Below are 57,671 nucleotides of genomic sequence, written 5' to 3' on the forward strand. Positions count from 1 at the left end.
AGAAATAATTCGATCTAATTCGGGTACACCAAGAAAATTAATGGGTGGCTTATCCCACTCAATATTGTATTTATTGGCAATGACGAGTATCGGTTTATCATACACGAACAGGTCATTTTTATAGTGACGTTTAAAGGGCACCTGTGCAAATTTAGTGTAGCTAAAGGTGGGGCTATGGGTCATATTCGGTACCTCGTAATACCCATATCCTGCCTGCCACACTCGTTTTTCGTATTGCTCACTATGGTTTTCGCTGAAGAAATAGAACTCTTTTGTATTCGTGCAGGAAATAGTTTTTTTTAGCGTGCCGTTCAGGTGATGCCAGTAGGCAAACGGCAAGACATAGCGTAATTCCTGATCGAATTCGCCGTGATAATCAACTACTTTATACGGTTTTTTGGTAAAAAAATCAGGGAATACAAATTGTAGTTGGTTAAGCCTGGAATAGTAGTTATCCCGGACAAAGTATCGCAGATCTCGTCTGATGCCAGGGTATCTCAGCGTTGCCACCACATAAAGAAACTTCAGCATGAATTGCTGCATAGCGACTTAAGTAAATTGGTTAGTTGTTATTGAGTTACTGGTTATCCAGAGACTCTACCTATAACTCAATACCCTATAACTAGTTACGACGTATACTAATTAAATAAGCTACTGTCGAGGGTATAAAATATTGGGTAGTCAGCCATGGGTCTATAGGCAACAGCTGCTGGGTAGGCTTCGGAAACGGCAAAGCTAGCCACCGTCCAGTCTCCAGCGGCTCCAATCAACTTACTGTCGATTGGATGAATACCATTCAGGGAGGGCATTCGCGGGAAATCATCATCCAGGCCTTTGGCCGTCGCTTTAACCAGAGCCTCTTTCCGTGTCCACAGCTCATAAAATGCGAAACGAGGATCTACACTTGCGTTTACATATTGCTGCTCTTCCTGGCTAAAACTTGCCGACAGCATATCCTGAAACGTCATACCAAGATTGATTTTTTCAATGTCGACCCCAACACTTGCCTTCCCAATAGCCACCAGAATCCAGTTACCCGAGTGCGATACGTTTATGTGCCAACTGGTATTACCTTTAATTTCAGGCTTTTTATTGATACCCGTTGTGAAGTGAATTGAACCAGGTTCCTGCTTGAGATAACGCCCAACCAGCATTCGCAGAATGAGTCGGGTGTAGCTATATCGAATTCGATCCTCCTGCCGATGATAGCGCTGCGCACGGCTCATTTCATGCGGTTGAAGTTCAGGCAATTGATCATCAAACAGTAAATCATCCGATAACTGAAAGCGAAAAACAGCCACTTTATCGTCAAAAGAGCAGGCTGACCAGGGGTGCCACAAAAAGCCCGTTAAAACTGTATTCGTTATAAATGCATTCGACATAACCTATCCTTTCTGCGGCAAGATAAATAAAGCAATCACTATGTTACCACTACAATCCACATCGCGACAACTAGACAATCCTATTAAACATATGGTGACCCAAAAAAGATATTTCAGTCCTAAGCAGTAAGTATGGCTTCTGCAATCCGTAAATTTATCAGAAATAGTTTTCTGATAGCTAACAGGTTACGTGTAGCAATCTGTCTGGTTGCCTGTTTTTTCTGTACCTGTTTTCAACCCACTATTGCCCAAGTCTGTGCTGACCCATCTGGTGAACTTGTGTTCAATCAAACGTTCGGTACTGCCCGCAGTACAAGTTCGATTGCAGGGTTAACGCCTTACGAATATGAGCCCATCAATTGCCCTGGCGATGGCCAGTATACAATCACGAATGCGCTCGATGGCAGTTGCTTTAATTCGACCTGGTATGCTGTTGCTACAGATCATACGCCAAACGATACGCAGGGCAATATGCTGGTTATTAACGGTGGAAGCAAAGCAGGCATGTTTTATCAGCAACCTGTTTCCGGCTTATGTAAAGGAACTAGTTATGAAGTTTCGGTATGGGTACTGAATCTGCTTAAAACCGGAACATGCCTGAACGCACTGATTCCTAATTTATCGATCAGTATAGAAACGAACGATGGATTGGTAATTCAATCAACACTGATTGGCCCAATTCTGCAAACAGATTCTCCCACCTGGCGTCGTTGCTCACTTGTATTTACAGCACCTACAACGGTTGACGAAGTTGTCATAAAATTAATCAATAATCAGGGCGACTTAGGGTGTGGGAACGATATGATTATTGATGATTTGCAGGTGAAGCAATGCAGCGAGTGCGTAGGGCAGCCTGAACCAGTTTTTGTGCCCACTGTATTCACGCCTAACAACGACGGGGTCAATGACACACTAGCCGTTTTTCTGCACGCAGCTACCTCAAATTCGTTCTCCCTGAAGATTTACAACCGCTGGGGAAGCTTGATTTTTACCAGTTCAGACCCTGCTCAAAAGTGGGACGGAACTTATTCTGGCGCACCTTGTGCAACCGGAACGTATACGTGGGTTATTGCCTTTCGGTCAGGCACAACCAGGAGCGATATAATTCAGACCGGCAGTATTTTACTGATGCGTTAAGTTGTCCAACGTCCGATCTACGGCTCCGTACCCAATTGACACATCATCCGAATGCCAGGTAGTAACTTACCAGGTAATCTAACCCATGAAAAAGAACTTACTTACGTTAGTCAGAACCTTCCTGGTTATCCTACTATTTGTCCGAACCCAGGAAAGTAGTAGAGCACATTCGGCCGTATTAGGTCCGCAGCCTAATGCCTCCACCAAGATACCCATTGACCCCAAACGCTGGTATCAGGTCAACAACACCTCTGCCGGTCTGGATGCCCTATTCGATGGCATTACAACCGAAAGTGTCAATACTGGCTATGGCAAAATCCTAACCAACTTCGACGCCTATTATCCTCTTTTGGCCGGAGAGACACTAAGTATAGAAAGTATTCGACTCTACGACGGCGCGGGCATTAACGCTGACAAACCGATGACGCTGTCGATTATTACCGATCAATGGGAGCGCATCCCGATTGCGCGGTTTATTGGCGAAAAATACCAGGCCTGGGTTGGGCCGAATCCTGACCAACCGGATGTGTTTGATCTGAAAACACCCATCACCAACGCCCGATATCTGGTACTAAATACGTCTGGTGACTACCCCACCGAACTTGAATTGTATGGAAGCTACCAAACTGGACAGGAACCCGCCCTTTCTCCCCTGCAGGCCACTCCCTTCCGGCGTAAATTAGGCATCAATGGTTTTGAATGGTATGTTGAAAATCCCGACGCCCCATCCGCCTTACGACCTGTTGATGATGTGCGCGTTAAAGCACTGACAAGCTTTTCGTCCATGCGCCACTATATGGACTGGGATAAGCTGGAGGCCGATCAGGGCAGTTACACCTACAACCCCACGTTTAGTGGTAGTTGGGATTACGATGCCATGTATGAACGGTTGCAGGCCGAAGGAATAGAGGTGCTGGCCTGCCTGCAAACACTTCCCAAGTGGATGGAAAACACCTATCCCGAGGGTGGACGCGATTACAGCAACATACCCGCGAAATACGGTGCTGATCTGTCCTCTCCCAGCTCGTACCTCGACCATGCCCGCGTTGCGTTCCAGTACATAGCCCGCTATGGCTACAATAAGCGGGTCGATCCAAGCCTTTTATCTGTCAGTCAGGTAAACACCTGGGCGGGGGTCAATTCGGTTAAAATTGGTCTGGGGCTGATTCGTTACATCGAATGCAACAATGAACCCGATAAGACCTGGAAAGGGCGAAATGGGTACCAGTCGGCACGGGAATATGCCGCCAATCTTTCTGCTTTTTACGATGGGCACAAAAATACGCTTGGCCCCGGTGTGGGCGTCAAAAACGCTGACCCATCTGTAACCGTCGCCATTGGGGGTATGTCGGCAGCCACCACCGATTACGTACGGGCCATGATTGACTGGTGTAAAGAGTTCAGAGGATACCGACCCGACGGTTCGGTAGACCTCTGCTGGGATGTTATAAATCAGCATTTATACGCTAATGATGCCCAATCGTCGCAGAACGGCGGGGGCAGCCGGGGAGCAGCTCCTGAACTGGGCGGCATTGGTGAACAGGCCGCTACGTTTGTAAAACTGGCTCGTCAATATGCCAATGGGATGCCCGTCTGGATTACGGAAACGGGCTATGATATAAACCAGGGCAGCCCGTTTCATGCCATTCCCATTGGCAACAAATCAGCGTTACAAACCCAGGCCGACTGGATTCTTCGGACAGCCTTATTGTTTAGCCGGGTCGGTATTGATCGGGTATTTTTCTTTCAGGCCTACGATGATAATATTCTGAATGACCTTCAATTCAGTTCGATGGGTTTACTCAATGAGAATAAGACGCGAAAACCCGCGGCCGATTATTTATATCAGGCCATGAACCTGCTGGGTGATTACCGATTCAAAGAATCGTCTAAACCTACTGGTGGTCCTGATGATCTGATCGTTGATCGTTACGAAATGGACGGGCGTTCGTCTTATGTAGTAGTAATACCCGATGAGCGAGGCCGAACAGGTACCTACAATTTACCCGTAAATAAGGGCGATACTATGCAAATTTGCATCCCAACGGCGGGCAGTGATCAAATGACACGAACCATTCAGGTAAGCCAAACAGGTACAATTACGATTAATGTAAGTGAAACCCCCGTCTTTGTTATACCCCTATCGACTACGAACAAAGAGGCTACCCCTGATTTGAGTACGTTGCAGGTTTACCCGAACCCATCAACAGATTACGTAGAGCTAGTTGTAGAAAATAGTAGCCTGATCTCGCTGGATGTCAGCATTTACAACAGCGCAGGTCAACGACAGAAGCAACTGAGTATGCCAAAGTCGAGCCGTATCCTGCGTACTCAGGTCGATGTAAGCACATTACCACAAGGCATGTACCTACTGGAAGTGCATCAGGGACAGACACGGGTCGTAAAAAAAATCATCAGAGCTCGGTAATCATAGTGCTTATGAATCCATAAGCCAGCAACCTAGCTAATTCAGTAGCGTATCTACATGAGTAATACACAAAAGGCAATGAACGGGGGAAAGTGGATAACGATCTCCACTGTTATTTCAACCCTGTTTCAATTTACACAGGTTGCTATACTCGCCCGAGTTCTGGCACCTGCCGATTTTGGTATTGTTAGTATCAGCAATTTGATAATCGCCTTTTTCCAGGTCTTTGCGAATCTTGGTTTTTCCAACTCGATCATTTACAAGCAGGAAAGCGACCGAAACGTTTTATCGACCCTGTACTATTTAAATCTGCTGATCGGATTGGTGATCTTTATCGCCATTCATGCCACGGCTCCCTTAATTATCTCCTTCTATCACGAACCCAAACTGGCGCAGGTACTTAATTTGTCCTCCTATTATTTCGTGATCGCTTATTTCGGTCAGATTTACATGTTTCTACTGGAAAAGGAGCTCCGGTTCAAGTCGGTGGCAATCATCGATATAACCGGAACGGTCCTCGGATCGGCAGTTACAATCACGCTTGCGTATAACGGTTTCCATGAGCTGTCGCTGATTATTGGGTCTTTGGTGATGCAGACGGTGAAGTCCATTTTACAGATTACGTTTGGTCTCCGGTTCTTCATTCCAAGGTTATTTTTCAATCTGAGCAATATCAAAGAACACCTCCGTTTCGGCATTTTCAACATGGGCGACGGCTTTTTAGGCTTCGTTCAGGCCAACTCCGATAATATTTTTCTTGGCGGCATGATGGGCGTAAAAATGCTGGGTTATTACACTATTGCCTATCAGTTGTGTGTATTTCCGATCATGAAGCTCAACCCGATCATTTTACAGGTTGCTTACCCAATTCTGGCTAAAATGAAAGAAAATACAGCCGATCTAAAAAAATCATATCTGAAGATTCTGGACTTCATCAGCTATTGCAACATGCCCCTATTAGCTGGCCTATTTATTACGGCAGATGCCGTTGTTCCTCTGATCTATGGCCCTGGTTGGGGTCAAACTATTGAATTGATCCGAATTTTTGTTTTTGTTGGACTTTTCATCTGCCTGAGCCATCCGCTATATACGGTTGCCTTCACAAAGGGGAAACCCAACTTGCTGTTCTACCTAAATTTAGGTACCCTTATCGTAAAGATACCGTTGGTCTATGTGTTCGGGACGTATTGGGGGGTTATGGGTATAGCATCCGCTTTTTTACTGACTACCTTTCTAAATATGGTCGTCAATTTTGCCATGGTTCATTATCTGATCGGCGATTTTGTGGGCGACTTCTTTAAAAACATTGCCAAGCCGATTACCTTTTGCCTGATCATGGTTGGGATTATCAGCGTGTACAAATCGCTTGTGGGCAATACAGGCCTTGCCAACTCTATAGCGGAAATCGCGCTGGGTGGTGCTACTTACGCCGTTTTAACACTAGCTTATAAGCTCTCATTCGCGCAGCTAAAAGCTTACCGACAAGGGCTTTTGTAAATATCTCTCTTTTCTTTGGCCCCGAAGTGATTTTTTACCTCTTCCAGTGCCTTTAAGGATGCCATTTTTAACGTTTATTGAAGCAGAAACGGCAACTGAATCACTACTTTGGTACCAGTTGGCTGATTCTCATCGTCTACTTTATCAAGGATAACTACCTGACTTGATTGGCCAATCTGCTGGCTGATCAGCTCTAACCGCTCCTGGGTTACTTTCAATCCCACACTTTTGTGCAGTGATATGGTTTGGTTCTTAAGTTCGCCAGCCTTACGCCGTCCAACTCCATCATCTTCTATACTACATTCCAATCCTTCTCCCTTAGGCAAAATGGAAACGGTTATGCTACCAGTGCCTTTCTTGTGGGCAATGCCATGCAGAATCGAGTTTTCGACATAAGGCTGGATTATCATGGGCGGAATCGATACAGCTTCTTTTGACAGTGATAGGTCAGCTTCAATAGAAAAGTCGAACTTATTATCGAAGCGAAGCTGCTCCAGTTCTAAATAAAGTTGCAGTTGTTCGAGTTCACTGGTTAATGTCACCCACTCCTGACGAGAGTTCTCCAAAATGAGCCGCATCAACCGGGCGAACTTCACCAAAAATTTATCCGCATTGTCGCTATCGCTTTGGAGCACAAACAACCGGATGGCGTTCAGGGAGTTGTAAAGAAAATGCGGATTCATCTGCGACCGCAACGCTTTCAGTTGAACAACCGACATTTGCTGTCGTAACTTCTCCGCAACCAACTCAGCTTCAACTTGTTCACGTTGGTGCTGCTCACGCTCACGTGCGAGTTCCTGCTCGACAATTGCACTTTGAATAGCGCCCCGTCGCTGACGATACCCCAGTAATAAGGTAAAGCAGATTAACTCGCCAATGATCCCAAACTCCAGATAGGTAAGTGGAGAGAATAAAAATGAGTTGGGGTTTATTTTATAGACCTCACCCGTTGTCATGAGCATAGAGGCAATGGCACCTACCAGCAGTAGTCCGGAGCCTAAGGCCAGATAGCGTGGTACAACGCCCGTCAACCGGTTAATTTGTGGAATGGCATAAGTCGCCAGCCCAATAATTAGCAGGCGAATAAGGGTATGAGCCAGGTTATAAGTCGGTTCGTACCAATGGCCAAAACACACAATCCCAATTAGCACAACATACCCTAGAATAATGAATCTGGCCCAGCGAAACAGCTTCAGCAAGCGAGGGATTGTATGGCGAAGTTCTAACAGCGCATCAATAAAATCGAAGTAGACAACATAGGCCAGCATGGGTGCGGTGCCACGAACAAAATTTTGTGTGTTGATCGATACATACCCATCTATACCATTCACCCTCAGACTAAAGTAGACCAGCCAGGCAAGCATATATAGGGCATAAAGGCCATAAATACGCTCACGGTAAATACTCCACTGCACCAGGTTTAGCAGTAATATAGAACCGACCATACCCGTAAACAGCAGGTTCCAAGTGGCGAAATGCATGTAGTGAGAACAAACTGGTGAAGGAACCTATCCAAATAATGCCCAATATAAGTTTCCTTTCCAAGGTTTTAGTAGAATAATCATTCATATAAGTACCTTTTAAAAGATTTACGAGTCATTTATTTTGACCACTTCAGCTTTTCGAAGTCAAAAAAAATGACTCGTACACTTAAGTATGCTGATGAGGCTACTGTACAGCACATACTCACCCATAATGAACTGGCAACTTTTTACGCAACCTTCGCCCAACGAAGCCTATAACTTCTCGTTTAAAAAGAGCGATAAACGACCGATACGCATACTCATTTCGGTTGGCTTATTATTTATAGTAGCTTTTTTATGGGTCTACCTGAAACCGGAGAATCGGGGCTATTCCTGGCTGTTTGCCATGCTAACCGTATCGGTTACCTTCAAACTGCTACGCTTACTTCACGAATGGTATCACTACTGGAATGTGGTTCCCGCGACTCCTCCGGCAGTCACACGCATCTGGAGCGTTGATATATTCACAACCTTCTGCCCAGGTGAACCTTACGAAATGGTATTGAATTCGTTACGGGCAATTCAGGCTATTCCTTATCCGCATACGACTTATCTATGCGACGAGGCTGATGACCCGTATCTGCGTCAGGTTTGTGAGCAAATGGGTATCCGACACGTAACGCGCACGGATAAAAAAGACGCTAAAGCAGGCAACATCAATAATGCGCTGCAACTGGCTACCGGCGACATCTGTGTGATCCTGGACCCCGACCATGTGGCGGTACCTGATTTTCTGGATCATGTTCTCCCCTATTTTGAAGATCCTACTGTTGGGTTTGTGCAATGTGTACAGGCCTATTATAATTATCGGGAAAGCTTAGTTGCGTTTGGCGCTGCCGAGCAAACCTATACGTTTTACGGGCCGATGATGACCTGCATGGGAACGTACGGAACGGCTCAGGCTATTGGGGCCAACTGTACGTTTCGACGGGCCGCCCTCGATTCGATTGGGGGGCATGCTGCCGGGCTCTCCGAAGACATGCATACGGCCATGCAACTCCACGCAAAAGGCTGGAGGTCGGCCTATGTGCCGCTCCCGCTTTCTTACGGTTTGGTGCCGGCAACGTTGTCGGCGTATTACAAACAACAACTCAAATGGGCACGGGGAACGTTTGAACTCCTGGTGACTACCTACCCCAGCGTTTTTGGTCAATTGTCGTGGCGCCAACGCCTGCATTACCTCACCATGCCGCTATATTATTTACTGGGTATTGTTCAACTAATTGACATCCTCATCCCAATAATCTCGCTGGTAACCATGAGGCTTCCGCTTAAGTTAGACCTGCTCGTCTTCGGTACTGCCTATGCTCCTCTGTTGATAACTGCTTTTTTGATTCGGCAATATGCGCAACGCTGGCTTATCGAAAAACATGAAGCAGGTTTTCATACGCTCGGAGGGGTGCTTAGCAGTGGTACCTGGTGGGTTTATTTCTTAGGGTTTATTTATACCATTTTCCGGGTAGAGGTTCCCTATCTGCCTACGCCCAAGCGCGATAAGCCCCAAAATAACTTCATTCTTTGTCTGCCCAATCTGTTACTACTGCTGATAACGGTAGTTGCCATAGGCTATAGTACCTATCATTATGGGCGGTTTGCTGTCAGCAATATTTACTCAGAGTTAATGATCACGTTTGCCATATTGAATGCGTATATACTGAGCCTGAATGTGCTTATCGGGCAGGAAAAAGTATTAGGCAGTATAAAAAACTGGATTGCAAAGATGTCTTTCCAAAAGCCAATTGTCTGGCCACTTCGAATTGCGGTTTGGCAGATTCGCTACGGTCTGTACAGTTGGATACGGCTTTCTGCTATTCCATTGTTTGGTGGCTTATTGATCATAACAACTGGCCTGGTAGCCTATACCAGCCGCAAAAAGACGACTACACTCCCACGAGAAGTTCGTTACGCAACTACGCAACCTTTCTACTATGGGCTTGAAAAAGCCAGCCAGCCAGCCATGTTGGCAGCAAAACAGGAGAAGCCTATTACTTTACCCAATCAGATTATTTCGCCACAGCATTTAACCTGGACATTTTCGTCTAAAGGAGGTAGTGCTATAATGGCCCCAAACTGGCCGGTATCTCACAATCAGTTGCCACTTCTTTACCTGGAACCTTCGTTTGCCGAAACCCGAATCTCTCCTCATCGATCAGAGGCTGAGTTGCAATTGTTTTTACGAAACATTACGAAAGGCGAGTACAACGGTGGTTTACGGAAGCTGGCCAGCGAGCTAAAACGGTATCAGGAACCCGTTCTAGTTTCATTCGCCCCTGAATTCGATGATACAACCAACAGCTGGGGTACACGACAGGAAAGTACGCTGGTTCGCTACAAACAAGCCTGGCAATACATCGTGCAATTCATAAAACAGGAAAAAGTTGATAATGTGATCTGGGTCTGGTGCCCTATCCAGCCGTCAACGGTTGTCTCACATTATCCGGGTACTGATTCTGTAGACTGGCTGGGTCTTGAAATCATGAATAACCCTGCTACCGATGTCGATCATCAAAGCCACTCGTTTGCATCCTTGTATCAACTGATTCACAATACAATTCGATTGCATCTCGACTACAGTATCCGCCAAAAACCAATTCTAGTCACACACTTTGGCGCAATAACACCAGACAGCAATGAACAGGTGTGGGTGCGGGATGCGGTGGATATCATTAGCGAACGCTATCCCGAAATTAGAGGAGTGGTACTCACTCCTGAACAGGCAAAAGCGATTCAGGAGTGAATGGATAATGTACAATGCATAATGGGTAATGAATAATGTTATCATCACTGAGTAACATTATTCATTACCCATTATGCATTGTACATTATCCATTTAAACACTTAGGAGTTATCCAGTGCTCGTTGCAGGGAATGAGCAAATTCTTTATCGTTAGGAGGCAACAGCATGAGCTCGTGATCGCCCGGAACGTTGTGTACACGTACTCCTTTTAAGGCATATTTTTTCCAGCCCAGATACTTGTTATCATCAACAAAATAAAGCCGCACCTGTGCTTTGAACAGATCCACGATACCATCGTAGGGCTTCATCGTATATTTTGCAAAAGCTGATTCATGCTTTTCAATGATCTGCTCAAAGAGGTCGAGTCCTTCTTTGGGTTTCGGCTTTTCCCGTAAACCCACCGCCTTGAGTAGTCGATCCACCTGCCGTTCAACATACACCTGCTGATAACGGAGCGTTGCGCCGGGCTTGCTTACCAACGAACTCGTAAACCACACAAATTTCGGAAACTGTCTAAGAATTTTTCGCTGCAACCAACTGGCCAGTGACCGGTTCAAATCCGATTCCTGTGCATTGGTATCGAACATGGCCAGCATTTTTACTTCTTTGCCCATCGCTTTTAACTGCCGGGCCATTTCGAGGGCTACGTACCCACCAAACGAATAACCAGCGATAGCATAAGGGCCCGTTGGGTTTTGCTCAAGTACTTCAGTAAGGTAGAAAGCTGCAATCTCGCCAATATCGTCCAGGGGTTCATCAATACCATCCAACCCGCGAGCCTGGAGCCCATAAATCGGTTGCTCAGGGTCCATATAACTCAATAAGCTACTGAAATTAAGCAGATTGAGCCCTATTCCATGAATGATGTAGATGGGAACTTTACGCCCTTCCGGCTGTATAGGAACCAGTGACTTCCAGTTAGTTGGCTTGGCATCAGCCTGAACCAGCTGGGCCAGTTTACGAACGGAAGGGTACGTTAATAGGGTTGATAAAGGCAGGCGTTTACCCGTTTCTTTTTCGAGTTGGGTCATTACCTGAACCGCAATCATCGAATGCCCGCCCAACTCAAAAAAGTCTGCATCAATATCAATTTTGTCAATTCCTAAAGCCTCCTTCCAGATTGCAGCAATGAGCTTTTCTGTTTCCGTACCCGGCTCAGTCTCGTTTCCGCTAGTTTGCAATAGACTAGCGGGTTTAGGCAGCGCATTACGGTCAATTTTCCCATTTGGGGTGATGGGCAACTGCGGTAGACTGACAAAGTCTGTTGGCACCATATATACCGGCAAAACCTCCTGCAACTTCGTCCGCCATACAAGTACCTGACCCCTAAAGGCATCCGTAGGCAGTAATGGATTCGTTACGACATACGCAATCAGCCGCTGGTCACCAGGCCGTTCTTCACGCGCCACAACAACCGCTTCGCGTATGCCAGGCTGCGTGATTAGCGCGTGTTCAATCTCCCCCAATTCAATCCGGTATCCTCTGACTTTCACCTGCTGGTCAATCCGACCCAGGCAATGAATTTCGCCATCGGCCATAAACTTGCCCAAATCACCCGTCCGGTACATCATCCTTTTTCTGGATTTGTCAAACGGATTCGGGACAAACTTGTCGCGGGTAAGTTCGGGACGGTTGAGATACCCTCGCGCTACCCCTTCACCAGCCAGGTAGATTTCGCCGATGCTACCCTCTGGCAATGGGTTCAGATGTTCATCGAGGATGTAAACCTGCGTATTTTGAATAGGTCTGCCAATGGTTATAATCTCATCGCTGGCAAGAATCTGCTTTCCGGTCGAATAGATGGTGGTTTCCGTCGGGCCATACATATTCCAGAGTGAGCCGCAACGGGCTGTCAGCTTTTGCGCCAGGTCTTTCGACATTGGCTCGCCACAACACAGGATTTTCAGGGGCAAACGTTCCTCCCAACCGGCAGCCAGCATCATTTTGTAGGTGACCGGCGTAGCCTGAATCATACTGATCTGCCAGTTCGGTATTGCCTCCAGTAACGCACGACCGTCCTTGGTCATTTCGGCATCTGCCAATACCAGCGTAGCGCCCACTAATAATGGCAAATACAATTCAAGGCCAGCAATATCGAATGAAACGGTTGTGACGGCCAGTAACGCATCATCTTTTGTGATGCCTGGCCAGGCAATCATACTATAAAGCAGATTAACCAGATTATGATGCTCAATAAGTACCCCTTTCGGCTGGCCCGTTGATCCAGACGTGTACAGGATATAGGCCAGATCATGGCCCGTAACGGGAACATTGGGGGCAGATTTCGGGTATGTTTCCAATTCGGCAAGCACCTGTTCAATCAGCACGACTGTTGGCTGATTGGATAGTCGTCCGGCAGCCTGGTACGTGGCTCGTTCACCTGTATGGTATTTTTTGGAGGTGATGAGCATGGATGCCGATGAGTCGGCTAACATAAATGCAACCCGATCATGCGGATATTCCGGATCAATAGGCACATAGGCTGCGCCTGCTTTTAAAACAGCCAGCAGGGTAATAACTAACTCCGGCGACCGATCCATGACGACACCCACCACCGCTTTCTGCTTGTCTGAACCTAGTCCATACGTCAGGATTGCGTGGGCTATCTGGTTGGCTCGTTCATTGAGTTCGCGGTAAGTTAGTGTTTGGCCCTTCGTAAAAACGAGGGCTGTTTTATCTGGTTGGCTCGCTGCCGTTTGATCAAGTAGTGCCTGTAACGAACTGGCTCCTGGGTAATCGGCCGCGGTGTTATTCCAAAGGGTTAATTTTCGCAGCTGTTCAAACTGATCAGCTAACAAGATATCCTCAATCAGTATGGATGGATTGGCAACGACTGCTTCCAGTACGTTTTCAAATTCGCCCATCATCCGGTCGATTGTGCTTTCTTTGAATAAGTCCGTATTATAAGACCACTCCAACACCAGTTCAGCGGTTGATGACGATCCGCTAATATTCAGGAATAAATCAACGGCTCCATATTCCCGGGGGTTGCTAATGAGCTGATAATCGAGTCCATAGAAATTAACTCCATCGTCCAGCCCCATATCTACGTTGAAAATAACCGGCACGAGCGGGACTCGTGATGGATCTCTGACAATGGATATTTTCTTCAGTAGGCTACCAAAGGTGAGTTGCTGATGCTCGTAGGCATCGAGCACATCTTCCTTACGTTGTTTTAAAAACTGGAGAAAGCTAAGTTCCGAACGGGGAAAACTCCGCAGTGGCAGTAAATTCACGCAGTGGCCAACCAAACCCAGATAGCCGGTAGCCGATTGACCTGAGGTTGGTAATCCCAAAACAATATCGTCCTGTCCAGTCAATCGGTACAGAAATACCTCAAAACTGGCCATCAACGTGGTAACGAAACTACAGCCCGCCTTCGCCCCCATCTTTTTGACTGCCAATCCTAACGTATCGCTAAGTGGATAATCCCGGCGGGCAATTTTGTAGGTACGAAGGGTTGGCCGGGCGAAATCGGTTGGCAAGTCGAGTACAGGAACGGATTCTTTGTACTGATCGACCCAAAACTTTTCGATCTCCTGGTATTCCTTAGTTGTCAGAAACTGAAGCTGATCAGCAGCATACTGGCTATAAGTAGGTGCCTCGGGCAAACCGGGCAAACGATGTTGAGCGTAAGCCGAATAGAGCGCACTCAAGTCTTGTAGCATGATGCCTAATGACCAGCCATCGCACACAATGTGGTGCGCTGTTAACGTGAAGTGATGGCTCGTGTCGGAAAGCTTGATCAAACCAACTTTCGCCAGCGGCCCATTCAGAAGATCGAACAGATACAGGGCATCCTGTTTTACATACTCCTTGATGATCTGCTCCTGTTCGGCCGGGGTTTTGTCAGCGCAATCCTGATAGATCAGATCAATAGAAAGCTGACCAAATACACACATCTGCCTTCCATCGGCACTAAATGCCGAATGCAGCGCTTCGTGACGTTGAACCAGCGATTGCCAGGCCTGCTCCAGCGCATTTTTATCTAAGTAGCCATTAAACCGTAGTGAGACTGACTCATTAAATGCCCGGCTGGCATCATCGCCACCTAATTGACAGGCTGCCCATACTTCCGTTTGCGGCTCGGTGGCTGGCGCAAGCCGCACAATATCGGGGCCATCAAACGGATTAAAGTCAACAGCAATCAGATTTACGTTTGTAATGCTTTCCGCCATTCTAGTCAATTTAATTCAACCTGAAGGTATTTTCCAGGCTGGTCTGGATTAGGGATAAACCAGGCTGGGTTACCTTCCCGATCCCGACCCAGTCTGGCACCCGGAGCAGGGGGTACGTCTATAGAAAACGTTGCACCGACCTTCTCAGAGCTAACTACCGTATTTGAAGCATTTTTAAAAAAACCGGCGTCGATCAGTTCGTGAATACTTTCGGTAAACCGGCGAATTATCGTATCAATTTCCTGATCAGTATGGGCTTCTGTCAGGAAACAGGGGAACCCATCCCAGATGTGTATTCCCTTATTACGCATTAAGGTAAACAACAACTCGCCGTAAGTTATATCTTCTTTAAATTTTATTTTCCAAAGTGAACCAAAATTTACTACAAGGAGGGGAAGATGCTTTTCTGAAAGCACAGCGTTCAAGCCATCGGCAAGAAATTGGGTCTTTTGGGTTAATTGTTGTTGTAGACCTGGCCCTACTTCCTTCATATGCGTTAAGGATGCTTTGGCCGCAGCTAAGGCTAATGGATGTCGAACAAATGTTCCGGCAAAATACGTAACGCCCACTTCTGGCACAGAGGTATCGCCATATTGCCAGAAGCCACCATCGAGCGCATCCATAAACTCGCGTTTACCCGCAATGACACCAATGGGTAAACCAGCTCCAACGACCTTACCATACGAACCCAGATCCGCTTTGATCCCAAACAGAGCCTGTGCTCCACCAGGGTGCGTTCGAAAACCCGTGATGACTTCATCGAAAATCAGGACCGTGCCCGATTGTGCGGTGATGGCGCGTACTTTTTTCAGAAACTCGATGGGCACAAACTCAGGTCTACGGCTTTGAACAGGTTCTACCAAAACAGCTGCCAGTTCGTGTGCCCGTTCACGGATGATCTGAAGGCTTTCGTCGGTACCATAGTCCAAAATCAGCATGTTCTGCACGGCCTCTGGCATAATGCCGGGTGCAGCTGGAAATGACTTGAGTTTTTTGGTACCCCTAACCAGAACTTCATCAACAATACCATGGTAGGAACCAGAAAAGGCAACGATCAACGACCGGCCCGTTACGGTTCGGGCAATCCGCATCGTTCCAAGCACTGCCTCGGAACCCGTGTTGCACAATGCCGCCCGGTCGGCGCCCGTCAGTTCACAAATTAATTGACTGACTTCGCCCGCCAGTTCATGCTGCGGACCAACCTCAAATCCTCGTTCAATTTGTTCATGTAAGGCTTCTTTAACCCAATCAGGCTGATAGCCAAACATATTTGAACCGAAGCCATTCAGCGCATCTATGTATTCATTCCCATCAATATCCCACACCCGGCTCCCTTTTGAACGATTGACCACCAGTGGATATACAATTTCTTTCGTCAGCGGCCGGAAACCGGATACGACTCGTGGATCGGCCATTTGTGCCCGATGCTCCTGAGCATACGCTTTACTCTTGCCTGTTTTCTGATTATACCGCTCCGTAAACTCTCGCAAGAAATCCTGCTGCTTCGTTGTTAGTTCCGAAGCCTGTCGTTCAATACGGGCTGTTGCACCAAATGGCTTTTTCAGTTCCACCTTTTCTTCAGGTGTCAAATCAGCGGTATCGGCAATTTTGTGCCCATTCGAGCTACCATTCGACGTTCCATTACTGGAAGCCAGAATAGACTTTATCGTAGCAGGAATGGTGGGTGTAATGGGAGCAGTTGGCAAAGGGGCTACCGGATTTCCACCCTGTAGCAATTCAATCTGTTTGGCAAGTAGTTGTAGCTGCTGAGCAATTAAATCCAACGCGGGATTTCCTAGTGCCCACCCTGTTGATACTGGGTTGTAAGCAACAACAGGGTGGTTGATAGGCATCGGTGCCGATAACGGCGCTGGCTGTTGCACCTCAACAGGTAACGTCTGATCGAGGTAATTGACTAATTGTTCAGGTGACGTATATTCGCTTGTTAACTGTCGGAAGGTGACTGGTATGCCAAATTCTTTTTTGAGCGTTAAGGCTACCTGAGTAAGCAATAACGAATCGAAGCCGATTTCCAGGAAACTCGTATCTGACGCTATGCCATCTAGTTCAATCCCGGATGCGTCTTCCAGGAGTTGGTTAATTTTTTTGAGTAGGGTGTCTTTTCTCATAGTAACCGATTGCATTTCTGGTGTGAGGGGAATAGATACTGATTCATTCTCCAGCGAGGAACTAGCTGCATAGGATTGGCCGTTCGACAAACTCTGTTGATTAACATTAGTCGAATACTGCCCTGGCGGTTCGGCTTGTACAGCTACCGGATCAACCCAACAACGTTTCCGAGTAAAGGCGTACGTGGGTAGCGATACATTGATCCGTTGCTGGCCTGTATAAAAAGCCTTCCAGTCTGGCTCCAAACCCGCCAGATACAGTTGCCCAAGTGTTGTTAAAACGGACTGACAGTTCGCTAGTACATCGGGCTGATTCGCTAATCCGGCCAAGACCGTCACTGGCTTTTTACCCGCTTGTTGCCGAGCCAGAGTTGCCGTAACATGACCCGGGCCAACCTCAAGTAAAAGTGGATTATCGAAGGTAAAAATCGTATCGAGGGCATCTGAGAAACGTACCGTTGCCCGGAGGTGGGTTGCCCAATAATTCGGATCGGTGGCTTGTGTATCCGTTAACCAGTTGCCAGTCACCGTTGAAACGATGGGCTTTTTCGGGCGGTTCAGCGAAACTCCGGCAACAATCTTCTCAAACTCGCCAACAATTGGGTCCATCATGGCGGAGTGAAAGGCATGGCTGGTTACCAGTGGCTGGTTGGGAATTTCCTTCTCATCGAGCAAACGGGCAAAATCGGCAATGTCTTCATCAGGACCCGCTACAACGCAGAGGGTATGGCTATTAATGGCCGCCATAGAGATTGTTGAAGGCAGTATCGCCAACACAGCAGTTGCCGCTTTTCGTACGGATAGCATACTGCCACGTGGCAATTCACTGACCATTCGGCCACGAGCCGCAATCAGCGTTAGTGCATCCGCTAAAGAGAATATACCTGCCAGATGGGCGGCCACAAACTCACCTACGCTATGCCCACAAAAAACCGATGGTTCAATGCCCCAACTCATCCATAATTGAGCTAAGGCATATTCGGTCACAAACAGAGCCGGTTGTGTATATCGGGTATTTTTCAGTCGTAATTCAACCTCAGAATTGATAAGGTCGGCGTACATAACCTGGCGGATATCGGTATCCAAACAGGGACTCAGCAATTCAGCACAGGCGTCTACTGCCTGACGGAATACAGATTCATTTTCGTATAACGCCCGGCCCATGTTCAGGTATTGCGACCCTTGCCCTGGAAAGAGAAAAGCGACTTCATCAGGCCGGTCGGCAACCTTAGGTTTACTTGTTGGCGATTTACCTGGTTCAGCCAGTAAGTTGCCAACAAGTTCGGCCTGCGTGGCGGCTACCACAAAACGCCGGTGCTTAAAATTGGCCCGCGTGGTTTGCAGTGTAAACGCTACATCCGCCAGATTCAGTGAAGTAGGCTGGTTCAGTTGTGTTGCCAGGTTCCGGGCATACGCATCCAGGCTAGCTTGTGTTTTTGCTGACCAGGTAATCAATTGAACTGGTCGACCTGTCTCTGAAACCTGGGGTTGTTGATCAAACTCTTCCAGAACGACATGAACGTTTGTACCACCCACCCCGAATGAACTCACCCCAGCTCGGCGTGGTAGGCGCTCCGATGAAGTTGAATCCGCTACGTTCCAATCTGTGAGTTTCGTATTGACAAAAAATGGACTGTTAGCAAAATCAATAGCAGGGTTTGAACGCTCGTAATTAAGCGATGGGGGAATCTGCTTATGATACAAAGCCAGTGTGGTTTTGATCAATCCGGCCACACCCGCAGCCTGGGTCAAATGCCCCATGTTGCTTTTAATAGAACCAATGGCACAGTATTGTTTTTCAGTCTGTTCGCCAAACGCCTGTGTTAAGCCATCAATTTCAATGGGATCACCAAGTGGCGTTGCCGTTCCATGCGCTTCCACATAGCTGATGGTTGCGGGATCGATACCGGCATCGGCAATGGCCATAGCGATGGCCCCTGCCTGCCCCTCGGCGCTGGGTGCGGTAAAACTACCTTTGCCCCCACCATCATTGTTAACGCCAACCCCTTTAATGACCGCATAAATTGTATCCCCATCACGCAAGGCCGCTTCCCGATTTTTCAACAAAACGACCCCTGCTCCATCGCTGAACACGGTTCCCTGCGCATCGGCATCAAATGAACGGCAATGTCCGTCCCGACTGAGCATAGCCCCTTCCTGATATAAATGGCCGCTGTTGAGGGGTGTGGTTATGCTCGCACCACCCGCCAGCGCCAGGTCACACTGGCCGTTTCGAATGCTCTGAACCGCCTGCGAAATAGCCAATAGCGATGTTGAACAGGCCGAGTAGACACTAACGGCAGGGCCTTTCAGATTCAACTGATAGGCCGTTCGGGAAGCTATGTAGTCTTTTTCATTCAAGGTCATTACCTGAAACGCCCCAACCTGATCGATCAGATCCTTATGTCCGAGTACATTATTCAGGTAATACGTATTATTTCCGCAACCGGCAAACACACCCATGCGACCATCGTAGTGTTGCGGTAAGTAGCCCGTTTGCTCCAGCGTTTCCCAGGCAATCTCCAGAAAAACGCGTTGCTGGGGATCCATCAGTTGCGCTACGTTGGGCGTCAGTCCGAAAAACTGCGCATCAAACTGGTCGGCCTGCTCAATAACACCCCTTGCTTTTACATAGAGCGGATCATGTTTAAGGCTGGCTGGTATACTGGCGTCTAATTCACTGTCTGTGAAAAATCGGGTAGTTTCTTTTCCCTGCTTCAGCAGTTCCCACAGGGCATCAACCGTGCTTGCTCCCGGAAAACGGCCTGCCATCCCAATTACGGCGACATCATTATCCGAAGTAAGCTGGCTTTCTTTTTCCGTTTGGAATTTAGCTGACTCGTTCGTTGATCGGGTAGCCAGTTGTGATTTCAGCGGGTTCAAATAACCAGCAATGCCGGCAACTGTCGGAAATTGATACAGCTTCGTAACAGGTAATGTTTGCTCATACTGCTTTAACGAGGCTACCGTCTTCTGAGCCAGTAAGGAGTTTCCTCCCAGTTCAAAGAAATTATCATCCAACCCTACTTTATCGACTTGTAACAGGTCAATCCAGATACGGGCGATTGTTTGTTCAAGCTCACTCTTAGGCTTTCGATAGGCAATGTCTAATTCAGGCCGTTTGCGTTCAAGGGCTGGTAACTGCTTTTTATCAACCTTGCCACTGCTGGTTTTAGGGAGCTCATCCAGCCAGACAAAAGCGGACGGCATCATGTAGTCAGGCAGTTGTTGTTCGAGTTGAGTTCGAATACCAGACTTAGCTACCTGATCATTAGTCGCTACCAAATAGGCAACCAGTCGTTTCTGACTATCAGTACCTTCACGGGCTACAACCACAGCCTGCTTAACACCGGGAAGCTGATTTATACTAACTTCGACTTCGCCCAGTTCAACCCGGTGTCCCCGGATTTTCACCTGATCATCGCGACGGCCTAAAAATTCAATAGCTCCATCGGGTAGCAATCGGCCGAGGTCTCCAGTGCGATAGATACGCATCTGCCCTTGTTGTGGCACTTCGAGTTCGATGAATTTTTCGCTGGTCAGCACGGGCTGATTCAGGTACCCTTCGGCTAAGCAGGCTCCTCCAAAGCAAAGTTCCCCCACCTCTCCATCAGGCAGGATTGTCAGGTTATCATCAACAACAACTAAACTGACATTGTCGATGACCTGCCCGATCGTTGGTAATAAAGGCCAGTTGGCAGGATCGCCCGTTAAAGCTAGTTGGGTGATTACATGGCACTCTGTAGGGCCATACTGGTTGAATAATACACAAGCGGGAAGAGCCGAAAAAAACTGAATGAGTTGGGGGGTAATCTTTAACTGTTCACCGGCGGTCATAATTTCACGCAAGTGCACTGGAAACCGGCCCGTGCTCACGGCTGTTTCCGCCAGATACTGGAGAGCAACAAAGGGCAGAAACAGTCGATTTATGGCTTGTTCATCAATAAATCGCAACAGTGCATTTAAGTCAAGACGAAGCGTTTCATCAATCAGCATCAAGGTTCCGCCCGTGCTCAGGGTAGCAAAAATCTCCTGAAACGAAACATCGAAGCTTAAAGGGGCCAGTTGAAGCGTTCGTGTACCCAAACCTGCATTCGACTGTTTTTCCTGCCATTGCAACAGATTCATAAGGGGGCTATGCCCCATGCAAACTCCCTTAGGCTTACCGGTCGATCCTGACGTGTATAAAACGTAAGCGGTGGTAGTCTGACGGCTAACCGTCTGTAGTGGCTGGGTGTATTCCTGATCAGACGCAATCACCTGAAGCCCCAACCGGTCGAAGAGTAGTTCGTCAGGTGCGGTAGCCAAACAGGTTCGGAGCGCGGAATCGGCTTTAATCTGTTGTAACCGGTGTTCAGGATAAGCTGGATCAAGCGGCAGGTAAGCCTTGCCCGACTTCAGGATAGCCAGCACACTCACAATCATTTCCAGATTACGGGTTGTACTTACCCCTATCTGTTCAGCATCTGGATCCGCGTATAAAATAGCCTGAGCGAGTGCTTCTGCCCGGTTGTTTAATTGACCATAGGTAAGCTCGTGCTCCCCAAAGATCAACGCAATACGATCCTGATTTTCGAGCGACACCTGCTCAACAAGCTGATGAACGAACTGCGGGGAGTATCTACCCCGGCTTATGTCATCATAAACACTCATACAGATAATTGATTGAGGACCAGCAACTCACCTAACTACACAATCCTATGAACCCGCAGGTAATGGATTTACCTGCCAGTGTGTTCACAAACCGTTCTGTCTTGATGCTAATAGGTATTCCGTTGGGACTGATACGATTGCTCCTGTGGAACAGGCTTCTGCATGGCGTCGGCCTTACGGGGCACATCCACATAATCTCCTTCCACACGGTTTAAGACCGTCAATATTGGTTGGTTGGTTACGCGCACATACATGCTCAACAGTTGTTTCTCTGCCCTTGCCCAAGGGCTATTAGCATCAATTATTAATAGAGATAAAGCGCTGCTTTTGAGCAGATAAACCGGAATCTGATGATTAATCAGAGCGGGGAGTTCAAGAATAATTCGGTCAAACTGGGTGCCATCGAATCCCTGGTTATAATCAACCAGGTAATCCACACCCGTAACATTCATAAAATCGGGACGGATGGTATACGGGAAGTATGTTACACCCTGGCGATACTCGCGTTGCTCTTTACCCGTTACTCGCGGATAACAGTAAGCCACCTTCTGGTCAGCGGTTTCGTACAACTGAATCAATCCATTAGACACCCAGCTTTTGCCCTGTTTCGAGCGGATACTAAAGACCGTAATAACGGGTGGGTAAGGCTTACTAAGATTCTGCGTCACTTCAATATTAATGGCATTGAAGAGCTGCTCGAACATGCTGCGGGCCGCAAGAGTTGCTTTCGTAAAAACCAGCGGTTTTCTAACCGTTGGAAAAAGTGCTGCAACAGGCATTCCAATCATGGCTTCAGCTTGTTCCGGCGACTGGATTCGCTTGTCTAGCCAGAACCTCAATGCGGTAAGTAACAAGGCAATGAAAATACCAACCCCCATACCAATCGCGATAAGTTGCCAACGTTTGGAAGGTTGGGGTACTAATGGGAAATCAGGTGCATCCAGAATTTCCAGCGTTCCCCCGATCGCAACATCCTGACGACGTGTTCGCGATTGATCCACATTCTGAATGAGATCCAGGTATTCTTTTTCGGCAACGGATAGCGCACGATTTAACTGGCGCAGTTGCGAACCCAGTGGTCCGTACTCGTTTGTTTTAGCGGCATAGTCATCCATCCGCTTCTGATAAAGCTCCAATCGGGCCGACGATTCTTCGTATTCGAGCGATTTGGTCAACCGATCGTTAGCCATTGTTTGGGCTGGAACGGCCTCATTCGAATTGGCGGCCGCATCATACTTTTGCGCGCTCACTTTCAAATCATCCGATGCCTGTTTAACACTTGCCTGCAATTGGGCAATTACCGTTTGCGGCTGTCCATAGGCGCGGGCATTGGCTAACTTATTCTCAGCTTCCGTAAGTTTCTTCTGTTTTTCGGTCAGGTCATTATTAGCGGAACGAATACTTCCCTGCTGGCCCATACGCCCATTAAGCGCATCTAAAGCCGCTTTAGCCGCATTTTTCCGCATTAATTCCTGATTGTACTCACTATTCAGGGCTTCGCGGGAAGCCGCCACGGTTCTGGCCTCTTCATCATAATCCAGCACCTGATGTTTCTCACTAAAGGCGCGCAGATCCGCTTCTGCCTGAGCCAGTTTAGCTTTTGCCTTCTCTAGTTTTGCTTCGTAATAGCCAATAACGGAGTTGGTTTCCGATGTTTTGAGGGTTGCATATCGTTTGTTCAGAAATTCGATGGCATAATGCAGTGTACGCTGCGCTACGGCCGGATCATCTGACTCATACTCCATAAGTAATACGTCATTCGTATTCTTACGGGCCGATCCTTTGATTGTTTCACCCAGATGCTGAATCGAATAATACGAATCTGATTTTAGCAGCAAGGATTTTATGGGATTGTCGGTCGGCGTTTTTGCTAAGCTATCAATCGTTCTATGCAACAGGGCAGAGTCGGCAGCAATATAAAACAGGTTCTCCCAGCCGGGTGTAATGGCGTTATGTAATTTCTGAAAACCAGCACTAGCTAATACTAACGAATCAGGTTGGCGCAGTCGAAGGTGATCCGTCAGCAAACCAATGCCTATCTGAAGCAGTGTTTCCCGCGAATTAAGGGTCGTTAGAATATTATCAAAGGCACTGGCTGATCGGTCCTGAAACGCACTATTACGATCTGATAGCAGCGAATAGCGAGACACCAGCCCGGTATAAAGTGTGGCCTGCGATTTATAGACCTTAGCCTCATGCCGGGTAACATAGAAAGCTGTTCCGGCTGTTACAACCGGAATAATGATGAACCAGAGTATATGCTGTTTCAGTAAGCGCAAAAAAACCTCGATTGTCATACAATTCGTTTAGTTACGTTTCAACCGTTGAATAGGCATACCCATTAGTGCTTCGAAATAATGAACATTCTTTAGGAAATTCCCTTTCGCCTGTTCTGATGCAGTCTTCGCCTGAACGTAGCGACTGGTAACCGAAGCCATTAAATCGGCTGTAATCTGGCCTTTCTGAATTTCGACCTCCGCCACCCGCAGGGCAGTTAACGAGGCTTGTTCATCAATTAACAATATCTTCAGAAGTTGCTGGGTCGTAATCATGTCCTGATAAATACCGATCAATTCACGCTTCAATTGCAACTCAACAGTTTCTTTCTGGTGAACAGCAGCTTTATAATTTGCACTAGCTTGCCGAACCTGATGTTTTCGCCCAAACAATTCATAGAGCGGTAACCGTACATCAATACCTACCCGGTAACCGTTTGCGATCTGCCCAAGGGTGCTCTCCGGCACTATCCCTCCGCCTGGTACAGCTGCTCCTCCCGACGAGATAAGTATTTGATTACCAGTAGAATAGTTCCCAAACCCAGCCACATTTTGTAGAATCTGTACTTTAGCTATCTCATGCGCTTCATTGAGTGAGTTAGCAACTTCATTCTGGTATTTTACGACGGGTGAATGGGCGATTGCCACCTTCATTAACTCCTCGAATGGAAGTAATTGAATAGCAATGTCCTGATTAATATCGAGGTATAAGGTATCATCAGCAAGGCCCGACGATGCACCGAATGAGACCAAACCCCGGACTCCCCGGCTTTGCCCGGAACAAACCGTTGTTGTAAGCGCCCCTAGTAGCAAGAAGAGACTAATGCGGGAAATCAGTATCGTATGTAAGCGGAATAAACGGAATCTCATTCTAAAAAAATTTACACAAGCCTCTTCGCACAGGTATCTCTCTGACAAGTTTTCTATTTCTAGAATAGGGAAACTTATTATTTTACAAGTCAACTAAAACTCTACATCAAGTTAAAATCAAGTCACACCCATTCGGTCAACTTGTGTTCGCTAACTTTTGACTATTTTATTTCTACTTTGTCACACAACAAGCCTATTTCACTCAGCCTGAGTACTACTTAAGGTACCTGTGTATCGGGCGATCCCGTATGGGGGGTATGCATAAATCGCTTAAAGGCTTTCCGCATATTTAGTAACGCTTTGACAAAACTTAGTAACAATACCGGGATAAGCAGCAACTCTTTTACACTTACCCGTTTCCATAAATAAGTAGGCACAGAAAGGACGAGGCTAACCATCTGCAGAAGCAACAGGATGAGTGGAAGCTGCCATAAAACCGGTTTGCCAGTCAGCAAACCAATAAATAGACCAGCTATCAGTAAACCCAGTAAAAGAATTTTTGGTAAAATTATTGCCTGGATAACCTTAAATCCACTGGCAAATCGACCAGCCAGGAGTTCCCGTACACCACTCCAGAAGTAAAATTTCAGAAACTGCCACTGCGCTGCAATCCAGCGGGTTCGCTGATTTTCGAAGACGGCACGTTGCGCTACTTTCTCATCGTAAATATAAGCCTGCTCCAGATACCCAATTTTGAAGCCGCTCAGTACAATATTGGTTTCCAACTCTTTATCATAACCACCCATTGTGTGTTGTGTGGTCATGGCAGCTTTCATAAGCGCGGGTTCGAATGCCATTCCCGACCCAATGGTTGCGGAAGACAGGCCGAGCACACGGCTTGCTTTTCTAAAAATATGATTGTTAATCTCTTCACTGATTGCATCCAGAACAGCCACGCTTGTATTTATATTTTTAGCAACGCGGTGCCCCTGAATGGCCCGCCACCCCTGCTCGAACGCGTTGTTTATCCGGCTCAGGAAATCCGGCGCCATATGGTTGTCTGCATCCGACACAACTAGTATATCGTATTGCTCGATTGGTAATCGGGCTAGTGCTGAATTGATCGCTTTAGCAACCGTAGATACGTCAAATGAAACCGTAAGTACCTTTATGGGTAAAGCAGCTAATTGGGCTAGTGTGTGAGCCTGAAATGAATCTGCAATGACAATCAGCTCAAATCGGTCTGCGGGGTAAGTTTGTTTTAGGTTTTCGGTAACGGATTCCACAATAACCGCATCTTCCTTATAAGCAGGAATTAGAACCCCTATTTTTCTGAAAACAAGTGGGGCCGCTGGTTGATCCGCATCATCGGCCTTACCGAGTCGACCTGCAATGGCAAAGAAGACCCAGTACAAGACATTTAACGCAATAATTCCTATAAAGAGGAGGTAAACGAAGACTATAAACTGCATAATAAACCAAAATGGATCGACCAGAGAACTATTGGCAGGTTATAAGAAAGTAATGCCTATGGTAGTCGATGGATAGAAAAACGAGATCGCTTCACCGTAAGTTTCGCTTCTTCAGACCAGAACCTTTCGATAAACTACCGCCTAATAAATTTTTGATGGCAGTAGTCGATCTAATCCGTTTAACAGGCCGTATCAGTATAGAAATCTTTCTATTTAAGACCAGCAATTTGTGACCAAGTCACAAAACACGACGCAACCCTAAGCCTAAACTTATCGTATATAAGTATATGCGCTACATCGTTGTTTTCGCTCAGCAGGAAATTGGCTACGCCGTGGGGTTCGATAACTCCGCCGACGCGGTAGATTTTTTATTCTGGGGCTACGAAGAATACGATTTGCTGCCCTACGGCATTTTCGATGCGCTCACCGGCGAAGTATTCCCCTACGAGCATCGGGGAGAGCTGGTGGTAGAAGTAGATGAGGAGACCATCAGTCGCACAGCAAAGGATTATTTGAAGGCAGCTATCCGGCAGACGACGTAGCCTTTCCCCAAAACCGGTTTCCCTCTTCTTCAAACTCAGTTTATCTGTTTCAATCCTTACTTTCGTGGGAAATTCCACTTCATGAAACCGATTGTTCCCCAACAGGAAACTATCCCATTGTTCTCACATCTGAGTCGCCGTTCGTTTTTATACCATGCTGGTGCATGCACAATTGGCGGACTTTTACTGGATTCCTGTGCACCAACAGATGAGGCTCCTGTTGCCAACGCAGGAAACCCCATTGCCTGTTACGGCGATAGTCTTACAGATGGCTTTGGCGGGGCAAAAATTTCTACGCTTCTGGCTTCCGCTTTTCCGGGTCGTATCGTTGAGAATTACGGCATTAGCGGCCAGACAGCTCAGCAGATTGCGGCCAGACAGGGCGGTCAGCCTTTGTTACTTACGCTTGATAGAAATGCCTTTGCAGGAACGGCTGCGGTAAAAATAACGGGTCTTTCGGCCCGGGTTTTATCAACGCCCGATTCCAATAATACGTCTACGCTTACGGGCACGCTAGGTGGAGTAACGTGTACACTAACCCGTATAGCAACAGGCACAGCTCCCAATCAGATAGAAACGTATACAGTCTCGCCGAGTACATCTACAACACAGGCTATCCCCGCTAACACCCAGCTTTATCTTGATAGCGCCGAAAAAACCAAGTCGTATATACAAACTTTATGGCTTGGGCGAAATAATCTACCCAATCTGACAGGTGTAGATTCGCTAATCGATAGTTGTGTATCGTATCTCACCAATCCACGACGGTTTATCGTCATTGGCATTCTAAACGCAGTTGGCGAGAGTGCGGCCATCAATACTACTATTCTGGCGATGAATGCGCTTTTAGCCAAAAACTACCCCGCCAATTTTGTGCCCGCGACACCTCCAACGCTGGCAGAAATGGCAGCCTTAGCTTATACCGCAACTGCCCAGGACCTGAACGATATAGCGGCTGGTGCCATTCAAAGAGGCCTGCGCTACGATGGCCTTCACCTGAATAAAACAGGGTATCAATTAATCACCAACCGGATCGTAGCCCTTATAAATTCCAATAACTGGTAGTGATCTTTATTTACACAAAAATAGGCCGTAGAGCAACTCCCTGATAGTACCTATTTAAATAAATTAGTATATTTAAAATCAAAAAAATACCAGCTGATTATACTACCTATGACGTTTGATTCCTTTGGAAACTTATCTCCTTATAGCCTAATCATTACTGATTGGAAGATAATTGAGTCTCAATTTGTAGAACCTTTCCTTCAATCTATTTCCCGACTGGCCATTTACAAAGCCTTACTAGAGTATCTCACCGAACTAAAAGTTGCATTAGGTGTTCCGCTAGTTATTTGGCTGGATGGTAGTTTTACAACAAATAAGCCAAATCCAAACGACGTTGATTTTGTTATCTTTGTTGATACGTATACGTTTCAGCAACATCAATTAACCATTCAACGATTCAGAGCTAAACGCCTTGAACCGAACTCATTAATTGACGGATACTTTGTTGAGGTTTTCCCAACCAGTCATACAAACTATTTTATAACAGAATCAGATACAATAGAATGGTATCACCGATTCAGTCGTGACCGAAACAAACGAAAGAAAGGAATCTTGTCTTTCACATTTTAAACTCAAACCAATATGGACGGACAAACCGTATCGGGTAAGATGGTGCAAATCGAGCGTTTGCTTGAACTTATTCAGGGCACCAATAAACTGCTTACACTACACAAACGTATTGACAAGCCAAATCAAATGGCGATAGCCGACTACGAAGAACTACGAAAGCAATACATAAACGAATTAACCGATCTGCTTAAAGAATACGATATAAAGGTTTCGTCCGCTTACTCAGAAGCTGCCTAACATAGTAAAGCCGGTCACCTCATTGGTTGACCGGCTTTACTATGTTAGGCAAAATCAGATGACTTACACCAGCAGAATATCTTTTTCTTTGGCGATAAATGTCTCGTCAATTCGGGCAATGAAGGCATCAGTAAGCTTTTGAACGCGCTCTTCACCCATTTTTACGGCATCTTCCGATACGCCATCTTTCACCAGCTTACGAATGTCGTCGTTGGTATCTTTACGGATGTTCCGAACGTTGATTTTGGCCGTTTCAACTTCCTGTTTTACTTTCTTCACCAGATCGCGACGACGCTCTTCGGTTAGCGGTGGAATATTCAACCGAATCTGTTCACCGTCGTTGTTCGGGTTCAGGCCCAGATTTGAATTACGGATAGCCTTTTCTACTTCGCCAATCATCTTTTTCTCAAATGGCTTGATCGAAATAGTACGGGCATCGGGGGTGTTAACCGACGCAACTGTATGCAAAGGCGATAGCATTCCATAGTATTCAACCTGAATGCCATCGAGCATGCCTGCGTTGGCCTTCCCGGCACGAATTTTAGTTAATTCGATGGCTAAGTGCTTAAGCGCTTTTTCCATCGTATCCTTTGCATCGTCGAGAAATAACTCGATTTCTTCCATGAATTGATTTACGATTTAAGAAATACGATATACGATTTGGGCTGACGCACGAACATAAATCGCACATCGTAACTCGTATATCATAAATCCATGTATAAGTTTATGGTAATGTCATTGTAATAAGCGTGCCCTGGTTATCATCACCCTCAATTAGCTTGAGCAGACTACCTTGCTTGTTCATATTAAAAACAATGATAGGCAAATTGTTTTCCTGGCAAAGGGTAAAGGCCGTGAGATCCATTACGCTTAGTTTCTTTTCGTAAACGTCATCGAAGGTTATGCTCGTATATCGCGTAGCTGTTTTATCCTTCATCGGATCGGCTGTGTAAACGCCGTCTACCTTCGTGCCTTTGAGGACAACGTCGGCTTCTACTTCAATTGCTCGCAATGCCGCTGTGGAGTCGGTTGTGAAGTAGGGATTACCAGTACCGGCGGCAAAGATAACCACCCGGCCTTTTTCAAGATGGCGCACCGCCCGCCGACGCACATAGGGTTCGCAAACCTGCTCCATCTTAATAGCCGACATCACGCGGGTATACATCTTATGCTTTTCGAGCGAGCTCTGAATAGCCATCGCGTTGATAACCGTTGCGAGCATACCCATGTAATCGCCCTGTACTCGGTCGATTCCCGAGCGCTCACCCGAGACGCCCCGGAAGATGTTTCCACCGCCAATAACGATGGCTACCTGCACGCCCAAATCAACAACTTGTTTGATTTCCTTGCTATACTGTTCGAGCACTACTGGATCAATATTGTAACCATTTGGCCCAGCCAGAGCCTCCCCGCTCAGCTTGAGCAGGATACGCTTATACTTTGTCTGCGATGTCATGTAGGGAAATTTTGCGGGCAAAGATAGGGAAAAAGGGAGGAAGGAAGAAAGGGCCAAGAGGGAGGAAAGGGATTTTGTCAGACTATATTTGCTTCATAGTCCCTTTCCGCCCTCCTCCCTCTTCTCCTTTAATCAGGCCGATTGCCAAAGTTCTTTCAGCCGATTGAGGTCCCGCTTCATGGCTGCAAACAAGTCATTTTTCGGAATTGACAACTGAGTAGCTCCATGCTCGGCACCGCCCAGTGGGTACTCGTAATGTAGCGATATGGGTACGCGAATGTTAGCTTGTTTAAGTTGTTTGAAGTAGGCGGTAAAGTCGACCATGCCTTCTCCCAGTGGCACATCCTGTACAACCCATTTACCTGCTAATGAGCCGGTTGATTTCTTCTCCCAACGAAAATCTTTTATGGCAATCGTTTTGATGTGGGGTATCAGCAACCGTACACCAGTTGGCCAGGCCATTCCGCCTTCAACGGTGGCGTGCCGAATATCGTATTGTACACCCATATGCTGTTGATCAGCAGTTTTGAGCATTTCCCAAAGCTCCCAGACCGATGCGCCCACCAACAACCCCGCGTGATTTTGATAGCAACCCGTCAGATTCAGGCTTTTGTTTAGCTCACTCAAGGCACGAAGTTGACCTTGAAAATGTTCGATTGAATCCGGGATAGATTGTTTATCGGTATACGAATACCATTTCATCCGATAAGCCTGGAACCCAAGCCGAGCGGCTGTTTTCAGGAGTCGACTATCAGTTCCATTAGTCGCATCGCCAACCGCCGTCGTCATCAGTTTGGGTGCAAGGCCAGCTTTTTTCAATGCATCAACAGCTTTGGGCAGGTCCTCCTCCACGCGATCGGGTACTACATGCCCCTCTGGGCGAACGGTTAGATCAACACCATCGAATCCCATACTAGCGGCTGCATCAGCCATATCGCTATAGTTCAGGAATTGAAGGTGCTTCGAAAAAACATGAATATCTGGCAAGTCAGTGTTCAATGAGTTGACTGACGTAATCAGGGTTCCTGGCAGTAGTGGCAATGCGCCAGCGGCCAGCGTAGCTTGCTTGAGAAAACGACGACGTGAATGCAGGGAGTCCATACTCCTCTAAACACCGGCCTACAGGAATTCTACCAGTACCTGTCCCTTTTCAACCCGGTCGCCCTTACCTACCCGAATCGTTTTAATAGTAGCTTCACCAGGTGCCTTCAACATATTCTCCATCTTCATGGCTTCCAGAATTAGCAAGCTATCCCCTTTATTGACCACATCACCGGGCTGAACGCTGATACCCACAATCAATCCCGGCATGGGCGCTTTCAGTTCATTAATTTTCGTACTTGCCAGCGTACTCATGCCCATTTTTTCGAGCAATAGGTCAAACCGATCTTTTAGCTGAACGTGATAAATATGACCGTTTATCTTCAGACTAACCGTTTTATCAGCCGCATTCAACTCTAGTACTTCAGCTGTGTAGGAACGATTCTGATGAAGAATATGAAATGTTTGCGCAGAGAGTTTTACTAAATCCCAGGCAAATGGGTCGCCATTGAGCGTTTGCCCATCCGCAGAAAAGTCAATTAAAAATGGGGGATTTTTAAGGTCGGTCAGGGTGGCAGTGTACATACGTTTCTCGAAATAAACTTAAATAAACCTACGATTTATTTACCAACCAAATCCCCAGCAAACACACACCCATTCCGGCAAATTGCACCGCATAGATGGTTTCGCCATCTAAAACGCCCCACATGAGCGCTACAATGGGAATCAGATACGTAACGGAAGCCGCAAACAAAGGCGACGACAATTGCATAACCCGGTTAAAAAAGATGGACATTAACCCCGACCCAAATACGCCCAGTGTAACCAACGCTCCCAACGACCAGTTATTTTCAGCATTGATGACACGGCTCAAAAAATCGGTTGGCATGAGCGTAAGCAGGGCAATGGGCCCAGCAAAAGCAAACAGCCAGGCTGTTGATACTAACGCAGGCAGGTGGCTCAGGTAACGCCCAATAAGATTGGTATTTAGGCCATAACAAATGGTGGCTACTACGACCAGCAGGGCGTATTCATTAATCTGAAAAGAACCGGTTGCGCTGAAAAATACCAGTAGTAATGAGCCCGCCAAGCCCAGTAAAATACCAGCAACCTGTCGAAGCTTGAGTGACTGACCGAAAAATACGCCCCCTATAATCAGCGTAAATAACGGGCTGAGCGAATTCAACGCCCCCGCCAGTGAGCTATTAAGATGCGCCCCTGCTTCGGCAAACAGGAAGGCAGGAATCACGAATCCAATTATTCCCGACGCCAGCAGCGCTACCCACCGATGCCGGACAGCCACCCGAACATCAGGCTGACGACTTTGTCTCGCCAGAAATGGTGTAAAAAAGAAGAGTGCAAAGACCAGTCGGCCAGCAGCTACCTGCTCAGGTGGAAAGGAAACCAGACTCCGTTTTATCAGAATAAATGAACTGCCCCAGACTAAGGCCAGTGAGCAAAGCAGCACCCACGCCAGTAACGGGCGTTTTTGAGGAATTACAACCGGTTCTTCTGTCGTCATTTTCCCTGGGCTAATCGAAGCGAGTTTAGAGCAGTTACTTCTCTTTCTTTGGTGTCAGAAAGGTACGAAGTGGTTTGGTAAATACACCCGATAGCGTCGAAACGTATACTGTGTTATGGAAGGCGGCTACAGATGTAATACGATTTCCAAATAAATTCGTATTATCCAGTTCTGTCGGTGTGAGGGTAGTTGCCGTAAGTTGTAGCTGGAAAAGCTGGCTATTGTACATACCAATCAGTAGATTATTGACCTGTTTATAGACCAGTAGTCGATACGTATCTGATACCTGGTTAGCTACCACCGACCAGGTTTTTCCCTGATCCGTTGAGGCAACCAACTGAAGCGAAGTACTATTAGCATAGGTTACACCATATACAGTTCCATTATAGGAAAACTGACGCAGTAACCCATATGGATAGGTTTTTTCGTAGACTCCATTGGGAGAAATCCGAAACGTACCTTTTACAGTTGAAACGATAAAATAATCTCCTGCACTACCCATGCTATATGGGAAACCAGCTCCTTCCAGAGTAATAAGTTGGGTTTTCGTCACGTCCAAGCCTAAATTGGGCCAGGCAGGAACATTAATGGATAAAAGTACCAGGCTTATATTAGCACCATTAATAACTGGTGTAGAGTATGATCTGTCATACCGTTGATAAGGTATGATTAACTGGTTTTGCCCGTTAACAACCATGCTTTCACCTTGATTAACGGCCAACGTAATAAAGCCAGCAAAGTCGGCATCAAGCTGGGACATTCTTACGTAATCGTTACCACGTGCCAGCACTGGACTAGCCGTTGGGATGACATTAACCCGGTCATCATTTAGAAAAGCAATAAAAGATGAACTCAGACAAGGCCGATAATCCGTGCGTCCATTCGGCTGAGCTTGTCCCCCGTAGTGAGTGAATGTTGTATCGTACTTGGATTGTTGCTCACCAGGAGCAATGGACGTTGTTTGGGCACCCGACAGTATAATCAGACTGGTATCGGCGTAACTGTTCAACTGAGTCTTCTCGTCGAAAAGAAAATCATTATCAAGCTGCCAGCTTAACGTTTGGTCAGGTGGTGTTGCGATTTCTTCGACGTCCTTCTTACAAGCTATTGAACAAACTGTAATTAACAGACATAGCCAACTATAACGCTGGAGGTGCATGGAGTGTAAACTTTCTGGAAGTTGTTAGCATTTTGTTTATACCAGTTCCTCATTATACTGTTCGGCTACTTCGTCCAGAACAGCACTCACCCCGCTATACGAATCGGTCGTTACCAGTTGCATTCGGTAGGGTTTAAAATCGGGCAGGCCTTTGAAGTAATTAGCATAGTGTCGGCGCATTTCAAAAAGCCCCACAATTTCACCCTTCCAGCGAATTGAGAAATCGAGATGCTGGCGGCAAACCGCTACCCGATCAGCAATAGTCGGCGGAGTCAAATGGTGGCCCGTTTGAACAAAGTGCTTGATTTCATTGAAAATCCAGGGATGCCCAATACTGGCCCGGCCAATCATTACACCATCGACGCCGTACCGATTTTTATACTCCAGTGCTTTTTCGGGCGTGTCAATATCTCCATTTCCAAATATTGGGATCTGAATGCGTGGGTTTTCTTTGATGCGCCCGATGAGTGTCCAGTCGGCCTCGCCTTTATACATCTGGACGCGTGTGCGACCATGAACGGTCAACGCTTTGATGCCAATATCCTGCAACCGTTCGGCTACTTCGCCCACATTCTTCGTGCTCTCATCCCAACCCAGTCGGGTTTTTACGGTTACAGGCAGGTGAGTCGCTTTCACAACGGCCTCGGTCATGCGAACCATCTTGGGAATATCCTGCAACAAGGCAGCCCCCGCCCCCCGGCAGGCTACATTTTTGACTGGGCAACCATAGTTGATATCGATTAGGTCAGGATTAGCGCGGGTGGCTATTCGTGCGCATTCACCCATCGTTTCCACATCAGAACCAAAGAGCTGGATACCAATTGGGCGCTCGTATTCGAAGATATCCAGTTTTTGAACACTCTTGGCAGCATCCCGAATCAAGCCTTCGGACGATATGAATTCAGTATACATCAGGTCGGCTCCGTTGGCTTTACAAACCGCACGAAATGGGGGATCGCTAACGTCCTCCATAGGTGCCAGCAGCAACGGAAAATCCGGAAGTTGTATATTGCCAATATTGACCATTGTATAATAATGGGTTCTCAAACCCGACTCAGTTTTCTGTTAATTATGTCGGACGGTCACTAAAGCCGTACTTAAAGGATGTACAAATTACGATTTGCCAGTCAGTTTGGTTCCGCTGTTATAGGAGGTAGCCCAATCGAAAATCATTCTTCGTAACTCCTATTGCGTATATTTACCGAAAAAATATGATATCATGTATTTTATAGGATATAAATAATTAATTATCAATAGCTTACAAATAGAGCCATTAAATCCTACTGAAATATAGATGAAATTATCGAAGCGAAAATGCTCCGACATACACCACAGGCCAAGACAGGGTAGCAACGAGCATTAGCGAGCTTAATGCAGCGAATTCAGCAGCCACAGCCAAAGGTGCGTTGGACACCATTCAGGCGGGTATTAGCCTCGGTCCCTGGAATGCGTCTATCAATTCACCAGCTTTGACCGCCGATGCAAGTGCAATTATGAATGGTGGGTATTATAACGTCACTACAGGCGGCTCGCAATCCATAACAGGTACTCCTGTAGCCTTCGCGGTGGGGGATCGGGTAGCCAAGAACGGCAACTTGTGGTACCGAATACCCTACAATGACCTGGCGCTTCAGAAAGTCACACCCTTGTTGGATGTGATCGGCGTAGATAATGATAAACAAGTTCGTATTGAAGATCAGTATGGCTGGCCAGGTTTAATTTTCGATGAAAATGGACTTGCGACCTTCAACCTGCAACTGCTCAATCAGCTATCGGACCTTGCTTTTAAGGCCATTACTGCTACTAGTATAAATGGTATTACAATCACGAATGATTTTCCCGACCGTTTCCTTGTGCAAGACGAATACGGCTGGATTGGATCAGTCCTCTTGTCAGATGGAACGAAGCTGGAGTCCACACCCCTGATTACAACGCTGATTAACCTGGTGGCTACTGCGATCACAACAGGATCGCTTGCCGTAACGGGAAATCTTACTGCTACTAGTATAAATGGTATTACAATCACGAATGATTTTCCCGATCGATTTATCGTGCAAGATGAATACGGCTGGATTGGATCTGTCTTCATGCCTGACGGAACGGTTCTTCAATCGATCGGTAGTAGTGCTACAGGTTCTAGCTCACGGCTGTATGGCCATTTTGCTGATATACTGCACCTAATGACCTATGGGCAAAGCTTAAGCGTCGCATTGGGATTGGTGCAAGCTGCAAACAGCCATATCCCCACGTATCATAAAGGGCCCAATATGTACGCCTTTGATGCTGATGCAACTCGGTACGATAGCCTTGATGCCTCGACCGCTGGAGATCCAGCTATGGACATGGCACGCATGTTCAAGCAGCAACTAGCTACCGATGGGTTTGTCGTAAATGACACAAATCAACTATGTGACCTACTGGCCTCTGCATCTGGACAACCGGGCTTAGCTATCGCTTCATTAGTGAAAGGAACGGCCAGTTATAGCCGTTTTTTAGAGAGCGTAACGAATGGTCTTCGACTCGCTAATGCCCTGAACAAGACCTATAACCTGCCTGGTTTTTTCTGGCTGCAAGCCGAGCAGGATTACTTTTTTGGGCACGTCGCGCTATAGCTACCCAACCAGCCTGCGCCAGTTACGATCAGACCTGAACACGGACGTTAAGGCCATTACGGGACAGAAAAACGACTTGATTGTCCTGTCCTACCAACCCGCTTCGCATAATGTTTGGAGTGTATACCCTGGCATCGCTCTGGAGCTGTTAAATCTGGCCCTGACGGAGAAAAACTTCTATTTAGGGCCTGTGATGTACCCGTATACCTATGTGGATGATATCCACCTGGATGCGACCAGCTACACAAAAGTGGGCGCGTTGGCGGGCTATATCATGAAGCGCATCCTGATTGATGGAGTTGATTTTAAACCTATTTACCTCAAGTCCTGGAGCTATCAGGGAAAGGTTCTGGAGGCTGTCTTCAATGTACCTGTCAAACCCTTGATACTTGATACTGTACTGGTTAGCGATCCGGGCGGGTACGGCTTTTCTATGCTTTCGGGAAGCATTGCCGGGCCTAATGTTGTATCGGGTTCAGTTGTTCGACCAGATACAGTCAGGCTAATCTTTGATGCCCCCATCACGCCAGGTATGGTTTTTCGCTACAGCATTAACGGCACAACCGGCAAATCAGGCCCCACACAAGGCAGTCGGGGGTGCCTGCGGGATTCGCAGGGCAATACCGTCATCTACGACCAAACGGGTATCAACTACGCCATGCATAACTGGTGTCCAATTTTTGAACAAGTACTTTAAACCAAAATAAACGCAATGGAAATTACGCTTAAAGGGGCGACGTTCCCCAAAACGCAGGGAAATACCCGATGGGTTGAGAATTATATTATTGCAGCTGGTATAGCTGATCCCTCTATCATGGCTACTGCCCTGCGAGCTTTCTATACAACCATGCATGGGGCTGGGCTGGATAAAAAATTAGAGGTTCTACGCCTGTTCATCACAGGGAGTGCGGCTGCTGACGCATTGAACCTGCTGAACCCCGTAATGACAGATGCAGCCTATCCGGTTGTTTTTCAGAACGATACGTCAGGGGCACACACAACAACGGGCTATACGCCGAATCAATCGGGGCGGTATGGTATTTCTAGGTATATGTTAAAAGTTGGTACAACTGATTTTCACATGCACGTGTGGAACTCGGGGGCTGACGCAGCGGGTGGCTATTATATGGGGCATACCAATATTACAGCACCAAGTTCAGTCGACTTTAAATTAAGTCGGAGTGGGAATGTCGTGCAAATTGGGGGGAATGGTGCAACGCAGGTAAAAGCCGGATCAACGCCCGCTGGTGGAGTGGGGCTATTATCAGGAACCCGAAATGGAAATACGGTAAAAATGTTCTCCAATGGCAATCAAATTGCAACGGGCACAGACAATACCACCATTACACCTATAGCGAATTCAGCCCCTATTTACGAAGGTACTTATACCGCAATATCTAATACGTTTGCCACCACAGCCAAACTGTTTTGCGTAGCCTACGGAGCCTCAGCCTAGACGCAGACTGATGAAACCGCCCTGTATAACGCGCTGCTGGCCTTCCGTACTACGCTAAGCCTGTAAGACCGAAATAACCCAAATTCTAATGTAAAAACCATTAATCAATTCACTGTAAACCAAGTACAAAACCAATAAAACATTCCTGATTGTCTCGATTTCTCTTCTGTTTGCTTAAGAATATGATTAATTTTTTTATTTCGCACAGTTGAAAATTAATTAGAGTTGAGAAGTTGAATAAAAACCTCATTTGCCAGAATATCTTTTGTAATAAGTTTTGCTCCGTATGGAGTGAAATGATTTTCATCGAACATATAAGGTATTAGTTCTTTTGATAATTTAGGGATATGTTGTAAGTTAAAGATATCAATATAATAATCTTTTATTTTAGACTTCAGAATCTTATTGGTATTGTAAGAATCTTGTGAGATAAACTTTTGGCTTAAATTTGCTTCAAAATGATACTCTTTTGCTGCAATAGTTGAAAAGGAAATGTTATAAACTTCTGATTGACCAATAACAACTGTTTTTATTTTTAATTTATGTAAATAATCGATGGTTTGCTGAAGATCAGAAGCAATATTTTTCGAAAAGTAAGTCATGCTCCACCTGGCACTTAATATAATACCATCAATTTCATTAGCATGTTTTGGCAAATATGTATAATAAATATAGTTAATTAATTCATCACAAGGGCTTGCAGAATTTTTTCGATTAAGTATAGGAAGACATCCACTGGCCGAAGCGTGATTTAGGTGGATATTCAATTTATTTAGGGTGTCCTGCAGGGACTGATAAAGGTGGGCCGAATGACTGTCTCCCAATAATAGAAAATTCTTCTTTCCTTTTTCAGTATAAAGGCATTTCTGTTGATTATAAGCTGCAAGACCTGAGCTATTCAATGAGATATAACAAGTTCCCAAGCTCATAAGCTTGTGTATTTCGTCAATGTGTTTATCCTTGAAATTTGATATTTCCAACGCTTCTTTGGTAAATGCAACTTCATTAATTGTATTGAAACTCAAAAATGAGGTTACTGTCGCTAATGCTATTGTGCTACCCAGAATACCTAAACTATTCTTAAATTTTATTGATTCAATGTATTTGAAGGATAGAAAAGCTAATAAGAATGTTATTAAAATAAGTAATAAGATAGATATAGATGTAATTTCCATACCCATATAGTTCGAAATTACGTAGACAGGCCAGTGCCATAAATATAATGAATAAGATATTTTGCCCGTGAAATGTAAAAGATTTGCCCTAATTGCAGTTATGTCTTGATTAGCTAGTATTATTAAAAACGTGGCCAGTGTAGGTACTAAAGTATATTTTCCGGGCCATCTCATAAATTCTTCTAAGCCAATAAATCCAAGCCCTAAAATAATATAGCAGGCTATTACGGCTAATTTAGGTAGGCGGATCTTTATATATTTTTCGGTGAAGAAAGCAACACCACCCAGAAGCATTTCCCATGATCTTGTGGGAAGTAGATAAAATGAATAGGTAGGATATTTTTTGCTAATTATTGCAGAGGCAATAAAAATTAAAAACGTAGCAATGGTAAAAAGCAAAAGATAGGTTCTCGGGTTTGGCCTGAAAAGTTTATTTACAAAAACTAAAACTAATGGAAGTAGTAAATAAAATTGCCATTCAACAGATAATGACCAGGTATGCAAAAGCATATTGGTGTCTGATGCGGGATCAAAATAACTTTGAAAACTGTATAGAATATTAGAATAAAATAATAGGCTTGCAGTGGAATTCTTAACAATTTGGTGATAGTCAACTGGAAAATAAATAAAAAAGCAGAGAGTAATTAAACATATAATAAGAAAAAGGAGTGCTGGTATGATTCATTGTACACGTTTACTGTAAAATTCAAGGATTGAAAACGAACCCTTATTGATTCCAGTGATTATAATTTTTGTCATTAAATATCCCGAAATGACAAAAAAACATCAACCCCAGAAAATCCACCATTAAGATAGGGGACCTTGAAGTGAAATAGAATAACACCAACTACAGCAATTGCTCGAAGTGCATTAATATCATACCTAAAATTCATTCTATTCATAAAAGATATTTCTTAAAAAGTATGGTGTTTTATAGGTCATAAATAATTTAATAGATAATATTTATAATATTTTATCTTCAATAAATATTATCTATTTTTACTAAGTACTTTCATTTTAACACAATCAAGAAATTGGTACTGGACGAAGGTAGGCCAAAATCAACATTCTGGCATGTAAAAGCCTATTAAGGCTGTGTAGACAATTTATTATTCGGCAAAAACTGTTCTCCAAACTAAAAATCCCGATCAGAAGCCTCCAACCGGGATTTTGACTCGTATTATTTTGTCGATTGCAAGATACTAAGACAATGTTAACGACGACAAAGCTTTTCTTTTCCCGCTTTGGCTACTGGCTGGCCAATACAGCCTTAAAATGGCTCGTAAACGCCAGTCGGTGGATTACGGCCAATCCGTTCATACTTGTCCTGATCCTACTAATAACCTTCATTCTGACCCTTGCAGGATATAACCAGAAAGCTAAACAGCTACGAGTAACTAAACAGGATCTGCTTATCTCAGCTACACTCGTTTCCCGGCTCCGGGAGGATTCAACGGCGCTTAAGAATACGATCAACACGGCAATGGCCACAATTACAATCAACTATGCTAAACAAGCCAAAACCCTGCAAGCAGATAGTGTTCATGCTGCTGCTCTGTCTGATGATCAGCTTGACGCTGAAACCGACAGCATTCTGTCAGCCAACCGACAGTTTATCAAACAGGCAGCGCAAAGAAGAAATAAATCGGCAGTTAACTGATTACGGACGGGTATTTCTCGATAATGAAAAGCTGATTACAAAAAGCGGCTTCTGTGATGCATTGGTGAAAGACGTTCGAGAAGCCTTATTAGTACCGGTGGGCTGGTTTCCTATTAATCGACTCAAACGGCAACGGGCAAAGGTTGAAAAGGTGCTCAGGCGAATTGAAGGAAAGCCCTAGTTAAAATTTACTCAACACAACCGTACCTATGAACGCAGAAGCCCTTGATGCCTTTTGGTCAGCCATGCCGCCGATCATGAAACTCTTACTCGGTGTGTTTGGTGGGGCTACCGTTCACTTCCTGAGAAACCGGGCGGTTCCGATTCGCGATGGCTTATCCAGCGCCTTAATTGCGATCATCGCCGGATTCTTATTCACCTATGGCCTATGCTACGTCAAACACTGGAGCGTGGGGGACTGGTGGTTTCTGGGCAGTGGCCTGGCCTTTATGGCCAATTTCCTGCTGGGGGGAATGGAGACGGTAGGAAAACAAATTCAGGATACGCCAATCAAGCTGTTGATTGAGACCTGTTTGGATGTATACGATACGATTAAAGCACGTCTTAAACCGAAAGAATGATGATACAGGAAGAGATTCTGTTCCGACTATTACAAGCCAGCACGGCCACTGGCTTTGTGGCCCTATTGATTACCTGCATGAGTATGCATGAGGTGAAGTGGTGGTTACCCATCCCAATTTATATGTTATCATTCATGTGCCTGGTCACCTTTCTGACCACGTTTTTCATGCGCCGGTTCACCTTTGAGGTGGCTGTGGTGACCATGTTCGTTTTGGCCATTAGTGCGGTGGCAACGGCCTTGCACGGCTACATCAGACCCTTGACGACGAGCCGACGGGAAGCCTTGAACCGGCGACTACTCTGGTTTATCCTGCCGATCCTGGGCATTTTGTTTACTGTCTGGTGCGTGGGTTCGGTCTATGAGGGTGGGATTAGTTTCTTTCTTCGCTTTGAGCAGAAGCTAAACCATGCCATCAGCAATCAGGATGAAATGAAAAGTCAGCTGGATTCGACCAAAGCGCAGATCAGGGACCTAAAAACAAATTACGAAAAGCAGGACGCTACCTCAGCGGCTTACCGGGCAAAACTGGATAGTGGGCTGCAAAGCGTTGATTCGCGCCTAACTGATCAGAGTTTACGGATTCATCGGTTAATGACTAATCAGCAGATACAGGCGAATTAATAAAAAGGGCTACCTGCATGCGCAAGTAGCCTTTCTAAACCACCATAACTATTTTACTAGTAGGGGTAAAACTTAAGTGATGCATTATTAGCGATAACTAGTGAGTTTTCGGTACCACTGTAAAACGTATTACCTAAAGGCTAATCAACATGTCTACTATTACTCTGGCAACTTCCCCCATTGTCTGCCCCGATTTTGGCCCGTTGCTAACCTATAGTGAGTCGGTAAAATCCAGCACAGCCATCCGGCACGGCATCGCCAACGTGCCCAATGCGGCTCAGTATAAAAATATGTGCCGGGTGTATGCAGATTTTTATGTGCCGATTTGTAAGCAGTTCGGCAAGTTACCCGTCAGCTCGTTTTTCCGATCGGTAAAACTAAATACAGCTGTAAATGGATCGAAAACGTCTGCTCACATGGATGGGCTGGCCATTGATATAGATTGCGATGGCCTCAGAACCCCATCCAACAAGGAGCTTTACCAGTGGGTTCGAAAGAATTTGAAGTTTGACCAGTTGATAACCGAATTTCCAGACGGGAACGGCAATCCGGGATGGGTACATATTGCTCATCGGCTCTTTGGTGCCGACCGGCAACAGGGTATGAGAGCTGAAAAGCGGGGTAATGATGTTATTTATATGTACGAGTAGGACTAAGAAATTGGTATTGTGAAATGCTACAATATTCTAAATCCCTATGATTTAGAAGCTTTATAAATATTCCAAATACTTTTTAAACTTTAAGAAGAATATTAACTAAACATTCTTATATCTGGCTTTTAATTTCAGTATGGGCTTTTCGATCATATAATACGAAAAAAAGGCAACAACAAATACTATAAGTAAATTCTGTGGAAATATGTTAGTCCAACTATTGATCTTAGTAGTCAGAAAAAGTTGTTGCCACACATAAAGCGAATAGGATAATACACCAACTTGGACAAAAGGACGGCTATTCAAAATTCTTGACACAATCGAAGGCGTATTAATACTCCAAAATAAAATAAGAAGAATAATTATGTTTTTTAGAGTTGGCCCTATTAACATATTATATCCACCTAGCATTCTTTTATCTAATAAAGGGATCGGCAAAAAAAGGATTAAAACTATAAAGAACATTAGCAAATTATTATTTACGATAAACGATATTCGCTTCGATGCCAAAATCTTGGGTTCTAACAAAGCTCCTAGACAACCAGTCAAAATTGCATCTCCCCCAGTTTGTAGCATCATAGTAATCTGGCCACGGCTATTTGGCATAAAAAAGTAAGTAGCTAGCCTAATCAGCGGCATGACAATCAGTATTGCTGTAACAAGTTGAATTAAGCGTTCTTTGCGGAGCTTTTGAAAAGTTATTGGCCATAAAAGATAAAACTGTTCTTCCATAGACAATGACCAAAAATGACCAAAAAACCAGTTCCCATTATCGCTGGGCATACTCGAATAAGAAAAAAAATGTTTATAATTCCATAAATATAAACTAGCTAAAATGACTAAATAATAACTACTAAATATTTCTGAAAAAACAAACCACTTAAGCAATAAGATTGTAAGAATATATAGATAGAATACAGGGAAAATTCTAAAAATACGACGCAGATAAAAGTATTTTATGTTAATATTACCTTGTTTTTCCTTTTCAGCAAGAAGAAGTTTAGTTATTAGATAGCCGCTAATAACAAAAAAGACTTTGACGCCAAGCGATCCGTTAGATAGACTTCTAAAAATAAAATTGTCTGTAATAAATGAGGGCATTTGCTCGCTAGTATGGCCTAGTAACACCATACAAATTGCAATGGCCCGAAGGCCATCAATACTCTTAATTCTATTCATTAATTAATAAGTAATGTGATGTGGAGGTTATTAACTGGCAAATCCGATGTCAAGAAAATTAGATTTTTAATGTATGTCTACATAGGTTTTAATGTTATGCCTTTATAGGTAAAAAACCGTATATTGATTTCATGAATTTGGAGCGCGGAATACGGTCGGCGTATTTGGCGTTGCAAACCGTAAAGTAATCCTTATATGTCACTTTCCGGTAGAGATAAATTAGAAAGAGCCCAAATCCCAAAGCAATAAAGGGAAGAGCTAGAGGAGAGTTCATTATTTTGATGCAGCAGTGTGCTCTAAAATTAGAGCAATATTGGAGCATTACTTTTCATGAAGAGGAGAATTTATTAAACGGTAAACGTATTCGAGTGCAAAGGTAGATAATATTCTATCGGAGTACTTACGAAATTGTTAGACACATACCTTTCCAGCGATGTGCTTTAATTCTCCCCGTATCGGATCAGCATTTACACTATTATTACTGAAGAACGTACCGAACCGGGATATGGTGGAGGTGTATGAAGGTAACTGGGCAATCAAAGAATTGAATGGTTGCATTGCCCCAGTGACTACGCTGGACAGTCCAGGAGTGGGCTGGCGGTCGGGTGATGCGACTAATAAGCTGGAGGGGCTTGTCTTTCCGATTTTAAAGCAGGGCGGTAAGGTCTGGTTGATTATTCAGGAAGCAGCTTAATAAGTTATTTACTGATAAATCGCATGTTACTTATATCAAAGCTGTAGGTAAGTGATTGCCCTTTTCTAAAAAACGTTAATCTAAGTTTAGTTGGGCTACTTATATCCGCCGTTTTATCTTGAATATCCGCCGTAATCATTGGATAGGTTGCATATTGAAAAGCTACCTTGGAACCGCTACGAAATATCATCAATGGCTGAAATTTATTTATCGTTTGTTGAAGCGCAGCCCGCGAATCGTTACTTATGATTACAGCCGTATTGCCCAGAATCTGACTCGGACGGCCATCTTTATACACAACGGTTTGTTGAAACCGGGCAATAACTTTATTTGACTTATCAAATATTTCAAAATAGGAACCTCCCAATGAACTATTCCCGTCGTTCCCTTCAAGCGATATACTGCCCACTAAGGTCCAGTTAGAAATTGGAGTACTTTTACCAAATGCCTTCTCTACATAATTCGTAGCATCAATGCTACTACAGAATACGGCAGACAAGTCGATGTTATTTCTTAAGTACGATTTACTATTGGTGTGTACTACCCATTTGTTACCTACCTCAAAGTGATCTGGTCCGTCAGGAACGCGTACCCAACCCGCCGTACCGGACATTAGTGTCGATTTATAGGGTAGTTGAGCATTCAGGTTTTCTCCAATTTGGGTGACTTTCGCTGTAGGCAAAGCAGAACTCACAGAAATAACTTGCTCCCGAATTGTGCTTAGACCCGTGACTTTCCAGCGATGTAGTCCACTGTGATCATTCTCATCACCATGCCAAATGTAGATTACATTATTATTTATGGCCAAAAGGGCTGGGTATAGCGCATTTCCAGCCATACCGGGAGCAGAAATCACCCCCATTGTTTCCGGCCTAGTTACACCAAATTGGCCCAGAAACAGTCCATTATCATACACGTGATTCCATTTATTGGTTTGGGATCCCTTCCAGAACTCTCCATGATAATTCCAGAATATATGCTTCCCACTTGTTAAAGCCAATCCACCTCCGTAAGCATGTGCAGCACTCATTCCATTCCCTGTGTCATAACGCCCATCAGGAGGAAATTCGCCTGAATAGTTTTGGGTGGTACTTCGGGCGGTTCTCCATTGCCATGAAGTTTTACCTATCACTACCGCCCCCAAATGATACTTGGCATCGTTGTCAGCAACACCCGCATCAAAGGAAATGAGTTGTCCCGAAGAGGTTCTCGCAAGAGGATTTACCTGTGACCCTCCATACACTGGATCTTTATCTGTTGCTACAGGGGTGGAAGCGTAGGTGACTTCTTGGCCATAAACAGGGTTATTGTCAGAGAATCCGGTTAATGGCCTTTTGTGCCAAGTCTGTACTCCCTTTGATTTCGCCAATCGGTAGAGATTACCTGCCTTATCGAAAACGGTCCATATCGGAACAGTTATCTCAGTATTACGAATACCGCTTTCAGGATTCAATTCAATCAAAGTCCAACTATTGCCAGATGACCGCTTAAAGCTGTAAGTTTTACCATTCCCAAGAGTTGCTACATTATATAGGGTGTAATTACCACTCTGCGGTCCCCAGTTCCGGACCAGCTTCCAAGAACCGTTATCAGGAGCTAGCAATTTGCTATAATCAACCTTAAATTCCAGGTTCCCTGCAAACACTCTGGTCGAATCATTAATATCAAAAGAACAGGTATAAGGATGGTTTAAATACATAACCTGTTCAAGATAGACGCGCGAATTTGAATAATGCAGCATTCGACTATTCCCCGTGTCACCAACCCAAAACGAACCATCTGGTGCATAGGCTATGAAAGTAAATTGATTGCCTCCCCCCTTCGCATCAGTAAAATAGAACTTATTGGTCGAAACGGTTGGGTTAATTCTATACCCCCCTAGTGTTCCAAGCTGCCATGATAGATTACCAGTAGCAGTTGAAAAACCTTTCACTTGTTGACTTGCACCTGCATCACATATTGTCACAGTACTTTTATCAGGCGAAACAGCAATTGCAATCGGATTGACTAAACCCGATAAACTTAATAATACATTCCTACCTACTGTACCGTCGGCATTAACGGTGAATTTTTGGACTGTATTGGTTGCCGAGATAATCCATAAACTATTATCCCCTTCTAAAGCAATCTTTTGAGGTTCTTTAATGCTTATAATCGTCTGGTATAATGCACCAGTCAGCTTATTGAGGACATGGATTTCATTTCTAGTAGGATGAGTCGTAAAAAGATAATTTCCTGTTTTCTGTACGGCAATACCCGATATTCTATCATTTATTTTTGTGCTGGTATCAATAGTACTGGAAAAGGTCGGGTTATAGGTAATTTTAACGGAGATACCTGCTGAAAAGCTAACCGGGCTCTCAGTTTTTATATTAGTAGCAAATACAAAACTCTTAACGCTATTTGGGTTAGCGTTTCTTTTATAAAAGGGATCGAACTGAGTCCAATAGACATTGTTTCCATCCGTTGCATTGTACTCAATACCATTATTGCCTAGAAATAAATTCATTGGTAAATTCTTTTGGGGATTACTTAACAGGAATCGATTGAGTGGCAGGTTGCCTTCCTGATACATGTTACAGTAAAAGGCTGTATCACCTGCTATAACTAAACTGCTAGGGGGATACCAACCTCGATGTACACCCGCTCCAGTAAAAGAGATTGACGTATTCCCGATTACCCCTTCCCAGGTGTAGGTAGCATTATTGGAAAGCACTCGGATATGGTAGTTACCCTCAGGCACTGGTACCTCGAAATCATCCTTTCGATCCCACTCTAATCTGTGTCTTCCTGCCGAATAGCGTATTCCTGAAAAAAGTGTTCTTACTAATATACCCTTGGAGTCATAGACACCAGCTGAAACGTTGGCTGCTTGATCCAGGACAAAAGAATTTGCATTTTGTTCCAGGGTATCATTTTTCTTATTCTGGCTACTCAAAGCGCCAGATTTAGGAGCAACAGGCTTCTGAGCAACTGCTTGAGCCCAGGCGAAGAGGAGAATCAAGAGTACTCTCATAGGTAATTATCATTGGTGTCTTTAACGAATCTGTTTGAAAAGTAACTGGATTCATGATTGTCTTGTTAATGGCACAACATTGGATTGATAGGAACTATATACATTGTTGTTCACATCCGATTTGTAGGGTTGTTTCTGCACACCCAGAATTCGTTATCAAATCCCTATTGCTGAAATACAAGCTGAACGTCTTTTTACGGTGCTCGTCGAGGATGATGTTTTTTCATTTTGTACCGCTCATTTCTTCGAAATTGGCTTCTAGATCATGAATCGCATAGATAGTATATCGGCCAATACATGCTTGAAACCGAACATGTAACAGGCATTGGACTTATCCGATATCGGACGTGGGTTGAAGGCCACCAGGCTCCGGGAGTCGACACAGAGCTGACTTTAAGTGGCCAAAACTACCTGGCAACTGAATATTGTTGAGTAGGCAAAAGCCTAAGGTGCTGAAAGAACCACTCAGTACTTCAATGGCGAAGCCCATACCAATAACCCATATTCATCGTCATCATTACTAATATTATTTGGGTTCAGATTTATTGAAACAAGGTTTATTTGTCCTTAATTGGTTGTTTTTAATATATAGCTGACTACCATTGAATATTTTTGGAGGCATTTTAGATTATTACGCAATCACAGGTAGGTATGCGATTAATGTACTTTATAATGGTTATTGGTATTGCACTAGTTATGTATCTAAGCTGGGTGCCAGATCCTGAATTAAAACACATTTGGTTTATACCAAAGTGGATAGCAGGCTGGTCAGATACACGAGCTCATGAGAACCAGAGAACGGGCGTTCCATTTGTATTTTTGGGAATTTGTGCCGGGCTTTTACCGACAAGGAAATCGCGGCCGTTGGATGGGTGGGCCTTATTGTGGCTAATTTTGGTGGGTGTTGTCATATTAGCTGAAACAGGTCAACTTTTAATACCGGAAAGGCATTTTAGTTGGAGTGATGTTATGTGGGGGGCTTTAGGTTCTCTTGTAGGATTGGTTATTGCTGCATTTTTTACCAATCTTAGAGGTTTTCGATTGTCTAGATAAAAGGAATAATCAAGCCGATAGCTATTCTCACTTCGAGGCACTTTTTATTTCACAGTTCCCGACAGAAATGTCCACGGTGCTACACCGTGGGCAATTAGGCAATTCAGTAAAGCCCAAGGATAAAAGCAGTTCTTGAAAAATTTCCATAGAACAAGATTACTCTTTCTTCCTAAACACTATCTGCATAGGTTGGGAAATATCCTGCTCATCCCAATCCTTCGTATATATTTCAGTTGTTTTGAGGCTTTGGTGTCCCATCATCAGCTGAATATCATACAGAGTCAGACTGGCCTCTTCTTTCATGATACGAAGGGCCAAATCAGCAAAGGAGTGCCTGGAGCTGTGCATTCGCAAAGGCCTGGATAGATTGGCACCTGCTTCGATTTCCTTTAGCGCTCCATTGATAGATTTGTTCCAGTGGTTCAGGGTTGTACTAAATTTGCGTCGCACTTCAAAAGGGGCTTTTTTGTACTGCTCATGGGTCAGCAGCCTGGCATATTCTTCTGAATTGTTCAGTAACGGTAGTACATAGTCAGTCGCCTTTGCTTCCGAATTCCACCAGCGTTTCAGTAATAATCGTGCTTCCTCAAATACGGGCGAACTAATCAAATGGCCCGTTTTTAACATTTGATAGCGTAAATGAACCGGCTCCCCTTCCTGGTTTACTTCAAACTCCCGGTAGCGAAGCTTGATAACATCTGAAATCCTTGCTCCCGCCAGCACCCTAGATAACATCCAGATGTGAAAGGCAATGTCATGGGTGATTACTTTTCGCTTGGATTCAAACGAAGCAATCTTTATCTCATCTATAGTATTGTCAGTTAATTTGGTTTTGGGCGTTTTTACTTCGGGCAACGCTTCAATTTCGGTCCAGGGCGATTGTAAAGCGGCCTGCTTCTCAGAAAGCCCCTTCTTAATAAGAACCTGTTCATGCAGATTATTTAGCCGACCGATAATTTCATTGATGGTTGACGCCTTTCGCTTATCTCCCCGTGAATTCCAGGCCTTACTTTTCAAATGGTCCCGAAACTCACGCACCAAGATTGGCGTAACACTTTGCAGGTAAGTGCCATCTGCCTTATTTCCTAGGAAGCTTTTAAATAGCGTTCTAGCGCTTAGTTTACAGGCATAGGTTGTGTAAGCCTGCTCTTTTATCTGCTCTAGGACTTCATCCAATAATGGAAAGTATTGATCAGTCACACCCTCCCGGAAGCGTTCAGCCAGTAACATTGGGGTTAGATAAGGGAATTCGTTGAGCCACTCGGTAGCCTGTTTTTTTATGCGCTCATACTCCTGAAGGATCTCCTCGTTAAGCACTTCGCGTTTGGGATGCTTAACGACCCACTTGCCCCAAACCACCTTCCGATCGGTAGCCGGATTCTTCTCCTTCTCCTTTTTCAGTAGCTCAGCATCCCAGAATCTGACCGCATTCTCTATCTTTACTGTCGTTAGAACCCTGCCAGGCTTTTGTCCCTTCTGATGAAGACGCACCATAACCTGCGACCGACCTGATCGATCGGGCTTGCTATTAAGTTCTACATTAAATGTCAGCCGGGCCATTACTTACAAAGATAACTCCGACTGAAACGTTACTGAAATATTTTTAAGGAAATTACAGGAAATGCATAGAAATAAACCAGAAACAGAGTTGCGGGATACGAGCCTAAAAGTGGCATTTCCTGGAAAATTCGGGGATTTGGCAAAAGCCAAACAGGGAACTAAGCAGTAATGCATATATTTACCGAAAATATGCATCCAGTCCACTCTCAAGAAGCGTCCAGAGCGCGGCCACCCACAATCGGCGGGCTGACCATGCTCGTTGGCTTTATACTCATTGGAGGTGTTATAAGCACCTATATTTTACTCGGTATTTTAGGATTGAGTAAGGGGATGGACTTTACGCAAATCCAATCCTATTTAAAAGAGCTGGCAATTAACCCAACTGGAACGCCTGCCAGTTGGTATGAGCTTATGCTGCTTCAGGCAATCAATCACCTCGGCACGTTTTTCCTGCCCGCCCTGGTTTATTGGTATAGCATTGAGCACCGTACATGGGATCAATTTAACACCCGGCCTATCTCGGCAGTTGTCGGATTAGGCTTAGTTGTGCTGATTGTGATTGCCTTTATGCCCTTCGATGGCCTGGTTATTGAGTGGAACCAGCATCTGCATCTACCCGAAACCCTTGCTCCTCTTGAAAAATGGATGCGCGATCAGGAACAAAAGCTGGCAGGTCTCACCAAGTCACTAACCACCTTTAAAACAACGGGGCAACTACTGGTAGCCATTATCGTCATTGCAATCATCCCAGCTATAGGTGAGGAAACGTTGTTTCGGGGTATTCTGCAACGCAACTTTAGTTACTGGACAGGTAATCCACATGTAGGCATTTGGCTGGCAGCGGCTTTGTTCAGTGCCATTCACGTACAATTTCTCGGATTTTTTCCCCGAATGCTGCTCGGTGCTTTGTTTGGCTATTTGTATTTGTGGTCTGGAAACCTTTGGGTATCAATTTTAGCCCATTTTGTCAATAATGGGTTTACTGTATTAATGGTTTACCTACACCAACGTGAAATGACTTCAGTAGATATTGAAAGTACAGAGTCTGTACCCGTGTTGGGATCATTAGTCGCGTTAGTGGTTACAACGGGATTGTTATATTATTTTAAGAAGGTAAATTCTGAGCCAACGTAGCGCTATATAGTTGCGTCTCTCTGCACAAAACAATGACTGAAACCTGGGAATCAATTTACGTTACGCCACTACCCTACCGGGCCGAGTTGGCGAAAGCCATTTTACTGGAACACGACATCCCAGCAGTGGTTGTTAATAAACAAAGCAGCAGTTACCCGGTTGATGGGTGGGGTAAAGTTGAGGTTCACGTATTGGCTAAGGACACGGTTCTGGCTAAAGTAATTTTAGAGAATGAAGCAACGTTTAGCTAACCTTTCGAACCTCCAGCAACGAGTAATTGCGGCTGTGGCTGGCGTTCCATTTATTCTATTTATGATCTGGTACGACGCCTGGACGTTTGCGCTGCTGTTTTGTGTAGTCAGTGCACTCACCCAGCGTGAATTTTACCGTTTACTTGGTCTAGATGGCTTTGAACCCCTGACGGCCTATGGTACCGTTGTTGGCTGTATGATTTGCATACTGGCTTATTTTGTTGAAACGGATCAGATCAGTACGGGCAATTACTTTCTGATATGTCCGGCTTCGTCGATGATTTTCCTGATCAAACTTTATAAAAAGCGGGACATGAAACCGTTTACCAACATCGGTTTCACGTTTTTGGGAATCATATACGTGGCGATGCCCTTCGCTCTATTGATTATTCTGGCTTTGCAAGGGGGAACCTACCATCCGGCTATTATCACCGGTTGTCTGTTGTTGCTGTGGGCCAGTGATATCGGCGCTTATTTTGCCGGGACCAAGTTTGGTCGTCGAAAACTGTTCGAACGCGTATCGCCGAAAAAATCCTGGGAGGGCAGCGTAGGCGGAGCCATCGCGGCTGGCGTAGTTGCTCTGGGATTAACCTTTTGGGCACCTGAGTTGAGACCGTGGCAGTGGTATTGCGTTGGCGGAATTATTGTCGTAACGGGCACGTATGGCGATTTGGTTGAATCCCTATTTAAACGGAGCATTGCCATCAAAGACTCGGGAAGCAGTATTCCTGGGCATGGTGGTTTCCTGGATCGCTTCGATGGTTTGTTACTGGCAGCTCCGTTTATCATTACTTTTTTAAAACTATTTGCTTAACAATTCCCATTAAATAATCTTAAAAAGAAAGGTTGCCCTGCTTACTGAGGGCCATATGGCTCTTTTTTTGAGTAAGTTTGTAAAATCAATCTTTCTTAAAATACGGGTAGCCGAAACCATATGCTGCCTTTTAGTCGTTTACTTTATAGTTTAGATGGTAGGTCTATGAAGAAGTCGTTGACGTTATTGGTTTCCATTCTGGTGTTGTCTGCCTTGGCGGGACTCTTTACGACCGCACGGGCGCAGGGGCAGGACCGGCAGATAACGTTTACGGGTTTTATCACCGGTGGTAAAACGAACGATGCGTTGCCAGGTGCCTACATTTACATTCCGAAAGCCGGTAAAGGGGTTTTAGCCGCTCCCAATGGTTATTTTGCCTTGCCTGTGTTTCCGGGTGATAGTGTTATTTTCAGCTACGTCGGTTTCCGAACCCAATACCATATTATTCCTCGTCGTATAACAGATCTTACGTACTCGGCCGTTGTGGCGTTGCAGGAAGATGTAAAAACACTGGCCGAAGTAAAGGTTTACCCCTACGCTACAGAGGAACTGTTTAAAGAAGCGTTCGTCAATCTGAAGCTTCCTGACGAGAAAGAACGAGAGAACCTAGCCAAAAACATGGACCCCGTGGCCATTATGCGTCAGGCGGCCACAATGCCGATGGGTGCATTGGCAAACCACCAAAACTTCGTCAATCAACAGTTTTTTGGTCGAGAGTCAGTCATTGGCCGCGCTGCAACACCCACGTTTGCCTTTACGAACCCTTTTGCCTGGGCTAACTTCATTCGTTCCGTCAAGCGAGGTGATCTGAAGAATAAAGAGTGGCGAAGCGAAATCAATAAGGCTCCCCGCGAAAACGTATCCCGAAAGGATATTCTACAAGATGGAAATTAATAAACATAAAGACCGGCTTGCCGGTCTTTATGTTTTCCACTCTATGAGCTTCATTGTCGTTCCGTCAAAGACTCCATAAGTTTTGGCAGATACCCATTCTCCGAGGTTAATGTACCGACTCGTAGGTGTTACGGCCAGATCAAGTGGCAGATGTCGGTGACCAAAAATATAATAATCGTGGTGCATTTGGGATTCAACCTCTCTACAGTATTGCCAAAGCCACTCCCGCTCTTCGCCCAGGAAATGCTCCTCTCCTTTCTCCTGATTACTCATTCGGCTTCGGCGCGACCACGCATGGGCCATTCCAATGCCCAGATCAGGGTGTAACCAGCGGAAGAGTCGGCGGGCCAATCCGCTTTCAAAAACAGTTTTCAGGCGTTTATAGACATAATCGCCAGGGCCAAGCCCGTCGCCATGGCCAATATAGAATCGTTTTTCTCCGATCGTATACCGACGTGGCTCCCGGTAAACGGGTATTCCCATTTCCTGGGTGAAATAGTCATTCATCCACATATCGTGATTCCCCGTAAAGAGTACGATACGTGTTCCGGCATCGGTTAACTCAGCCAATTTCCCCTGCAACCGAATGAATCCTTTTGGAATACTACGCTTGTATTCGAACCAAAAATCAAACACATCCCCTACCAGAAAAATAACCTCAGCATCAGACCGAATTGTGTCAAGCCAGTTAACAATAACGCGCTCACGGTCGCGGCTTTGCTGATGCGAAGGGGTTCCTAAGTGAAAATCAGAAGCGAAATAGGCTTTACGACCAGAAGCAAGAGGAATGGTTTCGATTTCAGACATGGATACGGTTTATTCGGCTGCAAAACTACAGAACCAAGTCGAATTTCTCGTGGAAAGCGACTAGGCAGCTTATTGGATCGGCTAACTTGTATGATGAAAAACATCGGAGTGGATAAAATGGTATTTAAGAAAACGCTAATTTTGGCTTTTCTCCAAATAGACCATGAAAATCAAATCGCTACTACTGGCCTTTCCTGTACTTTGTTTAGCCTGCAGTAACCCCGGTTCCGACACTGCCGACCCAGCTAGCCAAATGGATGCCAGTCCTGTTTATGCTAAAAGACCCGCTGGTGTCAGATCGCTTACCGTCGACTTCAATTACGACGAACCCTGTAACATTCTGGGCGAAGAGTATGTCCGCAGTACATTCAATCTAGGTGAAGCTACAAAACTGGAAGAAGCGCACGAGCATAACGGCTGCGAGTTTGAATGGACAGGCAATAAAGTTCTCGTTTCCTTTGGCGGATCGAAGCCTTATCCATCTGTTTACCACGCAGAGTATGCTTTCGATAAGTTATATCAGAATAAGCCAGCTGTGGCTGCTCCGGTCGTAGAAGCTCCCGAATCAGAAACAGTCAACAGTTCGGAAGGAACCAGCCCAGAAGCCATTGTCAGTGATGAAGAGTCTACCGAACACCATACGACCGATGATAACCAACCAAAGCATGGTGGTGTAACAGCAGCAACTCCGCATCTTACCGAACCCGCTGTTAGTACAGGCCACTACGAAGCCATTTCGAACGTGGGCGATAAAGCCGTTTGGGATGCAACCACTGGTGCCATGCACGTTCTGTACAACAACCACATCATCAATGTAACGGTTGAATCGAAAGATAAAGCCGAGCTCAAGAAAGAGCGCGCACAGAGCTTAGTGGAAGTGCTGATTGATAAAATTGCCGAAAACGAATATGTTCGGCGCATGTAATCACGACCAATAATCCACAAAAAAGGGAAGCTGATCAGCTTCCCTTTTTTGTGGATTATAAATTAAGGGCATCCCTACCTGGACGCAATCTCCACGCTACACCGGTATCTGTTCAAACACAACGGCGGGCTGCGTCGCATCTTTGAACGCTTTACGGGGTCGGATATTCAACGTCTGGAATAGTTGCTGATCGGCATCCACATCGGGGTTGGGTGTGGTTAGGAGCTTATCCCCCGCAAAAATCGAGTTAGCACCCGCCAGGAAACATAAGGCCTGCTCTTCGGTATTCATTCGAACGCGACCAGCGGAGAGTCGTACCATTGCTTTGGGCATGATGATCCGGGCGGTGGCAATCATCCGAATCATTTCCCAAACCGATACCCGTGGCTGATCTTCCAGCGGTGTTCCTTCTACCGGAACCAGCGCATTTACGGGCACCGATTCTGGATGTTGCGGCAAGGTGGCAAGGGTGTGCAGCATGCCAATACGATCCTGATCCGACTCACCCATGCCAATAATGCCGCCTGAACATACCGAAATGCCTGCTTTACGGGCATGGCCTAGGGTATCTAACCGGTCGTCATACGTGCGGGTACTAATGATATCTCCGTAAAACTCTTCGCTGGTATCGAGGTTGTGATTGTAGGCATATAGTCCCGCATCTTTGAGTTTCTGGGCCTGACTTTCGGTAAGCATCCCCAGCGTACAGCAAACTTCAAGGCCCATTTCATTGACGCCCTGTACCATATCGAGCACCTTATCAAAGTCACTATTGTCGCGAACTTCGCGCCAGGCGGCACCCATACAGAAACGCGTACTGCCGGTATCTTTGGCTCGCTGTGCAGCCGTTAATACCTCATTCACTTCCATAAGTTTATGAACTTTTACCGCCGTGTGGTAGCGGGCCGCCTGGGGACAATAGGCACAATCTTCGGGGCAACCGCCCGTCTTGACCGAAAGCAGTGTACAAACCTGAACTTCCTGTGGATCATGGTGTTGCCGATGTACGGTAGCGGCCCGATACATCAGATCCAAAACGGGTGAATTGTAAATTTCGGCGATTTCAGCCCGGGTCCAATCGGTACGAAGCATAGCGCTGGGTAATTAATTAAGGTAGTAAGTAGGTCAAAAATAGCCAGTGGAGTGCATTGGTGCAAATAAGAAAAGACAATCATATACTACCCAGTAAAGTCTCCAGGGCCTATTTTGAATTCTTGCTAGGCTTCAGTAGCTTTAATTTAAAAGGTAATACAATAAAGCACAGTCTGTAAATCCTATCCATACAAGTTCATTACCATGAAAGTTTTTTTTACCCTCCTTATTGTTCTATTGACTATTAGTGGGTTAGCACTTGCCCAGAAGCCCGAAATTATCAGACTTCTATTTCGGCCTGATTTGACTATGAGCCCTCAGGGACGCTTGTTTGCCATCGACTCGGTAATTGATGCACGACTCGATACCCTAAGCCATATTGGAGCCTGGCAATATGCATCAGGAAAAACGGCTGAGATACACCTGAAAGATGGTTTTAAGCCTTCGTTGACGAATTTTGCAGTTAATTCCTTACCGAATATTGATAAGAAACTCCCTTCCTATGCACTGACTATTCATGAGTTTACGATTAATGGCACACCCCTGACTACTCGTTTTGATCTCGCCGTTACATTCTCAAAGCATATCGAAATCGCGCAGCCTAAGAACAATTCGAATGCAGTCAAGAACAGCCGACAGGTAGAACGAGTCTTCAAAGCTGATGTCATTGTCGAGAATAGCAGTAAAACGATAACAGAAGTACTCAAACAAGGTATAGCCATAGCATTTCTCAAATTCAATGATTTCCTGGCTAACCCCAATGTTGTACCAGCCATTTACAGCGATTTAGCGTTAGAATCTGCCAAAGCTGCTCAGGACCTGAATCTTCTATGGGCAACTTATGACAGTACACGAAGTGATGAAGATAACTTGCTGCGTTGCAGTCAACTAAGGCCTGGTATTTACCAAAGTTTCAGTGAATTACGACAAAACCGACCATCACTGATAGGTACCTTAGTGGTTGAGGAAAAAAAAGGCTTTGCTGACCTTAGGAAACCTTCAGGCTCCTGGTCCCGAACCAATTTCTTTGGCTTCTGTAATGGCAAAGACCTCTTTATCAATACAAGATCTTACCAGCATTTCGGTATAACTCGACGCTATGTCAAAGTGAAAAGTATAGGGCGTTATTTACTATGGATTGATAACTACCTTACTTCGGGCGAAATCACCGGTGCATCATTTGGGCTCGTTGGTGCCTTAGCCACTTCTTCTTATACTGACTGTTTGGTCCTCGATATGAAAACGGGTGGCGTGTTTAGAGTAACTAAAGATAAATTACCAGAAATGCTGGCAGGCCACGATGATTTACTTGTCGAATTTGAGACATTACCAAATCCAAGAGATGGATTACAACATTTCCGTTTACTGGATAGATTAAATCAACTGGATAAGCCTGTGGTAACACGCTGAAATAAGCTGGTTCGCTTATCCCTATGGCAACCGATACGCAACCACATAATCGCCCAGTTTTGTGCCTAGCTTCCCATGCCCACCGGCGGCAATTACCACATATTGCTGCCCATTAACCTGATACGTCATGGGCGTAGCCTGCCCACTTGCGGGTAATGGCACTTCCCATTGCAGGCTTCCATCCTGGGTTTTAAAGGCCCGCAAATGACCATCCAAGCTGGCAGCCACAAACACCAGTCCACCAGCTGTAGTAATGGCTCCGCCAAAA

General features: G+C 45.4%; 45 protein-coding genes (2 of these 45 running past the window's edge). 23 read left to right on the plus strand and 22 right to left on the minus strand.

Annotated elements, in window-relative coordinates:
• Together ACYVGO_RS27495 and ACYVGO_RS27500 are read right to left on the minus strand one after the other, a co-directional pair.
• Positions 1–543, minus strand: partial view of a hypothetical protein gene (locus ACYVGO_RS27495; RefSeq protein WP_460972013.1) — the 5' portion only. The gene continues 411 nt to the left of window position 1, outside the view; 543 of the gene's 954 nt are visible here — the first part of the coding sequence; its start codon is at positions 541–543; its stop codon lies off the left edge, out of view.
• Positions 544–638: 95 nt separating this feature from the next.
• Entirely contained in the window at positions 639–1,382 is a 744-nt protein-coding gene (locus tag ACYVGO_RS27500; RefSeq protein WP_460972014.1) for a 4'-phosphopantetheinyl transferase family protein, read from the minus strand.
• A gap of 132 nt (positions 1,383–1,514) precedes the next feature.
• On the opposite strand from ACYVGO_RS27500, the gene ACYVGO_RS27505 reads away from it, so the two are divergent.
• The 3 genes from ACYVGO_RS27505 to ACYVGO_RS27515 all read left to right on the plus strand — a co-directional run bounded on the left by ACYVGO_RS27505 (position 1,515) and on the right by ACYVGO_RS27515 (position 6,444).
• Positions 1,515–2,519, plus strand: coding sequence for a T9SS type B sorting domain-containing protein (locus tag ACYVGO_RS27505; RefSeq protein ID WP_460972015.1), 1,005 nt, complete (start codon positions 1,515–1,517; stop codon positions 2,517–2,519).
• A gap of 85 nt (positions 2,520–2,604) precedes the next feature.
• Positions 2,605–4,947, plus strand: a complete 2,343-nt coding sequence (locus tag ACYVGO_RS27510; protein ID WP_460972016.1) for a T9SS type A sorting domain-containing protein — start codon at positions 2,605–2,607, stop codon at positions 4,945–4,947.
• Positions 4,948–5,004: 57 nt separating this feature from the next.
• Complete coding sequence (locus ACYVGO_RS27515) at positions 5,005–6,444, plus strand: MOP flippase family protein (protein ID WP_460972017.1); 1,440 nt, start codon at positions 5,005–5,007, stop codon at positions 6,442–6,444.
• 74 nt (positions 6,445–6,518) lie between these two features.
• Here ACYVGO_RS27515 and ACYVGO_RS27520 read toward each other — a convergent pair whose 3' ends face one another.
• A complete protein-coding gene (locus tag ACYVGO_RS27520; protein ID WP_460972018.1) occupies positions 6,519–7,925 on the minus strand; it encodes a sensor histidine kinase in 1,407 nt (468 codons plus the stop codon).
• 214 nt (positions 7,926–8,139) lie between these two features.
• Here ACYVGO_RS27520 and ACYVGO_RS27525 point away from each other — a divergent pair, with 214 nt between their 5' ends.
• Positions 8,140–10,704 (plus strand): glycosyltransferase, encoded by a 2,565-nt coding sequence (locus tag ACYVGO_RS27525; protein ID WP_460972019.1) that lies wholly within the window; start codon positions 8,140–8,142, stop codon positions 10,702–10,704.
• 101 nt (positions 10,705–10,805) lie between these two features.
• Here the strand turns inward: ACYVGO_RS27525 and ACYVGO_RS27530 are convergent, their stop codons facing one another.
• From ACYVGO_RS27530 to ACYVGO_RS27550, 5 genes are all read right to left on the minus strand, one after another.
• Positions 10,806–14,882, minus strand: coding sequence for a non-ribosomal peptide synthetase (locus ACYVGO_RS27530; RefSeq protein WP_460972020.1), 4,077 nt, complete (start codon positions 14,880–14,882; stop codon positions 10,806–10,808).
• A gap of 5 nt (positions 14,883–14,887) precedes the next feature.
• A complete protein-coding gene (locus ACYVGO_RS27535; RefSeq protein WP_460972021.1) occupies positions 14,888–21,664 on the minus strand; it encodes an amino acid adenylation domain-containing protein in 6,777 nt (2,258 codons plus the stop codon).
• Between the two features lie 107 nt (positions 21,665–21,771).
• On the minus strand, positions 21,772–23,961 hold the full coding sequence (locus ACYVGO_RS27540) for a GumC family protein (RefSeq protein ID WP_460972022.1): 2,190 nt from the start codon (positions 23,959–23,961) through the stop codon (positions 21,772–21,774).
• Positions 23,962–23,970: 9 nt separating this feature from the next.
• Positions 23,971–24,810 (minus strand): TolC family protein, encoded by an 840-nt coding sequence (locus ACYVGO_RS27545; RefSeq protein WP_142772715.1) that lies wholly within the window; start codon positions 24,808–24,810, stop codon positions 23,971–23,973.
• 218 nt (positions 24,811–25,028) lie between these two features.
• Positions 25,029–26,222, minus strand: a complete 1,194-nt coding sequence (locus ACYVGO_RS27550; protein ID WP_460972023.1) for a glycosyltransferase family 2 protein — start codon at positions 26,220–26,222, stop codon at positions 25,029–25,031.
• A 287-nt stretch (positions 26,223–26,509) separates the two neighbouring features.
• On the opposite strand from ACYVGO_RS27550, the gene ACYVGO_RS27555 reads away from it, so the two are divergent.
• The 4 genes from ACYVGO_RS27555 (at position 26,510) to ACYVGO_RS27570 (ending at position 28,636) form a co-directional block, all read left to right on the plus strand.
• A complete protein-coding gene (locus tag ACYVGO_RS27555) occupies positions 26,510–26,764 on the plus strand; it encodes a hypothetical protein (RefSeq protein WP_142772713.1) in 255 nt (84 codons plus the stop codon).
• A gap of 81 nt (positions 26,765–26,845) precedes the next feature.
• On the plus strand, positions 26,846–27,829 hold the full coding sequence (locus tag ACYVGO_RS27560; RefSeq protein ID WP_460972024.1) for a hypothetical protein: 984 nt from the start codon (positions 26,846–26,848) through the stop codon (positions 27,827–27,829).
• Between the two features lie 108 nt (positions 27,830–27,937).
• On the plus strand, positions 27,938–28,399 hold the full coding sequence (locus ACYVGO_RS27565) for a DUF6932 family protein (RefSeq protein ID WP_460972025.1): 462 nt from the start codon (positions 27,938–27,940) through the stop codon (positions 28,397–28,399).
• A gap of 12 nt (positions 28,400–28,411) precedes the next feature.
• Positions 28,412–28,636 (plus strand): hypothetical protein, encoded by a 225-nt coding sequence (locus ACYVGO_RS27570; protein ID WP_460972026.1) that lies wholly within the window; start codon positions 28,412–28,414, stop codon positions 28,634–28,636.
• A gap of 63 nt (positions 28,637–28,699) precedes the next feature.
• Here ACYVGO_RS27570 and frr read toward each other — a convergent pair whose 3' ends face one another.
• The 7 genes from frr to dusB form a co-directional block, all read right to left on the minus strand.
• The gene (frr, locus tag ACYVGO_RS27575; RefSeq protein WP_460972027.1) at positions 28,700–29,260 is read right to left on the minus strand and encodes a ribosome recycling factor; all 561 of its coding nucleotides are present in this window, start codon (positions 29,258–29,260) and stop codon (positions 28,700–28,702) included.
• A 100-nt stretch (positions 29,261–29,360) separates the two neighbouring features.
• On the minus strand, positions 29,361–30,092 hold the full coding sequence (gene pyrH / locus ACYVGO_RS27580) for a UMP kinase (protein WP_142772705.1): 732 nt from the start codon (positions 30,090–30,092) through the stop codon (positions 29,361–29,363).
• 132 nt (positions 30,093–30,224) lie between these two features.
• Positions 30,225–31,193 carry a sugar phosphate isomerase/epimerase family protein gene (locus tag ACYVGO_RS27585; RefSeq protein ID WP_142772704.1) on the minus strand — a complete coding sequence of 323 codons (969 nt, stop codon included), beginning with the start codon at positions 31,191–31,193 and terminating at the stop codon, positions 30,225–30,227.
• 18 nt (positions 31,194–31,211) lie between these two features.
• Positions 31,212–31,718 (minus strand): acyl-CoA carboxylase biotin carboxyl carrier protein subunit, encoded by a 507-nt coding sequence (locus ACYVGO_RS27590; protein ID WP_460972028.1) that lies wholly within the window; start codon positions 31,716–31,718, stop codon positions 31,212–31,214.
• 28 nt (positions 31,719–31,746) lie between these two features.
• A complete protein-coding gene (locus ACYVGO_RS27595; protein WP_460972029.1) occupies positions 31,747–32,655 on the minus strand; it encodes a DMT family transporter in 909 nt (302 codons plus the stop codon).
• Between the two features lie 34 nt (positions 32,656–32,689).
• On the minus strand, positions 32,690–33,814 hold the full coding sequence (locus tag ACYVGO_RS27600; protein WP_460972030.1) for a hypothetical protein: 1,125 nt from the start codon (positions 33,812–33,814) through the stop codon (positions 32,690–32,692).
• 36 nt (positions 33,815–33,850) lie between these two features.
• A complete protein-coding gene (gene dusB / locus ACYVGO_RS27605) occupies positions 33,851–34,840 on the minus strand; it encodes a tRNA dihydrouridine synthase DusB (protein ID WP_460972115.1) in 990 nt (329 codons plus the stop codon).
• A 380-nt stretch (positions 34,841–35,220) separates the two neighbouring features.
• On the opposite strand from dusB, the gene ACYVGO_RS27610 reads away from it, so the two are divergent.
• The 3 genes from ACYVGO_RS27610 to ACYVGO_RS27620 are packed head-to-tail and all read left to right on the plus strand — an operon-like array spanning position 35,221 to position 37,882.
• Entirely contained in the window at positions 35,221–36,426 is a 1,206-nt protein-coding gene (locus tag ACYVGO_RS27610) for a hypothetical protein (RefSeq protein ID WP_460972031.1), read from the plus strand.
• Positions 36,407–37,123: a hypothetical protein gene (locus ACYVGO_RS27615; RefSeq protein ID WP_460972032.1), complete on the plus strand. Its 717-nt coding sequence runs from the start codon at positions 36,407–36,409 to the stop codon at positions 37,121–37,123. The genes ACYVGO_RS27610 and ACYVGO_RS27615 overlap by 20 nt, the downstream gene beginning before the upstream one ends.
• Positions 37,124–37,138: 15 nt before the next feature.
• Complete coding sequence (locus ACYVGO_RS27620) at positions 37,139–37,882, plus strand: hypothetical protein (RefSeq protein WP_460972033.1); 744 nt, start codon at positions 37,139–37,141, stop codon at positions 37,880–37,882.
• Positions 37,883–38,097: 215 nt separating this feature from the next.
• On the opposite strand, the gene ACYVGO_RS27625 is transcribed toward ACYVGO_RS27620, so the two are convergent.
• Positions 38,098–39,738 (minus strand): acyltransferase family protein, encoded by a 1,641-nt coding sequence (locus tag ACYVGO_RS27625; protein ID WP_460972117.1) that lies wholly within the window; start codon positions 39,736–39,738, stop codon positions 38,098–38,100.
• A 529-nt stretch (positions 39,739–40,267) separates the two neighbouring features.
• On the opposite strand from ACYVGO_RS27625, the gene ACYVGO_RS27630 reads away from it, so the two are divergent.
• The 4 genes from ACYVGO_RS27630 to ACYVGO_RS27645 all read left to right on the plus strand — a co-directional run bounded on the left by ACYVGO_RS27630 (position 40,268) and on the right by ACYVGO_RS27645 (position 42,571).
• Positions 40,268–40,717, plus strand: coding sequence for a hypothetical protein (locus tag ACYVGO_RS27630; RefSeq protein WP_460972034.1), 450 nt, complete (start codon positions 40,268–40,270; stop codon positions 40,715–40,717).
• Between the two features lie 209 nt (positions 40,718–40,926).
• Positions 40,927–41,298 carry a hypothetical protein gene (locus ACYVGO_RS27635; protein ID WP_460972035.1) on the plus strand — a complete coding sequence of 124 codons (372 nt, stop codon included), beginning with the start codon at positions 40,927–40,929 and terminating at the stop codon, positions 41,296–41,298.
• Positions 41,295–41,921 (plus strand): hypothetical protein, encoded by a 627-nt coding sequence (locus ACYVGO_RS27640; protein ID WP_460972036.1) that lies wholly within the window; start codon positions 41,295–41,297, stop codon positions 41,919–41,921. Before ACYVGO_RS27635 ends, ACYVGO_RS27640 begins: the two co-directional genes overlap by 4 nt.
• Positions 41,922–42,070: 149 nt before the next feature.
• A complete protein-coding gene (locus ACYVGO_RS27645) occupies positions 42,071–42,571 on the plus strand; it encodes a D-Ala-D-Ala carboxypeptidase family metallohydrolase (protein WP_460972037.1) in 501 nt (166 codons plus the stop codon).
• A 105-nt stretch (positions 42,572–42,676) separates the two neighbouring features.
• Here ACYVGO_RS27645 and ACYVGO_RS27650 read toward each other — a convergent pair whose 3' ends face one another.
• Positions 42,677–43,753 carry an acyltransferase family protein gene (locus ACYVGO_RS27650; RefSeq protein WP_460972038.1) on the minus strand — a complete coding sequence of 359 codons (1,077 nt, stop codon included), beginning with the start codon at positions 43,751–43,753 and terminating at the stop codon, positions 42,677–42,679.
• Positions 43,754–44,186: 433 nt separating this feature from the next.
• Here ACYVGO_RS27650 and ACYVGO_RS27655 point away from each other — a divergent pair, with 433 nt between their 5' ends.
• Positions 44,187–44,447, plus strand: a complete 261-nt coding sequence (locus tag ACYVGO_RS27655) for a DUF5675 family protein (RefSeq protein ID WP_460972039.1) — start codon at positions 44,187–44,189, stop codon at positions 44,445–44,447.
• A gap of 4 nt (positions 44,448–44,451) precedes the next feature.
• Here the strand turns inward: ACYVGO_RS27655 and ACYVGO_RS27660 are convergent, their stop codons facing one another.
• Positions 44,452–47,463, minus strand: coding sequence for a FlgD immunoglobulin-like domain containing protein (locus ACYVGO_RS27660; RefSeq protein ID WP_460972040.1), 3,012 nt, complete (start codon positions 47,461–47,463; stop codon positions 44,452–44,454).
• 696 nt (positions 47,464–48,159) lie between these two features.
• On the opposite strand from ACYVGO_RS27660, the gene ACYVGO_RS27665 reads away from it, so the two are divergent.
• Complete coding sequence (locus ACYVGO_RS27665; protein WP_460972118.1) at positions 48,160–48,516, plus strand: VanZ family protein; 357 nt, start codon at positions 48,160–48,162, stop codon at positions 48,514–48,516.
• Between the two features lie 156 nt (positions 48,517–48,672).
• On the opposite strand, the gene ACYVGO_RS27670 is transcribed toward ACYVGO_RS27665, so the two are convergent.
• Positions 48,673–50,076: a tyrosine-type recombinase/integrase gene (locus ACYVGO_RS27670; protein WP_460972041.1), complete on the minus strand. Its 1,404-nt coding sequence runs from the start codon at positions 50,074–50,076 to the stop codon at positions 48,673–48,675.
• Positions 50,077–50,328: 252 nt separating this feature from the next.
• Here ACYVGO_RS27670 and ACYVGO_RS27675 point away from each other — a divergent pair, with 252 nt between their 5' ends.
• The 4 genes from ACYVGO_RS27675 (at position 50,329) to ACYVGO_RS27690 (ending at position 53,169) form a co-directional block, all read left to right on the plus strand.
• The gene (locus tag ACYVGO_RS27675) at positions 50,329–51,210 is read left to right on the plus strand and encodes a CPBP family intramembrane glutamic endopeptidase (protein WP_142776715.1); all 882 of its coding nucleotides are present in this window, start codon (positions 50,329–50,331) and stop codon (positions 51,208–51,210) included.
• Between the two features lie 32 nt (positions 51,211–51,242).
• A complete protein-coding gene (locus ACYVGO_RS27680; RefSeq protein ID WP_460972042.1) occupies positions 51,243–51,461 on the plus strand; it encodes a putative signal transducing protein in 219 nt (72 codons plus the stop codon).
• Positions 51,442–52,275 carry a phosphatidate cytidylyltransferase gene (locus tag ACYVGO_RS27685; protein WP_460972043.1) on the plus strand — a complete coding sequence of 278 codons (834 nt, stop codon included), beginning with the start codon at positions 51,442–51,444 and terminating at the stop codon, positions 52,273–52,275. The genes ACYVGO_RS27680 and ACYVGO_RS27685 overlap by 20 nt, the downstream gene beginning before the upstream one ends.
• A gap of 165 nt (positions 52,276–52,440) precedes the next feature.
• Complete coding sequence (locus ACYVGO_RS27690) at positions 52,441–53,169, plus strand: carboxypeptidase-like regulatory domain-containing protein (RefSeq protein WP_142772689.1); 729 nt, start codon at positions 52,441–52,443, stop codon at positions 53,167–53,169.
• 27 nt (positions 53,170–53,196) lie between these two features.
• On the opposite strand, the gene ACYVGO_RS27695 is transcribed toward ACYVGO_RS27690, so the two are convergent.
• Positions 53,197–53,976, minus strand: a complete 780-nt coding sequence (locus tag ACYVGO_RS27695; RefSeq protein WP_460972044.1) for a UDP-2,3-diacylglucosamine diphosphatase — start codon at positions 53,974–53,976, stop codon at positions 53,197–53,199.
• 163 nt (positions 53,977–54,139) lie between these two features.
• Between ACYVGO_RS27695 and ACYVGO_RS27700 the strand changes: the two genes are divergently transcribed.
• Complete coding sequence (locus ACYVGO_RS27700; protein ID WP_142772687.1) at positions 54,140–54,901, plus strand: hypothetical protein; 762 nt, start codon at positions 54,140–54,142, stop codon at positions 54,899–54,901.
• 96 nt (positions 54,902–54,997) lie between these two features.
• Here the strand turns inward: ACYVGO_RS27700 and bioB are convergent, their stop codons facing one another.
• Complete coding sequence (gene bioB / locus ACYVGO_RS27705) at positions 54,998–55,993, minus strand: biotin synthase BioB (protein ID WP_460972045.1); 996 nt, start codon at positions 55,991–55,993, stop codon at positions 54,998–55,000.
• A gap of 204 nt (positions 55,994–56,197) precedes the next feature.
• Between bioB and ACYVGO_RS27710 the strand changes: the two genes are divergently transcribed.
• Positions 56,198–57,403: a DUF6563 family protein gene (locus tag ACYVGO_RS27710; RefSeq protein WP_460972046.1), complete on the plus strand. Its 1,206-nt coding sequence runs from the start codon at positions 56,198–56,200 to the stop codon at positions 57,401–57,403.
• 21 nt (positions 57,404–57,424) lie between these two features.
• Here the strand turns inward: ACYVGO_RS27710 and ACYVGO_RS27715 are convergent, their stop codons facing one another.
• Positions 57,425–57,671, minus strand: partial view of a pyrroloquinoline quinone-dependent dehydrogenase gene (locus ACYVGO_RS27715; protein WP_460972047.1) — the end only. Its footprint extends 1,742 nt past the window's final position; only the last 247 of its 1,989 coding nucleotides appear in the window; its start codon lies off the right edge, out of view; it ends in the stop codon at positions 57,425–57,427.

Source organism: Spirosoma migulaei, assembly GCF_054776855.1.

Coding starts and splice junctions, on each gene's coding strand:
- ACYVGO_RS27670 (WP_460972041.1), bottom strand. CDS start 50,076: ATGGCCCGGCTGACATTTAATGTAGAACTTAATAGCAAGCCCGATCGA.
- frr (WP_460972027.1), bottom strand. CDS start 29,260: ATGGAAGAAATCGAGTTATTTCTCGACGATGCAAAGGATACGATGGAA.
- ACYVGO_RS27515 (WP_460972017.1), top strand. CDS start 5,005: ATGAGTAATACACAAAAGGCAATGAACGGGGGAAAGTGGATAACGATC.
- ACYVGO_RS27675 (WP_142776715.1), top strand. CDS start 50,329: ATGCTCGTTGGCTTTATACTCATTGGAGGTGTTATAAGCACCTATATT.
- ACYVGO_RS27665 (WP_460972118.1), top strand. CDS start 48,160: ATGTATCTAAGCTGGGTGCCAGATCCTGAATTAAAACACATTTGGTTT.
- ACYVGO_RS27570 (WP_460972026.1), top strand. CDS start 28,412: ATGGACGGACAAACCGTATCGGGTAAGATGGTGCAAATCGAGCGTTTG.
- ACYVGO_RS27500 (WP_460972014.1), bottom strand. CDS start 1,382: ATGTCGAATGCATTTATAACGAATACAGTTTTAACGGGCTTTTTGTGG.
- ACYVGO_RS27645 (WP_460972037.1), top strand. CDS start 42,071: ATGTCTACTATTACTCTGGCAACTTCCCCCATTGTCTGCCCCGATTTT.
- ACYVGO_RS27505 (WP_460972015.1), top strand. CDS start 1,515: ATGGCTTCTGCAATCCGTAAATTTATCAGAAATAGTTTTCTGATAGCT.
- ACYVGO_RS27540 (WP_460972022.1), bottom strand. CDS start 23,961: ATGACAATCGAGGTTTTTTTGCGCTTACTGAAACAGCATATACTCTGG.
- ACYVGO_RS27595 (WP_460972029.1), bottom strand. CDS start 32,655: ATGACGACAGAAGAACCGGTTGTAATTCCTCAAAAACGCCCGTTACTG.
- pyrH (WP_142772705.1), bottom strand. CDS start 30,092: ATGACATCGCAGACAAAGTATAAGCGTATCCTGCTCAAGCTGAGCGGG.
- dusB (WP_460972115.1), bottom strand. CDS start 34,840: ATGGTCAATATTGGCAATATACAACTTCCGGATTTTCCGTTGCTGCTG.
- ACYVGO_RS27550 (WP_460972023.1), bottom strand. CDS start 26,222: ATGCAGTTTATAGTCTTCGTTTACCTCCTCTTTATAGGAATTATTGCG.
- ACYVGO_RS27560 (WP_460972024.1), top strand. CDS start 26,846: ATGAAACCGATTGTTCCCCAACAGGAAACTATCCCATTGTTCTCACAT.
- ACYVGO_RS27600 (WP_460972030.1), bottom strand. CDS start 33,814: ATGCACCTCCAGCGTTATAGTTGGCTATGTCTGTTAATTACAGTTTGT.
- ACYVGO_RS27710 (WP_460972046.1), top strand. CDS start 56,198: ATGAAAGTTTTTTTTACCCTCCTTATTGTTCTATTGACTATTAGTGGG.
- ACYVGO_RS27660 (WP_460972040.1), bottom strand. CDS start 47,463: ATGAGAGTACTCTTGATTCTCCTCTTCGCCTGGGCTCAAGCAGTTGCT.
- ACYVGO_RS27555 (WP_142772713.1), top strand. CDS start 26,510: ATGCGCTACATCGTTGTTTTCGCTCAGCAGGAAATTGGCTACGCCGTG.
- ACYVGO_RS27700 (WP_142772687.1), top strand. CDS start 54,140: ATGAAAATCAAATCGCTACTACTGGCCTTTCCTGTACTTTGTTTAGCC.
- ACYVGO_RS27650 (WP_460972038.1), bottom strand. CDS start 43,753: ATGAATAGAATTAAGAGTATTGATGGCCTTCGGGCCATTGCAATTTGT.
- ACYVGO_RS27655 (WP_460972039.1), top strand. CDS start 44,187: ATGTGCTTTAATTCTCCCCGTATCGGATCAGCATTTACACTATTATTA.
- ACYVGO_RS27545 (WP_142772715.1), bottom strand. CDS start 24,810: ATGAGATTCCGTTTATTCCGCTTACATACGATACTGATTTCCCGCATT.
- ACYVGO_RS27685 (WP_460972043.1), top strand. CDS start 51,442: ATGAAGCAACGTTTAGCTAACCTTTCGAACCTCCAGCAACGAGTAATT.
- ACYVGO_RS27520 (WP_460972018.1), bottom strand. CDS start 7,925: ATGCATTTCGCCACTTGGAACCTGCTGTTTACGGGTATGGTCGGTTCT.
- ACYVGO_RS27590 (WP_460972028.1), bottom strand. CDS start 31,718: ATGTACACTGCCACCCTGACCGACCTTAAAAATCCCCCATTTTTAATT.
- ACYVGO_RS27565 (WP_460972025.1), top strand. CDS start 27,938: ATGACGTTTGATTCCTTTGGAAACTTATCTCCTTATAGCCTAATCATT.
- ACYVGO_RS27630 (WP_460972034.1), top strand. CDS start 40,268: ATGTTAACGACGACAAAGCTTTTCTTTTCCCGCTTTGGCTACTGGCTG.
- ACYVGO_RS27695 (WP_460972044.1), bottom strand. CDS start 53,976: ATGTCTGAAATCGAAACCATTCCTCTTGCTTCTGGTCGTAAAGCCTAT.
- ACYVGO_RS27620 (WP_460972033.1), top strand. CDS start 37,139: ATGGAAATTACGCTTAAAGGGGCGACGTTCCCCAAAACGCAGGGAAAT.
- ACYVGO_RS27525 (WP_460972019.1), top strand. CDS start 8,140: ATGAACTGGCAACTTTTTACGCAACCTTCGCCCAACGAAGCCTATAAC.
- bioB (WP_460972045.1), bottom strand. CDS start 55,993: ATGCTTCGTACCGATTGGACCCGGGCTGAAATCGCCGAAATTTACAAT.
- ACYVGO_RS27585 (WP_142772704.1), bottom strand. CDS start 31,193: ATGGACTCCCTGCATTCACGTCGTCGTTTTCTCAAGCAAGCTACGCTG.
- ACYVGO_RS27635 (WP_460972035.1), top strand. CDS start 40,927: ATGAACGCAGAAGCCCTTGATGCCTTTTGGTCAGCCATGCCGCCGATC.
- ACYVGO_RS27640 (WP_460972036.1), top strand. CDS start 41,295: ATGATGATACAGGAAGAGATTCTGTTCCGACTATTACAAGCCAGCACG.
- ACYVGO_RS27680 (WP_460972042.1), top strand. CDS start 51,243: ATGACTGAAACCTGGGAATCAATTTACGTTACGCCACTACCCTACCGG.
- ACYVGO_RS27690 (WP_142772689.1), top strand. CDS start 52,441: ATGAAGAAGTCGTTGACGTTATTGGTTTCCATTCTGGTGTTGTCTGCC.
- ACYVGO_RS27530 (WP_460972020.1), bottom strand. CDS start 14,882: ATGGCGGAAAGCATTACAAACGTAAATCTGATTGCTGTTGACTTTAAT.
- ACYVGO_RS27535 (WP_460972021.1), bottom strand. CDS start 21,664: ATGAGTGTTTATGATGACATAAGCCGGGGTAGATACTCCCCGCAGTTC.
- ACYVGO_RS27510 (WP_460972016.1), top strand. CDS start 2,605: ATGAAAAAGAACTTACTTACGTTAGTCAGAACCTTCCTGGTTATCCTA.